A 57,671-nucleotide genomic window follows, 5' to 3' on the forward strand; every position below is an offset into this window, starting at 1 on the left:
CCACCTCGTAGGTTGGGGTTAGTTTCGCCGAATTTCCCTACTTTGGGATGGCTCGAAAAGTTGGGGGGTGGTCAAAAAAAAACTTCGATGACTAGAGATTACCGGGCGAATCCTTTTCTACACGTTTTTCCAGCCTTCCATCCTTGTCGTAGTACTCAACGACCCAGCGTTTTTTCCCCTGGTCAAAGTTTTCCACGAAAAAGATTCGCCCCCATTCAGAGGCCATGGACGTTCCAACGATTTTGCCATTCCCATCGAGGCAAGCCTTGGTTACCCCGGCTTGTCCCCAAGGCCCGTATGTAGTTTCACCAGGCGGGTTGCAGACGTACCCACGCGTGGCGTCCAAAACTGCTCGGTCATCTTGTCCATGGCAACCTGATAGAAGTATGGACCCGGCCAACGTATACGGAAGTAAGAACCTCATTTATAGGGATCCGGCAGGTAGGGACTAGGTATAGGCATAGACCGGTCAAAAGGATCCTGTCCGTTCGACTGTTCCAGCACGTTACGAACAAAAGAATGACAGTAGTTGACTGGTGGTACGAACCGTCCCAGAGGCCGTCCCGGCGAAATCAACCGATTAACCGATGCTTCGTCTGCACCTGGAACCAGTCGACATTCTGCATTTGGCCCCCCACTACGATTGCCGTGGGACACTGTCTCGACCCGACTCCCGAGAAAATCGTACTGATTACCAGCATTCGCACCGGCTTTCGCTGTTCCCATTCCCGCCTCCTGCGTATCGGTTTTCAGCCAGTAGTGGTCAATAGGGCCTAACTTACCGTCGAACGCAGGATCTCTACAAACCCAAACATCCAGTCCGAGGGTGCCGGAATGCGCCAGAGGATCACCCAGAGCATACGCGTAAGTGCTCATTCCTCCCTCGAGTCCGATGGGATCGCTCTGAAGGTAACGCCCCGCCGCCGCATCGAAGCTGCGATGAACGTTGTACTTCAACCCCGCCTCATTGTCCTGATACTGCCCCGGAAACCGCGGGTTCAGCACATACCCCGTCGCCGACACCGGCTCGGCCTCGCCGAACGGATTGGCCGCATATGGCCATGCCCAAAGCACCGCGCCGGCGGCTGACGTGACCACCCGGGGCGATCCCAGGCCATCCGCCGTGATGAAGCCAAGCGACGCACCATCGGCAACCGCCATCGGCACGCCACCCACCGCGACGTAGTCGCGGGCGTTCGTGCCACCGAGCTCCGAGAGCATCTGGCTGCCTTCATCGTAGACGAAGCGCGTCGAGGCTGATCCGACGGTCTTTTGCACCCGCTCGCCACTCGCGTTGTAGAGGTAGCTGCCGGCCGTGGCCCCGTTCTGCTGGACCACCGTCATCCGGTTCCGGCCGTTGTAGCCAATGACCTGCCCCCAACTGCCGTACCGATGATTACTGCGACAGTCCGGGGGGCGGGGAGTGGGGGGTTCAAAAGCCGTCAATCCCCAACAACCACCGTGTGAAATGTACTTTCCTCCACTGGAGTATTCGGCTCGGTTGGACTTGCCACCCTACGTGAAAGAACCTGCTTGCCATCGAAGTCCAGCGAGACCAGATAGGCTTCAGATGCATCACCGCCCGTTATGCGAAGCACATACTTTCTCTTGTCGCCAGATATGGAGGCGGTCACGATGTCCGAAAGCCCGATAAATGCAGCCTTTGGAACAAATACATCCTCACCTTGGACCTGGATCGACATTCCGTCGAGAACACTGCAGGGAACTCGGCTTCCAGTGCACGCAAGCCCTGGGAGCTGCCCCGTTCTTCGTGAATCATCTTCCGACAGCGTTCGGGTATGGAGCTTGACGATAACAGGAGTGCCTCCTGCATTTTCACGAAGCTCCGTTACACCAGATGCTTTGACCTGATGTTCATTCCTCGTAGCAGCCACCGCTGAAGACACGATAAAGAACAAGCCCAAACAAGCTGTTACACATATCGAAGAACGAATCACTTGCACAGTCATTCCACTACCCTCAATTGATTGTCGCCGCTCGAGACACCCTGCCCGATTTGATTGCGAACATCGCGAGAGAAAATTGGGCAACCATTTGATGAATCCATTTGATCGTTCGCGTGCGGCCCATGGATCAGGAATCCAGCCCTCCCCTGCATATCGTTCCCAGTTGAAGGGTTCAGACGCATTGAGCCCGGCAGCTGATGCCCCGCGCCGGTTCGGTTGTCCCGCTGCTGGCCAATCGTGTATTGACCACGAGGAAGAGGACCCGAATCCGGAACGTTTGCATGTCAGGGTTGTTGACGCCGTTTCCTTGACCAGAATATCCATTTCCAACCCGCCGAACGTTCCCGTTTTCGTCGACATGCTCGAGCTGACCCGTGCGCTGATGATATACCCAGTCCAGACCCAAGGAATCGGACTGAACCAGCGGATTTCTGTCGACGTAGAGATACGTGCTTGGACCAGCAGCCAGTCCAAGCGGATCGCTTTGAATATACCGCCCCGTTGCCGCGTCAAAGCTTCGATTGACGTTGTACTTCAAGCCAGCTTCGCTGTCCTGATACTGGCCCGGAAACCGCAGGTTCAGCACATACCCCGTCGCCGACACCGACTGGGCCTCACCGAACGGATTGGCCGCATACGGCCACGCCCAAAGCACCGCGCCGGCCGCCGACGTGAACACACCAGACGAACGCAGGCAGTCCGTCGTGATGAAGCCAGATACATTCGACAGCACCCTACGGGGAACCGAACGGATCCGAGCAGGGGATGTTGACCGGTGGCGCACCGTGGACCGCCCAGCTTTCTGCACGACCCGAAACCTGCACTTTATGACGGATTGCGAGCGACTTTCTGGTGGGAATCCCAGCAGTAGTTAAGGGACCGTTTTTGGTTACCAGATTCCAGACCGAAGTAATACGTCTTCCCCGGATTCTCGTCGATCTGAACGATGGCCCCAATCCCATCCTTGCAAAACTGGATCTCGCGACGTCCAGAAATCTTCGGCTGTAGAAGCCATCCCAATGCACGAAGCTGAGCGGTGTAAAAGGAGAATATTTCCTCATCCGTCGCCGAAGATTCGAAATTTGCGCCTGCCCCGGCCAGAGATAACTTGTCAAAAACGCTTAGGGTTCCCACCATATTGTCTCCGGGCCTCTTCGGGATAGCCGACCACTGAGCGGCCAGCCGTCCGCCCGGAACAACAATTTTCGTGTCGTCAATGAGCCAGGCATGCACGCTCGGGTAGGCAGCGATTGCGAGCAACACCGCCACTATCCCAAGGAACCCTAAGGCTTTCTTTGAGTTCACCAACCTGGTCCTCCCGTAAATACACGATTCATTCCTTCAACCGCATTGAATGTTACACCTGGAGTGCCGACCCCAGATTCAACTGCGGTGTTTGCACTGTTGTACGACACACCACCGCCCCCGAAGAAGAACGCGGATCCGCCCGTAGAAGCGCCTTGGACAAAGTTGTCGACGCTTTGGGCACTATTGCTCTTGCAGTCCATTAAGTTACCTGCAGTGAACGCCCCCCCGATACCTCGCCAAGAGAAGTTGGTTACAGACTTTGGAGATCCGTGCTGCGCACCGCCACCGATAAAGAGTGATCCATTTCTGGTGTAAATAACTGAAACGCTTCCGACGAAATACGTGATGTTGACGTGGTAGTAATCAGTTTTCGGAATATTCATCTGGGGTGGAGGGTTGAACGTTGAGGACCAGTCCTCCAAACCAAGCTTGTCCACGTCGGTTAAGGGACGTCCAGCCACGTACCCGTAAGTGCTCGGGCCGGCGGTCAGGCCGACGGGGTCGCTTTGAATATACCGCCCCGTTGCCGCGTCAAAGCTTCGATTGACGTTGTACTTCAAGCCAGCTTCGCTGTCCTGATACTGCCCCGGAAACCGCAGGTTCAGCACATACCCCGTCGCCGACACCGGCTCGGCCTCACCGAACGGATTGGCCGCATATGGCCATGCCCAAAGCACCGCGCCGGCGGCTGACGTGACCACACGAGGCGATCCCAGACCATCTGCCGTGATGAAGCCAAGCGACGTACCATCGGCGACCGCCATCGGCACGCCACCCACCGCGACGTAGTCGCGGGCGTTCGTGCCACCGAGCTCGGAGAGCAGTTGGCTCCCCTCGTCGTAGACAAAACGCGTCGAGGCTGAGCCCACGCTCTTCAGTACCCGCTCGCCGCTCGCGTTGTAGAGGTAGCTGCCGACCGTGGCCCCGTTCTGCTGGACCACCGTCATCCGGTTCCGGCCGTTGTAGCCATACCCCCACGCCTGCCCTGCGGCCGCGTTGCCGGTCGTGTTGCCGTTGGCGTCGTACGTGCGCGAGGCCGTGCCGATCGACGTCAGCCAGTGGGTCCCGGCCTGGTAGCCGTAGGTGCCGGTCGCCGTACCCGGCGCGGCCTTGCTCAAACGGTCGCCGGTGAGATTGTAGGTGTAGGCCTCCACCGGGTTGCCCGTGGCGTCCTGGACCGCCGTCAGGCGATACAGCGGGTCATAGAGGTACGTCGCCGTGCTGCCACCCGATTCGCTCACGCCCGTGATGTTGCCCATGGCGTCGAGCGAGAAGTGGAGTTCGAGGGCCGGCGAAACGATGTCCGTGACCCGGTAGTTGGCGTCGAACGTCCGGGTAACGGTGTGCCCGTTGCCCAGCGTGTAGGCCTGCAAGGGACCGAACGGCAGCCAGGTGAGGTTGCTCGCCACCGTCTGCTGGGCGCCGCCGGCCGGCGTGAGGCTCACCCCAGTGATCTGGCCCAGCGTGTTTCGTGCATAGCTGACCACGGTGCCGTCCGGGCGGGTGTCGCTCTGGAGCCGGTCCGCCGGGGTGTAGGTGTAGTGCAGCACGTCCGTGACCGCGCCCTGGGTCTGGCGCTTGTCGGTCACGTTGCCACGAGGGTCGTAGCAGTACGTGGTCGTCACGCCGTTCTCGACCACGCGGGTCAGGCGGCCCACCGGTGAGGAGGTGGCGCAGCCGGTGACCGTGTTGGCCTCGTCGTAGTGGTAGGCCACGTTGAGGCTGGGGTCGGCGTAGGTCGCCGACGTCACGCGGTTCAGCGCATCGTAGGCGTAGGTCGTGACGGTGCCCCGGGCGTCTGTCTTCGTGATGCGGTTGCCCGCTGCGTCGACGGTAAACGCGGTCGTGCCGGTATCGGGGCTGTGGATGCCGGTGAGATCCCCGAGGCCGTTGTGGTCGTAGACGGTAGTGAGGCCGGAAGGGTCGCTGATACCCGCCACATTGTCGCTGGCGTCGTACTGGGAGACCGTCTGGGCATTGGCCGTCGCCGCGTTCGTGCCGTTGTAGTCGTTGACGGTGCTGACCAGGCGGCCCAGGCCGTCGTAACCCTTCTTCTGCTGCACACCCTGGGCATCCTGCGCATGGACGGGCTTGCCCTCCGCGTCATACCCGTCGGTGGTATCGAACGACAGAACGGTGCGGTGGAGCGCGTCGGTCACGGTGAGCAACTGACTGAGGCTGTTGAAGGACCGCGACACGGTCCGGCGCACGGTGCCGGCGGCATCCAACGTGTCTTCCTGGGTCCGGTTGCCGGCGGCGTCCAGGGTGTAATGAATGCGGTTACCTGCCCCATCGGTGATGTCGGTCAGGCGGCTGGCATCGTCGAAGGTGTAGTTGAGCACCACCCCATCGGCGTCCTTGGTCTGGGTGACGTTGCCTACGGCGTCGTAGGTGAGCGTCGTCACCGCCGACGCCCCGTTGGCATCGCGGGTGGTCGTGGCGAGCCAGCCTTCGGGCGTGTAGGTGAGCACCGTGACAACCCCGTTGGCATCGGTCACCTTGCCGGGATGGCCGTACAGGTCGTAGTTCGCGTAGGTCGTGACCTGGCCGAGGGCGTTGGTCACCGTCGCCAACCGGCCCTGGCTGTCGTAGGCGTAATGCGTGACGTCGGCGACGTCCGTGCGCGGGCCGTCGACCGTCTCAATGAGACCGGCTGCGTTGTAGGTCATCGTCGAGGCGCGGTCGACCGTCGCCGCGTGGCTCAGGGCCGACAGGAGCGCGAGGGCCAGCGGGGTCCAGCGAAGCGTGCGGTTCATGTGTCAGTCCTTGACCGAATGAAGGGTGGTCGACAGCAGGCGGCCCTGCGCGTCGTAGCTGTAGGTGGTCTGCCGGTCCGGCGTGGTGACGGTCTTCGGCCGGAAGCTCGTTCCGTCCCAGGTCGTGCTGATGGTACGTTCGGCCGACGTGCCCTTTGCCTCCGTACGCGACGTCTCCCTGCCCTGGGTGTCGTAACTGAAGGTGGTCGTATGTCCCACGGCATCCGTCCGGCTGGCCAGCTTCGCGTTGGCGGTATAGGCAAACGTGGAATTCGCGGCAGGACAGCCCGCCACCGGCTCGCCCTGAATGGCGGTAATCCGCTTCGCTCCCTGGACGATGCCGAAGTGGTATCCCACCGGATGCCCGAGCGGATTGGTCACGGTCGTCGAACCATCGCTGTTGTAGGCAAAAGAGAAGCGCCCGGACCCATCGGCTTCGGTCGCCGATATCGCTCGACCGGACGCGTCGTACGACCATGTACTCACCCGGATACCGCGCTCGTCGACGATGCCCGTCAGCTTGGTCGGAAACCGCGTGTCTTCGTAGAGGTAGCTTCGGCTGGATGACCACCCCCCGCGAACCTTGGTGATTCCCGTCAGGCGCCGCATCGAGTCGACGCTGTAGCTGATGGTGAGATCGCCCACAACCAAGGATTTGGGCAACGCCAGTGACGAGTTGTAGACGAAGGAGCGCCCCATGTCGTCGGTTACCACCTGCGACTGGTCGAACGGCGGCGTGGTCGTCGTCGCCACCGTGATGAATTTGCCTCCCGGAAAGTCCCAACGCGTCAGCGTACCGCCGGCATCGAACGTCATGACGTCGTCGGCCGGCGATCGATACACCCAGCCCGAGGCCGTCTTCTGGAGCGAACCGAACTCGCCGCCGTCCGCCGTCAGAACGCCGTTCTTGTTCGTGAACAACGCGCTACGGCCATCCTGGAACACGACCACGGCCCCTCGGAACGACGGATCCCCGTCCACGACCACTCTCGTATCGAGCGTGGTCGACCAGCCACCAAACTGGCCATTGCTGTTGTATGACCGTTCGAACCGCAACGTGCCGGCGGCGTCCGCATAGTCGACTTCCGACTCGTATACGTTGCCATTGGCCGGATTGACGGGGTCGCCGCACGATACGAAGCCGACGTTGGCAGCACTGGTGGGGTCACCCAGTTCCTTGCGATCCTGCTCGGCATCGGGACTCTCGCATTTACCCGTTTGCGGATTGAACGACTCGCTGGCCGTGCAGTCATCCCCATTGCGGTATACGAAACGAGACTCGTTGTAGAAACCGTTTCCATCCGCTCCCGTCCAGACGATAGAGCACATGAAAATCTGGATATTGGGTGGAATTTCGCCTTGCAAGGTCGGCGACGCGTATGGCTGGAGTATCCTGTCCGGATTCGCCGGTCGCGACGCCGCCGCGTCGTAGGCCACGTGGCAGGCTGCATCTGCCGATGGATAATGAATGGCCGATGGGTTGGAACCCTGGCTATCGAGTGTGTAGTAGTACTCGCCCGCCAGTGCGAACGGGGAGACCAGCGACAGTACCAGTGCGCAGCAAACGCGCCATCCAACGATGAATCCATGCATGTCTTTCGTTTCCTTGTTCGGACAGCGGGATCATCGATGCGACCGATCTCGCCAGGGCGGGTAAAAGCGTTCCCTCGTTGGGGCCGCACGTTTTACCAGCCCAAAGCGCAGCAGACACACGCATATTCGGCAAGACGGAGGACACGCTCACCCTTGGACCGAAGGGCATGGATGAACGAGGCCCGTCATGGCCAACACGGCATGGTCCCTATCGCGGGATCGCGTCGCGGCGTTGCTTGCGCGTCGTTGGGAAGCTTTGCCTATATCGAAAACGCTGGACGGCCGGTTGCCGCAACCGGCGCCCGCGTCGACGACGTCTCTGCTCTTGAAGAACGCTCTGCGGGGTTCGGCCGCCAGTCCTCAGGGAAGTAGTAGTAAATATCCTTACCTCCGAACAGGAATTCGACGTGATACACCGGCGCGATCGATTCCAGGTCGTACGTCAGTTCGCTGTGGATCGACATGAGGTTGTCTTCCAACTCCGCCCCATTCATGTCCGGCACGTAACCTTTGGTCAAATCGACGAAGAGGATGGTTCCATCATCGCTGAAGTGCACCGACGGGATTCCGATGGCGCCCTGCCCGTCGATGCGATCCTGCTTTTCGACGATCAGCCTTGTCTTTTCCGTGAGTATCCGTTCCAGATCGATGCGCCTGTCCATGGACAAACGAGCGACAGGCGAAAGCGGACGCGACATCGCGTCCTGCCAATCCGCCGCCGGGAGCGCTTGCACGAGAGTCGCCAGTCCGCACACGAATCCAAGCTTCGCTGAACGTTCAACTATCCGCTTACAACGTACTACCTTCAATGGCTCTCTCCATCACGTCCGAAGCATGGCGACATGCCATGCGCCAGGCAGGCACCATGCATCAATGGTCTTGGTGCAACGATCCGCCGTCGCCCTGACTTGCTGAGTGAGCCTCAACTGGCATGGCCTGCGCGCGCACCGTACAGAGCCGACCTGCTTTCGTCTGTCAGTGCTCAGGGTTATTGCTAGCCTTAATCGGCATAGCGATGGGATTGAGAAACGCCTTAAACCCAACGGCCGGGCTCGACACATCCTCAGCGTGTTACTCCGTCTAAAGCGCGCATGTCGTTGCGGCGCTAGCGAAGCCATCCCCATTCGAGCGCCAGGGCGAGCAACGCCTGTCGCTGCGTCACGTCGACCTCGGCCCCCGTTAAGTCGAAGCAGCTCGCTGAGATCGCCAGCCGGACCCCTGCGTTAGCTTGATCAGCCACGACAAGGGAGTGACCGTGCACCGCAGGACGTACCCCAATGATTCGACCTCGCGCCGGGCCATTCCGCAGACGGCACGCTGCCACGTCGACGACACCGACAACGCAACCGTGCTGCGTTGCAATACGGCACGGTAGTCCACTCAAGTGGCTGAGATCGAAGGATTTTTCGAGGCGCTTCGCAAACTGGTATGCAATGTAAGAACCGTTACTCGTGCATTGCAACAAACCGTTGATTTAACACGCTTTACACCTTGCGTGAAAACGTTTACGTTGCGCGCCCATAGGCCCATTCCGGGGCAGGGGTAGAGGGCGCGTAGCCGGTGAGCGTAACGATCAAAGATGTCGCGAGGATGGCCAACGTATCGGTGGCGTCGGTGTCGCGCGCGCTCAACGGTCACGGCGGCGTTACCGCCGAAACGCAGAAACGCATCCGTGAGGTGGCCGCCCGCCTGCGCTACGTGCCGCACAGCGCCGCCCGCAGTCTGATCACCCGCCGCACGCAGACCATCGGTGCCCTGTTGCCCGACCTGCATGGCGCGTTCTTCTCCGAACTCATTCGTGGCATCGATCTGGCGGCGCGCAAACGCGGGCTGTACCTGCTCGTGTCGAGTTCGCACGGTGACGCTACCGAGGCGGCCGTGGCCCTGCGCGCCATGCAGGGTCGCGTCGACGGCCTGCTGGTGATGTCTCCGCATGCCGACAGCGCGTTCCTGGACGACAACCTGCCCATCGTGCTGCCGACGGTGCTGATCAACAGCCACGTTCGCTCCGAGCGGCACGCCGCGCTCGACGTGGACGACCACGGCGGCGCGTTCGCCATGGTCGAGCACCTGATCGGCCTTGGGCGCCAGCGCATCGTCTTCATCGCCGGCCCGAAGGTGAACCACGACGTGCAGGAGCGCGAGCGCGGCTACCGCGACGCGCTCGGCCGCGCCGGGCTCGCCGACACCGCCACGATCCTGTCCGGCGACTTCACCGAAGAATCCGGCTACCGCGCCGGTCGCGAGGCGCTGGCGATGCAGCCGCGACCCGACGCGATCTTCGCCGCCAACGACATGATGGCCATCGGCTGCCTCTCGGCGCTGGCCGAAGCCGGCGTGCGCGCGCCCGAAGACATCGCGGTGACCGGCTTCGACGACATTCCCATGGCGCGCTACGTCACGCCCGCGCTCAGCACGGTACGCGTGCGCATCGCCGAACTGGGCGAAGCCGCGCTCGAGGTGCTGGTGCGCGCCATCGAAGCACCCGACGACGCCCCGCCCGAACCGCGGGCCGTGGTCGGCACCGAATTGGTGGTCCGCGCCTCCTGCGGCGGCAACGAACCGATACGACGACGGGACTGATACCCGTCGACACGCGACTTGCCGGGTCGCGGACTGGATTCCCAGGACGGCGCCTTTCAGGACGCAGCGAACATGCCGCCGGACCCCGCCGAACATCGCGTGGGGCGGCAAGGGACACAACGATTCAACCAGAGTGGCTAGCCGAAGCCACCGGAACGACGGCCGTACAGGCCGGCCAACGCAAGTCATGTCCGATGGACCGGATCACACAACACTCAGAAAAACGTTTGGGGAGAGGGAAGCAATGAAAGCCTCGATGCAGTTGAAGAAGAAGTTCCTCGCGGGCGTCATCACCGCGACGATCACTGCCGCGGCGATCGCGCCGTCGGCCTATGCGCAGACCGTGGTCGCCACGCTGCGCGGCAAGGCCGCGCCCGGCGCCACGGTCACCGCGTTCAATCCGCAGACTGGCCTCTCGCGCAAGGCCACGGCCGATGCCGACGGTGCCTACATCATCAATGGCCTTCCCCCGGCGACCTACCAGGTCGACGCCGGCCCCGGCACCCAGCAGAGCGTGACGCTGACCGTCGCCTCGACGGCCACGCTGAACCTGGCCGCGCCCGCCGCCGCCCCGGCCGCCAATGCGACCTCGCCGACGGCGATGGAAGGCGTCACCGTCAATGCGACGACCCTGACCGAAGTGCGCACGCCGGAAGTGGCCAAGACGATCTCGCTGCACCAGATCCAGACCATTCCGCAGGTGTCGCGCAACTTCCTCGAATTCGCCGACACCGTGCCCGGCATGGTCTTCAGCGTCGATGCCCAGGGCCACACGTCCCTGCGCGGCGGTGCGCAGAACGACAGTTCGGTCAACGTCTTCATCGACGGCGTGGGCCAGAAGAGCTATGTGAAGGCCGGCGGCGTGTCCGGACAGGTCGCCAGCCAGGGCAACCCGTTCCCGCAGCTCGCCATCGGCGAGTACAAGGTGATCACCTCCAACTACAAGGCCGAGTATGACCAGGTGTCGTCGGCCGCGATCACCGCCGAGACCAAGTCGGGCACGAACGAATTCCACGGCGAGACGTTCTATACCTACACGGCGGACAAGTTCCGCAGCCGCACGCCGGCTGAAGAGGACGGTGAGAAGGCGCGTTCGTTCGAGAAGGAATACGGGTTCTCGCTCGGCGGCCCGATCATCAAGGACCAGATGCACTTCTTCATGACCTTCGAGCAGAAGAAGTTCGACACGCCGATCACCGTCACGCCGGGTTCGGACGTGCCGGCAAGCGCCATCGGCCTGCTGCCCGCCGCCGCGCAGGCCGCTCTGGGCCCGTCCAACCTGCCGTTCGACGAAAAGCTCTACTTCGGCAAGATCGACTGGGAATTCTCCGACCGCGATCGCATCGAGATCAGCACCCAGGTGCGCCGCGAAACCCAGGCCGACAACATCGGCGCCGGTCAGTCGCTGTCGCAGTCGATCGTGACCGCCAACCACGACACCCGCGGCACCTTCCGCTGGCAGCATAGCGGCGAGTGGTACTTCAACGAGTTCAAGGCCAGCTACGAAAACTCGTCGAATGACCCGCTGCCGATCAACTACGGCAATGGCTACAACTACCAGTGGCGTCCGCTCAACGACGCGGCGATCATCGGCATCGGCGCCGCCTCGCCGCTGGCCACGCAGATCAAGGGCCAGGAAGGTCCCTCGATCCAGGACGACTTCACCTTCAACGACCTGACCTGGCACGGCGATCACGTGGTGAAGGTGGGTTACAAGTACAAGGACGTCACCCTGCACGCGCAGGACGCCCAGGACACCAACCCGCAGTTCTTCTACAACGTCGATCCGAACGGCACCCAGGCGCTGCCCTACAAGGCGCAGTTCTCCAACCCGGTGCCGGGCCTGAACCCGATCGCGGAAACCAACAGCAAACAGTACGGCGCTTACATCCAGGACGACTGGTCGGTCAACGACCACCTCACCCTGAACCTGGGCGTGCGCTGGGACAAGGAAAAGACCCCCTCGTACCTCAACTACGTCACCCCGCAGAACGTCATCGACGGCTTCAACTCGCTCGACCAGAACGCGCAGGACCAGTTTCCGGGCCAGACCTATGCGCAGACGCTGGCCAAGGGCGGCATCGACTATCGCGACTACGTCAGCAACGGTCACAACCGTCATGCGCCGAACCAGTGGGCGCCGCGCCTGGGCTTCTCGTACGACCTGTTCGCCGACGAAGAGCACGTGATCCACGGTGGTGCGGGCCGTTCGTACGACCGTAACCTGTACGACTACCTGCAGCTGGAGCAGACCAAGTCGGCGCTGCCTTACCAGGAAATCTTCTTCAACATCCCGGACCGCCCGTGTACCGTCGGCCCGAACACCAATTGCGTGGCGTGGGACCCGGCTTACCTCAATGGCCTGCAGAACCTCCAGGCGCTCGTCGCCGGGTCGAACAAGGGCCAGGAAGTCGACATGCTCAACAACAACCTGAAGGCCCCGTACTCGGATCAGTACAGCCTGGGCATGTCGAACAAGGTGGGTGACTGGAACACCGACGTCACCGTGACGCGCGTGCTGTCGTACGACGGCTTCGCCTTCACGCTCGGCAACCGGTACCCGGACGGCTCGTTCTTCCAGAACGGTTCGCAGCCGTGGAGCAACGGCATCCCGGGCTTCGGCTCGATGATCGTCGGCAACAACGGCATCCGCACGCGCAGCACCCAGGTGCTGATCTCGGCCGACAAGCCGTACACGCACGAGTCGGGCTGGGGCGCGAACTTCGCCTACACCTACACCCGCGCCAAGCAGAACCGTGACATCGGCGAACACTACTCGTTCGACGAACCGACGATCCAGGCCTATCCGTTCGTCACCTCGAACGCGGCATCGAAGCACCGCTTCGTCGCCACCGGCTCGATCGACGGTCCGTGGGGCTTCAGCTTCTCGGCGAAGCTGACCCTTGCCACCCCGCTGCCGTGGAACGGCGCCGTGGGTTACGGCAACGGTTACGTGTTCCCGACCGGCGAGAGCGCGCGTCCGATGGCATATACGCCGCCGGGTTCGAAGTTCCTGGTGGGCGGAAAGATCTGGGGCTACCGCGACATCGACGTGCAGGCGACGAAGGACTTCCCGATCAACGACAACGATCAGACGAAGTTCTACATCCGCTTCGATATCCTGAACGTGTTCAACTGGAAGAACTTCGCCGACTACAACACGAACTTCGGCAACAACCCGCTGGCCCCCCCGGGTACGCCGGTGGTGTTCAACAAGCAGGGCAACATCCAGTTCGTGCCGCGCACCGCGCGCTTCACGGCCGGCTTCAAGTTCTAACCGCGTCGCGGCACGTCCGGCCAACGGGCCGGACGCGCCTTTCTTGGCACCCGCGCGTCTCCCCGCGGGTGCCCTTCTTTCCCCTTCGATGTCTTGCCCGCGATGAGCCAAGCCACCACACACATCGTCGTCGTCGGGGGCGGCACCGCCGGATGGATGGCCGCCGCGGCGTTATCGCGGGTGCTAGGCCAGCGCGCCACCGTCAGGCTGGTCGAGTCCGAGGACATCGGCACCGTCGGCGTGGGTGAGGCCACCGTGCCGCACATCAAGGCCTTCAACCAGATGCTCGGCCTCAACGAGGCCGATTTCGTCGCCCGCACGCAGGGCACGTTCAAGCTGGGCATCCAGTTCCGCGACTGGGGCAAGCCCGGCGACAGCTACATGCATGGCTTCGGCGTCATCGGCCACGATGTCGGCATGACGCCGTTCCACCAATACTGGCTCAAGGGCCGGATGGCCGGTCACGCCGGCGAGCTGCTCGATTATTCCGTCAACACGGTGGCGGCGGTACGTGGCAGGTTCCTGCCTGCCCCGGTCGACGTGCCGGCCAGCAATCCCTTGGCGGGCATCGGCTATGCCTACCATTTCGACGCCGCGCTGTACGCACGCTATCTTCGGGCCTACAGCGAAGCGCGCGGCGTGCGGCGCACCGAAGGCAAGGTACGTCACGTCGACCTGCATCCGGAATCCGGTCACGTCAGCGCGGTCGTGCTCGAGTCCGGTGAGCGCATCGAGGGCGATCTCTTCATCGATTGCTCCGGTTTCCGTGGCCTGCTCATCGAAGACGCCCTGCACACCGGCTACGAGGACTGGACGCACTGGTTGCCGTGCGACCGCGCGCTGGCCGTGCCATGCGAGCGCGTGGAAACACCGACCCCTTACACGCGATCGACCGCGCGGCCGGCCGGGTGGCAATGGCGTATTCCGCTGCAACATCGCACGGGCAACGGTTACGTCTACGCAAGCCAGTACCTGGGCGACGACGAGGCGGCAGCGTGCCTGCTGGCGAATCTCGACGGCACGCCCCTGGGCGATCCCCGCCCGCTGCGCTTTACGACCGGGATGCGAAACAAGTCATGGAACCGCAACGTCGTGGCGCTCGGCCTCGCCAGCGGCTTCATGGAACCCCTGGAATCCACCAGCATCCACATGATCCAGTCGGGCATCTCGCGACTGCTACAGCTTTTTCCGTCCAACGGGTTGATGGACCCGGTGTTGCAGGACCGCTTCAACGCGCAGACGCGTTTCGAGTGCGAGCGCATCCGCGACTTCCTCGTGCTGCACTACACCGCTACCACACGGGACGATTCGCCGTTCTGGAACCATTGCCGCACGATGCCGATCCCCGAATCGCTGCAGGCCAACATCGACCTGTTTCGCCATAGTGGCCGGTTTTTCCGCCATGCCGACGAAATGTTCGGTAGCGTCAGCTGGGTGCAGGTCATGATCGGGCAGGGCATCGTGCCCCGCGGCTACGATCCCTTGGTGGATCTCATGCCCGACGCCGACCTGCCCCGGTTCCTCCACGGCGTGCGCGAGGTCGTGTCGAAAAACGTCGACCTCATGCCGACGCACCAACAGTTCATCGATCGCGAATGCCGCGCCGACAGGGTGGCCACGTGAGGGCCACCGCGATTGCCACCGATGCGCTCGCGCCGTATGGTTCCGTGATCGACCAAGGCCCTTCGGGGCCTTTCTCCGACCTCGCGACGTAAACGTTTACGCACCAGGACCACGTCATGCAAGCCAAGACCTCGAAGCGCCTTTCCCTCACCCTCGGCCTTCTTCTGTGCGCCACGCCCATCGCCCAGGCGCAGGATGCCGCTAAGGCGCCGCCCGTACCGAAGCCCGTGCACGGTGCGATCCACGACGTCAACGCCGTGCCGCCGATGGTTGCCGATCTGGAAAAGCGCACCTTCCAGTGGTTCTGGGACAGCGCCAATCCGCAGAACGGTCTGATTCCCGACCATTACCCGGGCGAGTCGTTTGCCTCGATCGCCTCGGTGGGTTTTGGCCTGACGGCCTACGGCGTCGGCGTGGAACGGGGCTGGATCACGCGCGAGCAGGCCGTCGACCGTACGCTGGCGACGCTGCGTTTCTTCAAGGACGCGCCGCAGGGCCCGGCCGAGGAAGGCCAGACCGGCTACCACGGTTTCTATTACCACTTCCTCGACATGAAGACCGGCGCGCGTTTCGCCAACTGGGTGGAAGTGTCGTCGGTGGATACCACGCTGCTGCTCGGCGGCGTGCTGTTCGCGCAGAGTTATTACGACCGCGACGACGCGAAGGAAAAGGAGATCCGCGACCTGGCCGACACGATCTATCGTCGCGTCGACTGGACCTGGCTGCAGGAGCGCCCGCCGCTCATCAGCATGGGCTGGACCCCGGGCGGCAAGGCCATCCCGCACGACTGGGAAGGCTATAACGAGGGCATGCTCGTCTACCTGCTCGCGCTGGGCTCGCCCACGCACCCGGTGGGCGACGACGCCTGGGCCGGCTGGACCAAAACCTACGACAAGACCTGGGGCGAATTCCACGGGCAGACGTTCCTGAACTTCGCACCGCTGTTCGGCCACCAGTACAGCCACACGTGGGTCGACTTCCGCGGTATCCGCGACGCCTGGAACAGCAAGCACGGCCTGGACTATTTCGAGAACAGCCGACGTGCCACTTATTCGCAGCAGGCGTACGGCGAGGCCAATCCCGGCGGCTGGAAAGGCTACGGCAAGAACATCTGGGGGCTCACCGCCAGCAACGGCCCCGGCGGCTTCGTGGTGAAGCAGGGCGACAAGGAGCTGACCTTCCATGGCTACACCGCGCGTGGCGCAGGCCTGGATTACGTCTCCGACGACGGCACCATCGTACCGACCGCCGCCGGCGGTTCCATCGCCTTCGCGCCGGAGATCGTCATTCCCGCCCTGGAAGAGATGAAGAAGAAGTACGGCCAGTACATCTACACCAAGTACGGCTTCGTCGATGCCTTTAACCCGAGCTTCGAGACGCGGGCCGACCTGCGTACCGGCCGGCTGATCCCCGGCTTCGGTTGGGCCGACAACGTGCACCTGGGCATCGACCAGGGACCGATCGTGCTGATGATCGAGAACTACCGGAGCAACTTCGTCTGGAACGTGATGAAGAAGAACCCGTACCTGCGCAAGGGCCTGGAGCGCGCCGGCTTCGCCGGCGGCTGGCTCGACAACGGCACGGCCGCCGACCTGTGGTGAAGCGCGTTTTCCGCGCCCCACGCCTCGGCCTCGCACTGGCTCTGGCCGGTGCCTCGCTGGCCGGCTGCGCCAGGCATGACGATGGCATGCGCACCCTGCAGTTCTGGACGATCGGCCGCGAAGGCGAGGCGGTGGCGAAACTGCTGCCCGACTTCGAACGCGAACATCCCGGCCTGCACGTGGAGATCCAGCAACTGCCGCTGACCGCGGCGCACCAGAAGCTGCTGACCGCCTACGCCGGGGATTCCACGCCCGACATCACCCAGCTCGGCAACACGTGGGTTCCCGAGATGGTGGCACTGGACGCGCTCGAGCCGCTCGATGCGCGCGTCGCCGCCTCGACCACGATCGATCCACGCGATTACTTCCCCGCCATCTGGTCGACCAACGTGATCGACGGCACGCTCTATGGCGTGCCCTGGTACGTCGACACGCGCCTGCTGTTCTACCGCAAGGACCTCCTGGCCAAGGCCGGCTACGACCATCCGCCGCGCGACTGGGCCCAATGGCAGGCGATGATGGCGAAGCTGGCCCAACCGGCCGGGCAGGCCTACGGTGTGCTGCTGCCGACCAACGAGTTCGAGCAGTTGCTCGCCCTGGCCCTGCAGCAGAACGATCCGCTGCTGCGCGATGGCGGGCGCTACGGCAATTTTCGCAGCCCGGGTTTCAAGAAGGCGCTCGCGTTCTACGTGTCGCTGTTCAAGAACCGCGAGGCCCCGATGATGACCAACGTCGGCATCGGCAACCCCTGGGCGGCGTTCGGTCAGGGGTTCTTCGCGTTCTACCTCTCCGGCCCGTGGAACATCGGCGAATTCCGCCAGCGGTTGCCCGCGTCGCAGCAGGGTGACTGGGGCACGACGCCGCTGCCGGGGCCGGACGGCCCCGGTGCCTCCAATGCCGGCGGCTCCAGCCTGGTGATTTTCCGACGCTCGCGGCACAAGGACGACGCCTGGGCGCTGATCGAGTTTCTCTCCCGTCCCGCGGTGCAGGCGCGTTTCTACGAGATCCTCGGCGACATGCCGCCGCGCCGCTCGTCGTGGGAGGCCCCCGCCCTGAAGAACGACGACAAGGCCGCGGCGTTCCGCGACCAGCTCGAACGCGTCAAGCCGACACCGCCGGTCGCGGAGTGGGAGCGCATCGTCACCGAGATGCAGCTCGTCGCCGCGCAGGCGGCCCATGGCGACCTCACCATCGACCAGGCCGCCGCGGAGATCGACCGGCGTGCCGACCGGCTGCTCGAAAAGCGCCGCTGGATGCTCGACCACGGCCACAAGAACACGCCATGAACACGACCCGCGCCGCCTGGCTCTTCATCACGCCCGCCCTGATCGTGCTCGGGCTGTTCTTCCTGCTGCCGGTCGTCGCGGCCCTGGTGCTCTCGCTTACCGACTACGACCTCTACGCGTTGGCGGACATCCGCAACCTGCGCTTCGTGGCGCTGGACAACTACTGGACCTTGCTGCATCGCCCCCTGTTCTGGTCGGCGCTGGGGCATACCCTGTATTTCGTGGTGGTGGGCGTGCCCTTGTCGCTGATGGCGTCGTTGGGGGCGGCGATGCTGCTGAACTCACCGCTGGCGCGCTTCAAGCCGTTCTTCCGCACCGCGCTGTTCGCGCCGGTCGTCACCACGGTGGTCGCGGTCGCGGTGATCTGGCGCTACCTGTTCAACACCAAGTACGGCCTGATCAACTACGCCTTCGACGCGATGGGCCTGCCCACCGTCGACTGGCTGGGCGATCCGCATTGGGCCATGCCGACCATCATCCTCTTCGCGGTGTGGAAGAACTTCGGTTACAACATGATCATCTTCATGGCGGGCCTGCAGGCCATCCCCGGCGATCTCTACGAGGCCGCGCGCATCGACGGCGCCTCGTCGTTCGCGCAGTTCCGCCACATCACGCTGCCGATGCTCAAGCCCACGATGCTGATGGTGAGCATCCTCACGGTATCGGGGTATTTCCAGCTGTTTGCCGAGCCCTACGTGATGACCGAAGGCGGCCCGCTGCAGAGCACGACCTCGGTGCTTTACCTGATGTACGAAGAAGGCTTCAAGTGGTGGAACCTCGGCTCGGCGTCGGCCGTGGCGTTCATCCTCTTCGTCATCATGTTCGCGGTGACGGCCACGATGCTTCGCCTGTCGAAGCGGGGAGAACCGGCATGAGTCCGCGCCTGGCAAAAGGCCTGATCAACGGGCTGCTCATCGGCGCGGCCGCCGTCGCGATCGCGCCGCTGCTCTACATGCTCTCGGTATCGTTCATGCCGCAGGGCCAGGCCAGCTCGCTGCCGCCGCCGGTGCTGCCCACCCATCCGACGCTGGACAACTACCGCCAGTTGTTCATGAACGCCGGCATGGGACGCTACCTCGTCAACAGCCTCGTGATCTCGACCTCGATCACGCTGGTTTCGCTGGCCTTCAACCTGATGGCGGGCTATGCCTTCGCGAAGCTGGCGTTCCGCGGGCGCCAGCGGCTGTTCCAGTTGCTGCTCGGCGCGCTGGTGATCCCTGCCCAGGTCGCCATGCTGCCGCTGTTCCTGCTGCTGAAGTACATGGGCCTGGTCAACACCTATGGCGCCGTGATCGTGCCGGCACTGGCCACCATCTTCGGCATCTTCCTCGTGCGCCAGTATGCGAGCGGCATCCCGAACGACCTGCTCGAGGCGGCGCGCATCGACGGCGCCGGTGAATTCCGGATCTTCGCCACCATCGTGATGCCGCTGCTGAAACCGATCATGGTGACGTTGGCGATATTCACTTTCCTCGCCGCGTGGAACGACTTCATGTGGCCGCTGATCGCGCTGACCGGGCAGGAGCACTACACGCTGCCCATCGCCCTGGCGTCGCTTTCGCGCGAACACGTGCAGGACAGCGAACTGATGATGGCCGGTTCGGTGGTCACCATCCTCCCGGTGCTGGTGCTGTTCCTGGCCTTGCAGCGCTATTACCTCGAAGGCCTGCTCCTGGGCAGCGTGAAGGGCTGAGCGATGAAAGCATGCCTTGTCCCGCTCGCCCTGCTGGCATCCGTCGCCACCGCGGCGGCCGACGCGCCACGCACGCTCGACCGGCTCGACGATGCCTCGCGCTGGACGGCCACCCATACCGACGACGTCACGGCGAGTCTTCGCCAGGGTGACGAGGGCGGCGTGTGCCTGGTGTTCGATTTCCACGGCGTGTCCGGCTCGGCGTCGATGCGCCGCACGCTACCGGTGGATTTTCCGCCGGGCTTCGCGTTGTCGTTCCGCGTGCGCGGACAGATGCCGGCCAACACGCTGCAGCTGAAATTCATCGACGACAGCGGCGACAACGTCTGGTGGTACCAGCAGGCGGCCTTCGTGCCGTCGCCGGCATGGACCCCGCGCCAGATCACCAGCCGCGAGGTCGGGTTCGCCTGGGGGCCGGTCGCCGACCGCACGTTGCGGCACACCCGCGACGTCGAGTTCATGATCTACAAGGAAGCCCAGCCCACCGGTAGCACGGACAAGGGCGAGGTCTGCTTCGATGACCTGCGCCTGGCCCCGCGCGCCCCCGAAGCCGTGCCCGCGCCGCCGCCGACGGCAAACGCGGTGTTCGAGTCACGCGCGAGCCAGGCGCGGCGCGGGCTGTATCCACGAGGTTTTTCCGGGGAGCAGTCGTACTGGACGCTCGTCGGTGTCGACGGCGGTGCGCGCGAGTCGGCGTTGATCTCCGAGGATGGCGCCGTCGAAGTAGCGCGCGGTGCGTTCTCGATCGAACCGTTCCTCATCGACGGCGGCCGGCTGCTGACCTGGGCCGATGTCACCACCACCCAGGCGCTGCGCGACGGCTACCTGCCGATGCCTTCGGTCTCCTGGAAGGCCGATGGCCTGACGCTCACCACCTCGGCGTTCGCGGAAGGGCATCCGGGCGATGCGTCGCTGGTGCTGTCGTACCGTGTCGGCAACGACGGCGACGCGGCGCGTGACGTCACGCTCGCACTGGCCGCGCGACCGTTCCAGGTCAACCCGCCGACCCAGTTCCTCAATGCCCCCGGCGGCATCGCCACCATCCACGATCTCGCCTGGAGCGGCCATACGCTCACCGTCGACGGCACGCGCAAGGTGGTGAGCCTGCAGGCGCCCTCGGGCTTCGTGGCCGTCGCCAACGGCCCGGTCACGCTCACCGAACGCCTCGATGCACGCGACACGGCGGCCACCCCGGCCACGCTGCACGATCCCTCCGGGTTCGCCCAGGGCGCCTTGCTTTACACCCTGCATGTGCCGGCGCACGGCCACGTCGACCTCGGCCTGGTCATCCCGTCGCGCGCCGATGCCACGCTGACCCCGCCGACGGACGTGGCCGCCTGGCTCGACCGGCACGCCGACGCCGTGGCGGCACAGTGGCGCGACCAGCTCGACCGGGTATCCGTACACGTGCCCGCGCAGGCACAGGCCATCGTCGACACGATGAAGAGCGGTATGGCGCAGATCCTCATGTCGCGCGATGGCCCTGCGTTGCAGCCGGGCACGCGATCCTATTCGCGCACGTGGGTGCGCGATGGCGCGATGATGCTCGAAGGCCTGCTGCGCACCGGCCACGAGGACGTGGCGCGCGACTTCATCCGCTGGTACGCGCCCCACCAGTTCTCGAACGGCAAGGTGCCATGCTGCGTGGACGCGCGCGGCGCCGACCCGGTGCCGGAGAACGACAGCCATGGCGAGCTGGTCTTCGCCGTCGCCGAACTGTGGCGTTACACGCATGATCGCCCGACCGTCGACGCGCTGTATCCCCACGTGCGCAAGGCCATCGCGTACATGGATACGCTGCGTGCGTCGGAGCGCCAGCCGGCGCCGCTCTACGGCCTGATGCCGGCGTCGATCAGCCACGAGGGCTACTCGGCCAAACCGATGCATTCGTATTGGGACGACTTCTGGGCGTTGAAGGGCTACGACGACGCGACCGACCTCGCGAACGCACTCGGTCACGCCGACGATGCCAGAGCGTTCGCCGCATCCCGTGACGCCTTCCGTACGGACCTGCACGCGTCCATCCTCGCGGCGGTGAAGGCCAAGGGCATCGACTTCATCCCCGGTGCCGCCGAACTGGGCGACTTCGACGCGACCTCCACGACCATCGCGTTGTCGCCCGGGGGCGAGCAGTCGCGCCTACCCAAGGCGCTGGTGGACCGCACGTTCGAACGATACTGGGAGGATTTCGTGGCGCGGCGCGATGGACGGCGTGCGTGGGACGACTACACCCCGTACGAATTGCGCACCGTCGCCACCTTCGTGCGCCTGGGATGGCGCGACCGGGTGTCGGCCCTGCTCGGGTTCTTCTTCGCCGACCGGCGCCCGGCCGCGTGGAACCAGTGGGCCGAAGTGGTAGGCAAGGACCCCCGCAAACCGCGTTTCGTCGGCGACATGCCCCATGCGTGGATCGCCTCGGACTACGTGCGCTCGGCCCTGGACCTGTTTGCCTACGAGCGGGCCGCGGACCACGCCATGGTGCTCGCGGCCGGCGTGCCGTCGACGTGGCTCGATGGCGAGGGCATCGCGATGCGCGACCTGCGTACGCCGTACGGGCGGCTGGGTTACACGCTCAAGGCCCACGACGGGGTCGTGCGGTTGACGGTCACCCAGCCCGTCGACGCACCCGGCGGCCTCGTGCTCTCGTTGCCGTCGGGCGAGGTGACGCTGGCCAGGGGCCAGACGGTGCTGGAACACGCGCTGTAGGAGCCCGTCCCGCGGACGACGGCGCGCCCTGCGGTACGGAGATCAATGCGTGGCGACGCGGGTACGCAGCAGCGCATCCACCGATTGCTGCCATTCGGGCGAGCCGGCCTCGGCCTGCGGCGCCTCCTGGCCGAGTTTGCGATTGACCGCGGCATCCCATTCAGGGGTTTCCGGCTTGGGCCCGTGGCCGTCATCGCTGATCGCCAGGGTCTTGTCCACCCACGCATACCAGTCGGCCGAGCCGAGCGCAGGGTTGGCCGGCGCGGACTTGCCCGGGGCAGGCGACGCGGCAGTGCTGGCCGCCGACGGCGCCGTGGCGGTCGGTTCGGCCGGGGAACAGGCCGCGATGATGAGCGCGGCGGTCAACGGAACGACGGTGAAGAGAAAACGCATGGGCAGTGACATCCTCGCGACTGCGTATGCACACCATGCTAAGCACCGGAAACCGTCCGGCAGCTAAACAAGGGCGGCCGGAACAAGGGCTTCGTTCAGCTTCGGGCGGCGACTTCGTCGATGTGGCGAAGCAGGTCCGCCGGGTCGTCGAAGACGCGGTAGGCGCCGGCCCGTTCCAGTTCGTTGGCGCCGTAGCCGCCCGAGAGCAACCCGATGCCCAGCGCCCGGGCGCGTTGGGCGGCTAGCATGTCCCAGATGGCATCGCCGATGACCATCGCGTCGCGGATGTCGGTACCCAAGCGCTCGGCCGCCGTCACGAAGAGGTCGGGATCGGGTTTGGCGTGGCGCACCTGGTCGCGGGTCACCACCGGCACCCGCGCTGGATCGACGCCCAGCGCGGCCAGGTTGTGCGCTGCGGTTTCCATGCGTCCGCTGGTGGCGATGGCCCACGGGATGTCAGCGTCGGTGAGCCACGCCAGCAAGGCCACGGCGCCGGGCAGGGGCCTGACGCCGCCTTCCTGGGCCAGGCGACCGTAGGCCTGGGCGTGGTTGTGGCGCAGCCGTTCGATCCGGTCCGGGGTAATCGCCGTGCCGGTCTCCCGCAGCAGGATGTCGGTGAACAGGCCGCCGCTCATCCCGATCTTGCGGTGGATACGCCACACGGACAGATCGATGCCTTCCGCGTCGAGGGCTTCCTTCCAGGCGAGCACATGCTGGTAGACGCTGTCGACGAGGGTGCCGTCGAGGTCGAAGAGAAACGCGTGTTTTTGTCGGGACATGGGCCCAAGCCTATGACGGTGCGTGTGACAGCCTCAAGAAACGCACTGGACGGTCAGAACTTCCCGGCACGGAAGTCGGCGATGGCTTCGTGGATCTGCGCCGGGGTGTTCATCACGAACGGACCGTACCGGGCCACCGGCTCGCCCAGGGGCCGGCCTGCGACCACGATCAGGCGGGTGGCCGCGTCACCTGCGCGCAACGACACCGTATCGCCTGCGCGCGAAAACTCGCCCAGGTCGCCGCGGCCCAGCGCCTGTCCCGCGACATGCACGGGTGCGCCGTCGAACACGTAGGCGAAGCCCGCATGCCCGACCGGCAAGGGCAGGTCGAAGGTGGCGTGCGGCGCCAGCGAGAGGTCGAGGTAGAGCGGGGCGGTGGCGATGCCGGCCACGGGGCCGGTGACGCCGGCCAGCTCACCGGCGATGACCCTCGCCGTCACGCCGGGGGCGGGCGCGACCTCGGGAATCTCGCTGGCGGGGATGTCCTGGTAGCGGGGCTCGGCCATCTTGTTATCGGCCGGCAGGTTGACCCATAGCTGGAAGCCCCACATCAGGCCTTCTTCCTGCTGCGGCATCTCCGAGTGCAGCAGGCCGCGACCGGCCGTCATCCACTGCACGCTGCCGGGGCCGAGGTCGCCCTGGTTGCCGTGGTTGTCCTGGTGCCGCATGCGACCGGCGAGCATGTAGGTCACGGTCTCGAAGCCGCGATGGGGGTGCTCGGGAAAACCCTCGATGTAGTCGCTTGCCTGGTCGCTGCGGAACTCGTCGAGCATGAGGAAGGGGTCAAGCATGTCCAGGGCCGGCTGGCCGATCACACGTTTGAGCTTCACACCCGCCCCGTCGGCGGTGTCGATGCCACGGACGCGGCGCAGGAGATGGCGTTGGGTCATGGGAGGCTCCGGAGGATGCATGTCTGCCCCCACGATGCGCCCGGCGGACGCCGGTGCCAAGGCGCGCATGGCGAACGATCCGTTTCGCCCGGGCGGCCGATGGCGGATCGTCAGTGGACCCAGTGACCCGAGCGCTGGCGTGGCGGATGGTCGTCGCCGCCACCGTCGCGCGGACGGACCATGGCCTTGAGTTCGTCCTCGGTGGGGGGCTTGGCCTCCCAGTATTCGGCCACGGCGCTGAGCACCTCGGGCAGCTGGCCGAGACATTCGTCGTATTCTTCGTCGCTGAGCTTTTCGAACTCGGCGTCTGCCTGCAGCACGCCCTCGTCGACCGCGAGCGCCATGACCGGCCCCAGCAGTTGCATGAGGTCGGGATCTTCCGCCAGACGGGATTCCCAAAGGGCCGCGCGCATGTCGATGCCGCGGCTGAAGCCTTCGCACCAGCCGCCCGCCGACAGCAGGGGGCCTTCGTCGGTATCGATCTCGCCCAGGATCGGCTCATAGGCCTCGACGTCGAGTTCGGCGCTGACCGAATCGTTGAGCTTGGCCAGCAGCGCCAGCACACGGTTGCCTTCGCCTTCGTCCTCGAAGGCATCGTGCAGCACCTCGTGCAACCACTCTTCGGGCTTGATCTGGAGCGGACCCACGGCGATGGCCGACAGCAGGCCGTGCACGCCGTCGAGCATGAGGTCGCCCTCGTTGCCGTGCTTGCGCAGGTAGGTGTCCAGTTCGCGCAGCTCCTCGTCGTCGAGGGAGCTCGGCCATTCGGATTTGGGAGTGTTCAAAGCGTGAGCTCCAGCGCGACGGGCGCGTGGTCGGACGGTTGTTCCCACCGGCGGGGCGCCTTGTCGATGATCGACGACGTCGCCGCCGATTTGAGCGCATCGCTGATCAAGATGAGGTCGATCCGCAGCCCCATGTTGCGGCGGAACGCGGCCTGGCGGTAGTCCCACCAGCTGAAATGGCCCGCCTCGTCGTTGAACAGGCGGAAGCTGTCGTGCAGCCCGGCGTCGAGCAGCGCCTGGAGCGCCTCGCGCTCGGGCGGCGAGCAGAAGATGTCCTCGCCCCAGGCGACGGCGTCGTACACGTCGCGGTCGTCGCGGCAGATATTGAAATCGCCCAGCACCACCAGGCGGGGGTGCCTGGCGATTTCCGCCGCCACGAAGTCGCGCACCATCGAGAGCCAGTGGAGCTTGTAGTCGTATTTCTCGTCGCCCAACGCCTTGCCATTGACCACGTAGAGGTCGATGACGCGGATGTCGCCCACCGTGGCGGCGAGGATGCGTCGTTGCGGATCGTCCAGGCCCGGGATGTCGGTGACGACGTCGCGCGGTTCGTCCTTCGCCAGGATAGCCACGCCGTTGTAGGTTTTCTGGCCCGAGTAGACAGCCCGGTAGCCCATCGCCGCGATCTCGTCCACGGGGAACTTGTCGTCGGTGAGCTTGGTTTCCTGCAGGGCGACGATGTCCGGCTGCGCCTCGGCCAGCCACTGCTGGAGATGGGGCAGGCGCACCTTGAGCGAGTTGACGTTCCACGAAGCGATCTTCATCGCCCCATTGTAAAGGATGCCCCGGGCAATTCCCGACCCGGGGCATGCGCCTGGCGCGATCAGGCCAGGCCGTAGCTGCGCAGCAGGGCCGCCGGCTCGGGCTCGCGCCCCCGGAAGGCGATGAACGACGCCAGCGCGGGGCGCGTGGCGCCCATCGCCAACACCTCGCGACGGAAACGCTCGCCGGTGGCACGATCGAGCACGCCGGCTTCTTCGAACGGCTCGAACGCATCGGCGGAGAGCACCTCGGCCCACAGGTAGCTGTAATACCCCGCCGCGTAGCCGCCCGCGAAGATGTGGCTGAACGCATGGGGGAAGCGCTGCCAGGCCGGCGGATGCAGCACCGACACCTCGTGGCGCACCGATTCGAGCACGTCCATCGGGCGGGCGCCCGCGGCAGGGTCGTATTCCAGGTGCAGCCGGAAGTCGAACAGGGCGAACTCCAGCTGGCGCACGAGGAACAGGCCCGCATGGAAATGCCGCGCCTTCAGCATCTTCTCGTAGAGTTCGTCCGGCAGCGTCTCGCCGGTCTGGTAGTGCGTCGCGAACAGCCTGAGCACGTCGCGATCCCAGGCGAAGTTCTCCATGAACTGGCTGGGCAGCTCGACCGCGTCCCACTCCACACCCTCGATGCCCCCCACCGAGGGGATATCCACCTCGGTCAGCATGTGGTGCAGGCCATGGCCGAATTCGTGGAACAGGGTCAGCACGTCGTCGTGGGTGAGCAGGGCCGGCGCGCCATCGGTGGGCGGCGGGAAGTTGCAGGTGAGGAAGGCCACCGGCAACTGCACATGGTCGCCATCGCGGAACCGGTGCTCGCACACGTCCATCCAGGCACCGCCGCGCTTGCCCGAACGGGCGTAGAGGTCGACGTAGGCGCCCGCGAAGACGCTGCCGTCGGCATCGGCCAGGTCGTAATAGCGGACGTCCTTGTGCCAGGTATCCACGTCGCCGCGAGGCCGGAAGGTCACGCCGTAGAGCCGTTCGACCACCGCGAACAGGCCATCGACCACCTGCTGGGCCGGAAAGTAGGGCTTGAGCTGCTCCTCGTCGAGCGCATAGCGCTGCTGGCGCAGGCGCTCGGCGGCGAAGCCGACGTCCCAGGGCTCCAGCGTGTCCAGGCCCAACTCGTCGGCGGCGAACCGGCGCAGTTCGGCTAGGTCGTCTTTCGCCCGCGGCCGCGCGCGGGCGGCCAGATCGCGCAGAAACGCGAGAACGACCTCAGGCGAGGTCGCCATCTTGGTCGCCAGCGACTCCTCGGCGGCGTTGGCGAAACCGAGCAGCTGCGCAGCTTCGTGGCGCAGGGCCATGATCCGCTCGATGCGCCCGGAATTGTCGAACTTGCCCTTGTTGGGCCCCTGGTCGGAGGCGCGGGTCTGGTAGGCGTAGTAGACGTCGAAGCGCAGGTCGCGGTTTTCGGCATAGGTCAGCACGGCCTGCACGCTGGGCTGCTTGAGCGTGACGAGATAGCCGTCCAGCCGCGCTTCGCGCGCGTATTCGCGCAGCACCGCGCGGCCGGACGCGGGGATGCCGGCAAGGTCGCGCTCGTCGGTGATGTGCTTGTGCCAGGCCTCGGTGGCGTCGAGCACCGCGTTGGAGAACTCGGTGGTGAGCCGGGACAGCTCCACGCCGATCTCGCGGAAACGCGAGCGCGCGGGTTCTTCAAGGGCCACGCCCGAAAGGCGGAAATCCTGCAACGCGTGTTCCACCGCGGCGCGCGCCGCCACCGGCAGCGTGGCGAAATCGCCGCGATCGGCCACCGCCTGGGTGGCCGCGTAGAGCGCCCGGTTCTGGCCGATCTCGATGCCGTGGTCGGTGAGTTTTTCCTCCGCCGCCCCATGCGCCTTGCGCAGCGCCTCCGAATCGGCCACCGAATGCAGGTGGCTGACCGGCGCCCACGCCCGCGAGAGGGTCTGGTCGAGGCGCTCCTGGGCGAGGATCACGTGCGCGAAGTCGCGCTCGGCGCCTTCAGCCGTGATCGCGTCGATGCCGGCGCGCTGCGCGGCGATGAGCCGGTCCACGGCCGGCTCGACGTGCTCGGGGCGAATGGCCGAGAAGGCCGGCAAGTCGCCGCTGGGGTCGAGCAGGGGGTTGGTGCTGGTGTCCATGGGATCTCCTTTGCGTACCCAGCGTGGCGTTGCCCGGCGGGCAAATCAAGCGGGGCCGTGGACGACGGGCGCGTTCGCGCGCGGGTTGCGCGGCTACGGCTGGAGATAGTCGTCTTTCAGGCGCACGTAGTTGGCGGCGGAGTAGTAGAGCTGCTCGACCTGCCGGTCGCTGAGCACCCGTACCATGCGGGCGGGGTTGCCCACCCACAGTTCACGCTCGCCCACGGTCTTGCCCGGGGGCACGAGGGCGCCGGCGGCGACGAACGCGTGTTTCTTCACCACCGCCCCATCAAGCACGGTGGCGTGCATGCCGATCAGGCAGGCATCCTCGATGGTGCAGGCGTGGATCACCGCGCCATGCCCGATGGTGACGTCCTCCCCGACGATCGTCGGGAAGCCGCCGGGCGAATACGGGCCGTCGTGCGTGACGTGCACGATGGCCCCGTCCTGGAGGTTGCTCCGCGCCCCGATGCGGATGTGGTGCACATCGCCACGCGCCACGGCGCCCGGCCAGATCGACACGTCGTCGGCCAGTTCGACGTCCCCGATGACGGTACCGGCCGGATCGACATACACGCGGGCACCAAGGCGGGGCGAGATGCCCCTGAACGGACGAATAGGCATGGGGGCGTGAACCGTGAAGGGTGAACAGTGAACCGCAAGGATACCCTCACGTCGGACCGTTTCCTCTTCACGGTTCATGCGTCGCGCGCTACATCCACTTGCCGCCCGTGATGCGGCCGTCGGCGTCCACGTCCGCGAAATAGCGGCTGTGGTTCATGCGCATCTCGCGGGTGGCCATCGTGCCGGGGAGCACGAGCACGACGTCCGGATAGGCGGCGTGGAACTGCGCCGGGGTGGGTCGCGTGGCGATGAAGGCGTCGAATGCCTTCAGGTCGGTGACGAAGCCCGCCACCGGCCGCGGCACGGTGGTCGGGGCGGTCTGGCAGGCCACGAGCGCGGCGCCGCCGAGGGCGGCGACGAAGAAAAGGGCGCCGAATCGATACATGGGGGAGGCTCCTTGCCTTGGGGGAGCCTCATTATCCCTTTTTCCGCGCCGGTGGTCCCATCAGCCCCCACGGCGGCGCATGGCCTCGGCCCTGGCCTCGTCTTCGGCCGTCACCACCTGCTGCTGGGCATCGAGCTTGGCGCCGAGAATGATCAGCGTGTAATTGGTGGGATCGAAGTCGCGCAGCAAGGCGATTTCGCGGCGCGCCTCGTCTAGCTCGCGGCGATTGATCTGCTGCTCGATCTCCTGTGAGGCGAACGGCAGCGTCTCGCGCAGGGCATCCTGCGCCGTCGCGTTGGCACGGTCCAGCTGAAGCACGCTCAGGTAGTACTCATAGGCGTTGTTGCCCTGGGGCGCCACGAGCCGACCGTCACGGGTGGCGTCGCGCGCGAGACCGAGCAGTATATCCACCTCGCCCGAGTGGGCGGACGCGTTGCCCGCGTCGGTCGGCGTGCCGGTCGCCGGCGTGGCGATCGATGCGTGCGGTGTGTGGGTGAGGAGCGTGGCGGCCAGCGATGCCACGACGAGGATGCCGGCGACGCCAGCGAAGACCGTGCGACGGGGCATCGCGACGGAAGCGTTGGGGAACATGGGACGGACTCTCGTGGGGTATCCGCGACCAGGCCATCCCCCTGTCGGACGGCCCCGGCGGACGCGCCACGGTATCGTCGGATTGTTGCAGGCCGACGACCGGATGGTGGCATCGGCCGGACCGCGAGCGCGCGACCGGCCGACGCACGGTGCATCAGAACTTCGCGTTGAGGCTCACGAAGTACTGGCGCGGCGCACCCGCCATGAGCGTCTGGTTGTAGCCGTTCGGATCGTAAGCGACGTAGCCATTGGTGCCGGTGCTGCCGAAGTAGCGCTTGTCGAACAGGTTGGTGGCGTTCAGGCCCAGGCTGAGTTCGTCCAGGCCCGCCATCGCACCGAAGTCGTACGACACACCCGCGTTGACCACCCAGTACGACGGCACCGACGAATCGTTGGTGTAGGTGATGTAGCGCCGACCGGTGTACTTGCCTTCGATGTTCGCGCGCCAGCCCTGCATCTCATAGCTGACCGACGTGGAGAACATGGTCTTGGGCACGCCCACGACGTACTTGTCGGCGGTCGGCACCGTGCCCGAGTTCTGGTAGTCGTCCTGGTAGGTCGAGTGGTTGTACGAGAACGAGTTGAGCCACGACAGCCCCTGCACCGGCTTCCACAGGAACGCCAGGTCGGCGCCACGGCTGACCACGTCGCCGACGTTGTTGAGCGACGAGGCGCAGGTCACCACGGCCGGGCACGGCGTGGTGACGAGCAGGCGGTTGGCGAAACGGGTGTAGAACACGCCCGCCGATGCCTCGAACGTTTCGCCGTGCGCGCGGTAGCCGAACTGCCAGGTCTGCGATTCTTCCGGCTTCAGACGGCTCTTGGCCGCGTCGAACGATTGCTGCGAGGTGCTGAACGGCGTAATGCCGTAGGCACGGATGTTCTTTGCGTACGACGCGTAGACGTCCTGGTTGGCGTCAAGCTTGTAGTCGACGCCCACCTGCGGCAGGAAACCCTTGCTCGCACGCATGCTGCCCTGGGCGAACGCCGTCGTCGGCACCAGCGACGTGGCGTCGGTAGTCACGTGCAGCGACTTGGCGCCGACGTTGACGGTGAGCGCGTCGTCGAGCAGGTGCAGCGTATCCTCGGCGTACGCCATGCGCGTCTTGGTCTCGTAGTGCTGCAGGAACGCGCGCAGGAACGGCGTCTGGTCGTTGTAGACCACGTACAGCGCGGTGTACGGGCCACCCAGCTGGAAGTAGTTGCGCTCCTGGTTGGTGTTGGCTTCTTCGCCCCACACGCCCAGTTCGATGTCGTTGTTGCCCACGTTGAACTTCAGCGACGAGGTCAGGCCATAGCGATCCAGGCCGTAATCGGTGGTGCGCATCGCGATGGGCACCGTCGGCGACGAGGCCTGGTACGGCGTGGCCCACTGACCCTCACCGCGGTCGGCGTGGTAATAGCCGGTGGCGTCGAGCGTGACCCCTTCGGCGAGATTGAACGAACCCGACAGGCCGGCGAGGCTGTCGCGACGGATGCCGCCGCCGGCGTAATACGTGGCGTCGCCCTTGTCGTAGTCGGCCGGCAGGCCATTGAGCACGGCCGGGTAGGCGCCGTTGCCGTTCAGCGCGTTCGCCATCTGCACGGCCGTGTTCCAGTCCGGCTGCAGGTAGTCCCAGTTCCAGCCCAGCGCGCGCTGGCTGGTGAGGGACAGGTCCATGTAGTCGTATTCCTTGCGCTTGCTGCTGTCGGCGAACAGGCTCACGCGGTTGCCGTCGCCCCACTGGTAGACAGCCTTCAGGTTGGCCTGGTTGCTCTTCTGGTCGCCGAAGCCCTTCCACTTGTCCGTGTCGGCGTTGGCGAACGACAGGTACATCGAGAAGCCGTGGTAGTCGCCCGAGTCGATGCGGGCGAAGGTGCGGTGGGTGGAATCCGAACCGATCACCTGGCTCACGCGCGCGCCCGCCTTCATCTCCGGATCGGCGGAGTAGAACTGCACCGTGCCGCCGAGGTTGGTGTTCGAGGCCGTGCCCAGCGCACCGGCGCCCTGCGCCAGCTCGACCGTGGCAAGGTTTTCGGCGGTGATCGCGCGGGTGATCTGCAGGCCGTCGGTGACGCCGTAGCCCATCGTGCCCAGCGGGATGCCGTCGAGCGTGAAGCCCAGGCGCGACTGGTCAAAGCCGTGCAGGGTGATCTGCGTCGACCACTCGTAGGCGCCCCACGGATCGGCCGCCTGGAACTGCACGCCGGGCAGTTTGTCCAGCGCCTTCAGCGGGCTGGAACCCGGCGGCTGCTGGCGCACGATTTCGTCGACGCCGATGCTCTGAATCTGGCGCGTTTCGCCCGGTGCGATCACCGACACCGCTTCGAGCTGCTTGGCGTCGCGGGTATCGGTCGGGGCGGCGGCATTGGCCGGGGTGGCGCTGGCCGTGTCGTTGTCGCCGGCGTGGGCGAGGCCTGCGTAGAGGGAAAGTGCCAGGGCGCTGGCGAGGGCGGTGCGGGCGAGCGACATCGGGTGGACCTTGCGCGGATAGTGATCGACGCAGGCTCGCGATTCCTCGTGTAACCGCGCTTACCGGGACATGACATATGTCTTACCTGCGTGACGATCGCACGCCTTCGTGACATCTGTCCGTCATGGGCAAGTTATTTCGATGCGTCGTGCGCCGCGTCCGGCGGCGGCGGCATCGGACTGAACGCCACCGGGATATATGCGTAGCCGGAGGCCGGCGCACCGTTCTTCATGGGCGGTTTGAAGTGCCGCTGGCGGATGACGTCCAGCGCTTTGTCGTCCAGGTCGGGGCGACCCGACGACCGCGCGAGGCTGACCTCGCGCACCCCACCGTCGGTGCCGATCAGCGCCTTGACGATCACCGTGCCCTTGGGCAGGTTCGCGTAGGCCGCAGGCCAGTCCTTGGGGTCTTCGGAGGCGGCGAGCGCCAGCGACGACAGCCCCAACATGACGAGTGCGACCAGGGTAGTCCTTCGGATCATTGGCATGACGCGTGCGCTCCCTAGGGCGCGATCGTTTTGAGAGCCCGTGCGGGGCACCGGCGATTCAACCGGCCGTCGCTTTCTCCAGCCTTGCGAGCCAGGCCAGCGCGTGCACCCGGTCGTCACCGCACATCGCTGACTCGGGTCGCAGGCCCGCGCACACCTTCGGTCGTTCGGGGCGGCCGAAGATCGCGCACCGGTGGTCGGCGGTGAGCTGCACGCAACGCACGCCCGCCGGCTTGCCGTGCGGCATGCCGGGGATGGACGAGCTGATCGAGGGCGCGATGCAGCACGCGCCACAACCGGGACGGCAGGCGAGCGCCATCAGACGCGCTGGCGCAGCTCGCGGTAGACCGGATCGGTATCCGGACGCTGGCCGTGCCAGCGCTCGAAGGCGTCTGCGGCCTGCTCCACCAGCATGCCCAGGCCGTCGCGGAACCAGTCGGGCCGAACGCCGGCGGCGAGCGACCATCCCTTGAAGGCCGCGGCGGCGGCACCGTAGCTGAGGTCGTAGCAGGTGGAGTGATCCTTGAGGATCGAGGTGGGCAGGTCGAAGCTGCCGCCTGCGACGCCGATGGCGGTGGCGTTGACCACGAGGTTGAACGACTCCCCGTCGAGGCCGTCCCAGTAGCGGGTGTAGCAGCGGCCCGGTTCACCGATGGCGTCGGCGATCTCGTCGGCACGCTCGGGCGTGCGGTTGACGATGGTGAGCGTCTGCACGCCCGCGTCCATCAGGGCCCAGGCCACGGCGCGGGCCGCGCCGCCGGCGCCGAGCAGAAGGGCGTCGTGGCCGCGCAGGTCGAAGCCATGGCGTTCGGTGATGTCGCGCACGAAGCCGCTGCCGTCGGTGTTGTGGGCCTCGATGCCGCCGTCGTCACGCCGGGTAAGCGTGTTCGCCGCGCCGACCCGCGTAGCGGCCTCGGTGCGGACGTCGGCCAGCGCGAGCGCGACCGTCTTGTGCGGCAGGGTGACGTTGGCGCCGTGGCCGCCTTCGGCGAAGAAGGTCCGCACGGCGTCGTTGAACGCGCCGGGTGCCACGTCGAGGGCCCGGTAATCGAGGGCGATGCCGAGCTGCGCCGCGAACGCCGCGTGGATGTCGGGGGACAACGAGTGCGCGATCGGATGACCGAACACGGCGTAACGGTGCGCTTCGGCGCTCATGGAGGCTCCTTGGATGGACGATACGGACCGGGCGTCCGGCCGCGCCATTCTACCCAGCCGGTCGCGGTCCGTGAGACCGGCGCCGCCTAACGTGGCGCCATACCGACCACGGAACCCGCGCCATGCATGACTCGCTCTCGCCCCGCCGTATCCGCGCCCTCATCGCCCTGGCCTGGCTGGCCGTGGGAACCGCCGTGCTGCTGCTCACGCCCCTGTCGGCGCACAGCGACACCTTGGGCTGGACCCCGGTGTTCTGGCTGGTGCTGGCCCCGGCGAGCGTGCTGGTGGCGATGCAGCCGCGCCTGCCGCTGGCGTTGCTGGGTGGCCTGCTGAAGCGTTGAGCGGCGACTCAGGCCTGGATGCCGAGCCGCTTGAACTCCAGCCGCCGCACGAACTCCTGCATGATCCGCAGGTAGAGGTCTTCGCCAAGGTAAGCGTCCTCCACGCCCGCGTCGATCGACGGGTTATCGTTGACCTCGATCACCACCGGACGATCGCCCACCTGCTTCAGGTCGACGCCGTAGAGGCCATCGCCGATGGTCTGCGTGGCCTTGAGCGCCAGCTTCACCACCTCGGCGGGCGCGTCGCGTACCGGCACCGTGCGGAAGCCACCGGACTTCGCCGTGCCCTTCGCGCCGTGGTTGTAGATCTGCCAGTGCCCGCGTGACATGAAGTACTGGCACGCGAAAAGGGGCTCGTGGTTGAGCACGCCGATGCGCCAGTCGAACTCGGTGTAGAGGTATTCCTGCGCGATGAGCAGGGCGCTGTGCGAGAACAGCTCACTGGCTGCCTTCTCCAGCGCCTCGCGCGACTCCACCTTCAACACGCCGCGCGAGAACGAGCCGTCCGGGATCTTCAGCACCAGCGGCAGGCCGAGACGGTCGGGCAGTTCGCGCAGCTGCCGGGGATCGTCACGATAGAGGATCTCCGTGGTCGGCGTGGCGAGCTTGCGCGACACCATGAGGTCGTTGAGGAAGATCTTGTTCGTACAACGCAGGATCGACGTCGGGTCGTCCATCACCACCATGCCTTCCTTCTCCGCACGGTGCGCGAAGCGGTAGGTATGGTTGTCGCTGGCCGTGGTTTCGCGGATGAACAGGCCGTCGTATTCGGCCAGACGCTGGTAATCGTTGCGGCCGATCGGATCCACCTCGATGCCCAGGTGCTTACCGGCCTCGATGAAATGCTTGAGCGCCTTCTTGTTCGACGGCGGCATCGCTTCGTTGGGATCGACGAGCATCGCGATGTCGTAACGAAAGCGCTTGCGTACCCGTGGACGGCGCCAGATCTTCCGCGAAAACCGCTCAAGCGCCGCCGCGAAAGCGTCTTCCTGCGCGTCGTCGAGCGTATGCAGCCCCACGGGCTTCACCGCGCTCACCTGCCAGATGCGCTCGCGCTCGAACTCGATGCGCATGAGCGGGCACGGAAACATGTCGAAGATCTGCCGGGCGAGATCCTGCAGGTCGGGGTAGGCGGTCTCGCCGAAGTAGACCAGCACCCCGAAATCGGTGGTGTCGCGTCCGCCCGCGGGCAGGAACGTCGCCAGCTTCTGGTTGAGGTCGTCGATGTCCAGCCCGTAGAGCGAGCGGCGGCGCAGGTCGTTCACCGTGCGCACGGAGGGAATCACCTTATGCCCACGCGCCTCGGCCAGCAGCGATACGTAATAGCCCGTGCCCAGGTATTTGTAGCTGCGGCACAGGTTGATGACGTGGGTGCGCTCCTCGTCGCCGCCGATCGGCTCGCGGAGGTAATCCCTGGCGGTGACGACATCGGCGGACGGGTAATACGAGCCCCAGTCCGAGGCCTTCTCCACGACGATGACGAGCCGGCTCATGACACCTCTGCAGACGACGATCCCACGTGTCCGGTCCGCCATCGGACCGGGTGTTTCGCCGGTGGGGCAGTGTGTTCCGCGACATGTCGGCGCACAAGCCGCCCATCGTGAAAACCCGCGAACCGGGTTTATGAAAAAGTCATTGATCGTGGCTGCGCCGGGGTCTAAAGTTCCGCGCTTGCCGCCTTCCCCCGCCGGCCCCGCCGACGTCTCATCCCCATCCGCGCCGGAGTTCCATCACGCATGCGTCCACCCCCGGTTACCGCCGCGGTACGCGTTCGTCGCGCCGAAGTCAGCGATCTCGACGACCTGGTCGCGCTCGAGGAATCGAGCTTCGCCCAGGATCGCCTCAGCCGCGCGCAGTATCGCAAGCACCTCGACAGCGAGAGCGCGCTGGTGCTCGTGGCCAGCGCGAACCACCGCCGCTTCCTCGGCACCGCGGTGGTGTTCTTCCGCAAGGGCACCCGCGTGGCCCGGCTGTATTCCATCGCCACCCAGCCGCAGGCGCAGGGCAAGGGCGTCGGCTCGGCGCTCATCGCGGCGGCGGAGGAGGCCGGCCGCCATCGCGGCTGCCACGCGCTGCGCCTGGAAGTGCGCAAGGACAACGCGGTGGCGATCCGCCTCTACGAGCGGCTCGGCTACCGGCGCATCGGCGAATACGCCCGCTATTACGCCGACGGCGCCGACGCCTTCCGGTTCGAGAAAGCGCTCTGAGACCGGGGCTATACTGGCGTTCGCCTTCCGCGGAACCGACCATGCGCCGATCCCTGCTCCCTTGCGCCCTTGCCCTCGTCACCCTGGCCCTCGCGGCCTGCGGCAACAAGGGCCCGTTGTTCATGCCGCCCCCGGCCGCCGCCACGAAGCCGGGCACGCCCGCGCCGCCGGTCGTGCAGCCCGCGCACGCCTCCACCGTCGGCCCCGCGCCCACCAGCACCTCGTTCGCGCCGTTCAATCCGATCACCCACCCCTGATCGCCATGCCGATCCGTTTCACCAAGATGCATGGCATCGGCAACGACTTCGTCGTGGTCGACTGGCGCGAGGATGCCGGGCACGTGCCCAGTGCCGCACGCATCGCCCGGCTGTCGCACCGCCGCACGGGCATCGGCTTCGACCAGCTGCTGAGCATCGAACCGGCGCGCGACCCGTCGTGCGCCTTCTACTACGGCATCTGGAACGCCGACGGCACACCCTCGGGCCAGTGCGGCAACGGCGTACGCTGCGTCGCGGCCTGGCTCGACCGCGAGGGCGCCATCCCGCGCCACGTGCCGGTGCGGCTGGAAAGCCCCTCCGGACCGGTCGTCGTGCAGGTCACCGGCGAGGGCATGGTCACCGTGGACATAGGCGAGCCCGTGTTCGACCCGGCGCGCGTGCCGCTCGATCGCCCGGCGCAGGCGACCTACACGCTAGACGTGGACGGCGACGAGGTCACCGTCGGCGCGGTGTCGATGGGCAACCCGCACGCGGTGGTCTTCGTCGACGATATCGACGACCCGCGCGTCGACCGGCTGGGCCCGCGACTCACCGTCCACCCGGCCTTTCCGGCCGGGGTCAACGTCGGCTTCGTGCAGCGACTGGGCCCCGACCACCTTCGCCTGCGCGTGCACGAACGCGGCAGCGGATGGACCCAGGCCTGCGGCACGGGTGCCTGTGCCGCCGCCGCCGTCGCCCATGCGCTGGGCCTGGCCGGCGCCCGGGTGAACGTCGACCTGCCAGGCGGCCGGCTCGCCATCGACTGGAACGGCCCCGGCCAGCCCTTGTGGATGACGGGACCGGCGGCCTTCGTGTTCGAAGGCGAGGTATGACGCGGGGCGCCGAACACGGCACACTGCGAGCGGCATGCATCAGATGAAGGACGGCACTCCCATGAGCGACAGCGCGATCGACGGCGATCTCGACCCGGCCACCGTCGTGGCCTGGCTGCGGCGCCATCCTGACGTCCTCGCGGACTATCCCGACGTGGCGGACGCTCTCGTGCTGCCCACGCGCCATGGGCCGGCCACCTCGCTGGCCGTGCACCAGATGCGCTCGTTGCGCGAGAAGAACGCCGAACTCGATACGCGCCTGCGCGAGCTGTCCGCCATCGCCGGCGAGAACGAGGCCCTCATGCGCCGCGTGCATGGGCTGATGCTGGCCCTGCTCGGCGCCGGCGGCATCGAGGAGACCGTGCGCAGCGTGGTCCGCCGGCTCACCGACGACTTCCAGTCCGAGCGCGTGCGCCTGGTGTTCTTCGGCGACCTCGCCGGCCTGCCAGACGAGCCCTGGCTGCTGCGCGAGGCGCGCGGCACGGCTGGCCTGCCGGAGTTCGCCTCATTCCTTGAGCACGGCGAGCCCGTGGCGGGGCGCCTGGCCGCCGAGAAACTGCACCGCCTGTTCGGCGACGAGGCCGGCGAGGTCCGGTCGGCAGCGCTCATGCGGGTCGGCCCGGACGCGATGCTCGCCATCGGCAGCCTCGACGCCGACCGCTTCCATCCCGGCATGGGCACGTTGTTTCTCGACATGATTTCCACCACGGTGGGCTCGGCCATCCAGCGGGCCCGGAAGGCGGCGTGACCCCGCGCGAGGCCGTCGAGGCCTTCCTGCGGCACTTTTCGGCCGAACGCGCGCCGTCGGCGCACACGATGGCCGCGTACCGGCGCGACCTGGAAAAACTGCTGGCCTTCATGGAGCGCGAGGGCATCGCCGGGTTCGACGCGCTTGCGCCTGAGCGCCTGCGCGGCATGATCGCCCGCGAACACCGGGCCGGCCTCGCCCCGAACAGCCTCCAGCGCCTGCTCTCCGCCTGCCGCACCCTGTTTCGCTATCTCCAGCGCGAAGGCCGGCTCGACCACGACCCCGCGGCCGGGGTACGCGGACCGAAGGTGCGTCGCAAGCTCCCGCACGTGCTCGATGTGGACGAGGCCCGTCAGCTGGTGGAGACCACGCTGGGCGACGCCCATGCGCCGCGCGACGCCGCGATGATGGAGCTGCTGTATTCCAGCGGCCTGCGCCTGTCCGAGCTGTGCGGGCTGCGCTGGGGCGATCTCGATCTCGACGACGGCCAGGTGCGGGTGCTGGGTAAAGGCAACAAGACCCGCATCCTCCCGGTCGGCCGTTACGCCGTGGCCGCGCTGCGGCGGCTGGCGGACGACGGCGGCCACGGTCCCGAACAGCCCGTGTTCAAGGGCCGGGGCGGCCTGCCGATCAGCCCTCGCACGGTGCAGAAGCGCCTGAGCCTGCTCTCCGCGGGCATGACCCACCACGTGCACCCGCACATGCTGCGGCACACCTTCGCCAGCCACATGCTCGAATCCTCCGGCGACCTGCGCTCGGTGCAGGAGCTGCTGGGGCATGCGGATATCGCCACGACGCAGATCTACACGCACCTAGATTTCCAGCATCTGGCGAAGGTGTATGACGCGGCGCACCCGCGGGCGAAGCGGAAGGGATAAGGCGGGGGCGGGGGGAAGGGAAGTGGGGGCGCGAGTCCGTGCGGGCGAGGGGATGGGCGGCGCCACGGTAAAGCGCACTCCGTGACGCTTGGGCGCCGGACGCCATCGTGCTTGCGCCCCCACTTCCTGCCCCCCCCGCCCCCCGCCCGGCCCCTTGCTTCCCGCCTGCCGGCCCCCCACTTCCCCCGTTCACACCCAGGAACCGAAGGATCCCCATGGAGCCCATGCACGCCACGACCATCGTCTGCGTCCGCCGCGACGGCAAGGTCGTCATCGGCAGCGATGGCCAGGTCACCCTCGGCAACACCGTGATGAAGTCCAACGCGCGCAAGGTGCGCCGGCTGGGCAAGGGCGACGTGCTGGCCGGGTTCGCCGGAGCCACCGCCGACGCGTTCACGCTGTTCGAGCTGTTCGAGGAGAAGTTGGTCAAGCACGGCGGCAACCTGACCCGCGCCGCCGTGGAAATGGCCAAGGAGTGGCGCACCGACCGTCGTCTCGGCCGCCTGGAGGCGATGCTGGCCGTGGCCGACAAAGAGGCCTCGCTGCTCATCTCGGGCAACGGTGACGTGCTCGAGCCCGAACACGGCCTCATCGCCATCGGCTCGGGCGGCCCCTACGCGCAGTCCGCCGCGTTGGCGCTGCTGGAGAACACCGAACTGGATGCACGTGCGATCGTCGAAAAATCGCTGAAGATCGCCGGCGATATCTGCATCTATACCAACCACAACTATTCGATCGAAGAGCTCTGAGCCGATGTCCGAACTCACTCCCCGCGAGATCGTCAACGAACTCGACCGCTACATCATCGGCCAGCACGACGCCAAGCGCGCCGTGGCCATCGCCCTGCGCAACCGCTGGCGCCGCATGCAGCTGGAGCCGGGCATGCGTAACGAGGTCACGCCCAAGAACATCCTCATGATCGGCCCCACCGGCGTGGGCAAGACCGAGATCGCCCGTCGCCTCGCGACCCTGGCGAACGCGCCGTTCGTGAAGGTCGAAGCCACCAAGTTCACCGAGGTCGGCTACGTCGGCAAGGATGTCGAATCGATCATCCGCGACCTCGCCGACGTCTCTTACAAGCTGGTGCGCGACCAGGCCAAGGGCCGGGTGCAGAGCCAGGCCGAAGACGCGGCGGAAGACCGGCTCCTCGACGCGCTGCTGCCCCGGCGCCAGCCCACCGGCTGGGACGACACCGGCAGCCAGGCCCCCGCGATCGACAGCGACACCCGGCAGAAGCTGCGCAAGCAGCTGCGCGAGGGCGCGCTGGACGATCGCGAGATCGAGCTCGATGTCGCCGTGAACGTGGGCGTCGAAATCATGACCCCACCCGGCATGGAAGAAATGAGCCAGCAGCTGGGCCGCATGTTCCAGAACCTCGGCGGCAACAAGTCGCAGAAGCGCAAGATGACCATCCGGCAGGCACGTCCGCTGCTGGTGGAGGAAGAAGCCGGCAAGCTGCTCAACGACGATGAACTGCGCGCCCGCGCGGTCGACGCCGCCGAACAGAACGGCATCGTCTTCATCGATGAGATCGACAAGGTGGCGCAACGCTCGGAATGGGGCGGTGCGGGCGTAAGCCGGGAAGGCGTGCAGCGCGACCTGCTGCCGCTGGTCGAGGGCTCGACCGTGTCGACCAAATACGGCGCGATCAAGACCGACCACATCCTGTTCATCGCCTCCGGCGCGTTCTCGCTGGCCAAGCCGTCCGACCTCATCCCTGAACTGCAAGGCCGCCTGCCGATCCGCGTGGAGCTGAGCGCGCTGTCGGTCGACGACTTCAAGCGCATCCTGCGCGAGCCGAACAATGCCCTGACCAAGCAATATGTTGCGCTGCTCCATACCGAGGGCGTCACGCTCGACTTCACCGATTCGGGCATCGACCGCCTGGCGGAAGTCGCGTTCCAGGTCAACGAGCGCACCGAAAACATCGGCGCGCGGCGGCTGCACACCGTCATGGAGCGGCTGCTCGAGCGGATTTCCTTCGAAGCCGCAGACAAATCCGGCGAAAAATACGGGATCGACGCCGAATATGTGGATAAAAACCTGTCGTCGCTCGTCAAGGACGAAGATCTCAGCCGTTACATCCTCTGAACAAGGATGGCCCCGCCTCCTGCTAAACTATTGACCACTATGGGCAAGGTTATCCAACTCAAGACGAACGGCCAGCGGGCCGCCCTGCGCGAGGCGCAGGACAACCGCGAGCTGATTCGCATCTGGCGCAGCGAACTCGAACACGGCAGCTTCTGCGGCTACGTGGGCGGGGTCGGCCGCGAGTTCTTCCTGCTGTGGGTGATCGGCGACGGCGTGAGCTATGACGGCATGTACATCATGCGGCATCGCGACATCTCCGAATTCGAGGCCCCGGACAAACATCGCGGCTTCCTCGAGAAGGCGCTGGCGCTGAAGGGTATCTCGCCCACGCCGCCGGCCGACTTCCCGCTCGATGACATCACCCAGGTGATCAAGGCCGCATCGGCGCACGCGCCGGTGATCGGGGTGCACGTCGACAGCGAAGACGAATCCGAGGTCTGTTACATCGGCCGGCTCGTCAGCGTTGAAGAAGAAGGTTTCAACATGCAGGAGATCACGCCCGACGCCGAATGGCTGCGCGAGCCGTCGTTCTTCTCGTGGGATGAAGTCTCCACCGTGAGCATGGAAGACGCCTACGCCACCTCGCTGTTGGCCGTGGCGGGCGATCCGCCGCCGCTGGAGCAGGGCACGGGCGGTGGCTTCGGCCACGCCCCCTGATCCCTAGAAGCGCGCCCCGCGCGCGATGGCCGTCCGGTGCATCGCTCGCGGGGCACGTTCGTGCCTGGTCCCGCATGCCATGAATCGCCCCCGTCCGCTCGACATCACCCTGCACCAGGCCTCGCGCGTTCTCGAGGTGGCCTTCGACAACGGTGAACGGTTCCGCCTTCCCTACGAGTACCTGCGGGTGAACTCGCCCAGCGCCGAAGTGCAGGGCCATGGCCTGGGGCAGAAGGTGCTGGTCTCGGGCAAGCGACACATCGGCGTCCTCGCCGTCGAACCCACCGGCCATTACGGCATTCTCATCCGCTTCGACGACGGTCACGCGAGCGGCATCTTCGGCTGGGATACCCTCTACGATCTCGGGCGTGCGCAAGAGACCGCCTGGCCCGCCTACGTGGCCGAACTCGAGGCCAAGGGCCTGACGCGGGAATGACGCGTCCGCACGCGCCAGCGGTGCGTGCGTTCAAGCCGGCATCGGCACGCAAGGGGTATAGTGCAGCGCCATCGCGCATCCCCACCCGCGAACGGTGCCCGTTCCCCGGTGGCCTACCCGGAGCATCCCTGACATGACGCGAATCGTCGTCGTCGGCAGCATCAACATGGACCTGGTCACGCTCGCCCCGCGCTTCGTCGCCCCGGGCGAAACGCTGACCGGCGACCGCTTCCTCACCATCCCCGGCGGCAAGGGTGCCAACCAGGCGGTGGCCGCCGCGCGCCTCGGGGCGCAGGTGGCGATGGTCGGCAACGTCGGCGCCGATGCCTTCGGCCAGCAGCTCTACGATGGCCTGAAGGCCGAGGGGATCGACGTCGGCCACGTGCGCCGGCTCGACGGCGTGGGCAGCGGCACCGCCTCGATCACCGTGGCGGGCGGGGAAAACCAGATCGTCGTCGTACCCGCCGCCAACGGGCGCGTCACGCCCGCGCAGGTCGAGGCGGCGCGTGAGGTCGTTCGCGGCGCCGACGCGGTACTCGTGCAACTGGAAATCCCGCTCGACGCGGTGGATGCCACGTTGCGCGTCGCCGCCGACGAGAACGTGCCGGTGATCCTCAACCCCGCCCCCGCGCAGCGCCTGCCCGCCGAATGGCTGCACCGCGTGCGTTACCTCACGCCCAACCAGCACGAACTGGCGACGGTGCTCGACGACCGGGGTGACACCGACTTCCGGGAGCTGATGCGTCGCGCGCCGTGCCCCGTGGTGCTGACCCGCGGCGCGGAGGGCGCGTGGTTCCGCGACGGCGACGACGCGCCACGCCACCAGGCCGGCTTTCGCGTCGACGCGGTCGACAGCACGGGCGCGGGCGATACATTCAACGCGGCGCTTGCCGTCTTCCTTGGCGAGGGCCTCGACGTGGCGGTGCGCAAGGCTTGCGCCGCGGCGGCCCTGAAGGTCTCGCAGCTGGGTGCCCAGCCCGGTATGCCACGCCGCGACGCGTTGGACGCTTTCCTGGAGGCGCATCGATGAGGCGCGCCGGCCTGTTGCACGCCGAACTCAACCGCGTGATCGCGGCGATGGGGCATACCGACCTGCTCGTGATCGGCGACGTCGGCCTGCCGGTGCCGCCCGGCGTGCCCTGCATCGACCTCGCCGTCGTGCCCGGCACGCCCTCGTTCGCCGCCGTGTTCGAGGCCGTGTACGCCGAACTCGCCGTCGAACGCGTGACGGTGGCGAACGACATCCATGCGAAGAATCACGCCCTCGTCGCCGTGGCCGAACGCCTCGCCCGCGACGGCGTCGCGGTGGACGAGTGCGCGCACGACGAACTCAAGCGCATCAGCGAACGCGCGGTCGCCGTGGTGCGCACGGGCGAGACCGCGCCCTACGCCAACATCGTGCTGCACGCGGGCGTGACGTTCTGATGGCCGCGCCGCTGATCCGGATGCAGGGTATCCAGAAGGCGTTCGGCCCGGTGAAGGTGCTCGAAGGGGTGGACTTCGAACTGCGGGCGGGCGAGGTGCATGCCCTGATGGGCGAGAACGGCGCGGGCAAGTCCACGCTGATGAAGATCCTCACCGGCATCTACGCCCCCGACGGGGGCCGCATCGACGTGGACGGCGAAGCCACCGCGATCGCCTCGCCAGCCGATGCCGAGAAGCACGGCATCGCGATCATCCACCAGGAACTCAACCTCATCCCGTCGCTGAGCATCGCCGACAACCTGTTCCTGGGCCGCGAAGAGCACCGCTTCGGCCTGCTCCGGCGCCGGGCCATGGCCGAGCGCGCGAGGGCGTGGCTGGCCCGCGTCGGCATGGACCGGCTCGACCCGGACACGTCCGTCGAACGGCTTTCGGTCGGGCGCCAGCAGATGGTCGAGATCGCCCGCGCGCTCGGCCAGAACGCCCGCGTGCTGATCATGGACGAGCCCACCGCCGCGCTCACCGAAAGCGAAACCGACACGCTGTTCCGGCTGATCCGCGAGTTGCGCGCGCAGGGCACGGGCATCGTCTACGTCTCGCATCGCATGGAAGAAATCTTCGCCTTGTGCGACCGCATCTCGGTGCTGCGCGACGGCCAGTTCGTGGGCACGCGCGACGTGCCTGGCCTGGGCTTCGACGAGGTGGTGAAGATGATGGTAGGCCGCACGCTGGACGCACGCTTTCCGGCACGCACGCCCCACGTCGGTCCGGTGCGCCTGAGCGTGGAACACGTCGGCGGGGGCATGGTGCACGACGTCAGCTTCGACCTGCACGCCGGTGAAGTGCTTGGCGTCGCCGGCCTGCTCGGCGCCGGCCGTACCGAACTGGCGCGCCTGCTGTTCGGCCTGGACCGTCTCGAATCCGGCCGCGTGACGCTCGACGGCCGGCCGGTGACGCCGAAGACGCCCAGCGAAGCGATCCACGCGGGCTTCGGCTTCGTCACCGAAGACCGCAAGGGCCAGGGCCTTGTGCTCGACCTCAGCCTGCGCGAGAACGTGAGCCTGCCGCGCGTGCCCGCGCGCGCCGGGCTGGTCGACCGTCCCGCCGAAAAGAAACAGACCCGTGGCCTCATCGACGCGCTGAAGATCCGCACGCGCGACATGGAACTCGACGTGCGCGCGCTCTCCGGCGGCAACCAGCAGAAGGTGGTGCTTGCCAAGTGGCTCGCGCTCAAGCCACGGGTGCTGATCCTTGACGAACCCACGCGGGGCGTCGACGTCGGCGGCAAGGCCGAGATCTACCACATCATCAACCAACTGGCGGAGCAGGGCGTGGCGATCCTGATGATTTCCTCGGAGCTGCCCGAAGTACTCGCCATGAGCGACCGGATCCTGGTGATGCACGAGGGCCGCGCCACCGCGCTGCTCGACGCGCGGGGCGCCACGCAGGAAACCGTGATGACCGCCGCCACCGGAGGCAAGTGACATGACCCAAGTGAACTGGAGCCGCCTGGCTCCGCTGCTGCAACGCCTCGGCTCGGTGATTGGCCTGGTGCTGCTCTTCATCGTGCTGTCGGTGATGAGCCCGGACTTCCTCACCACGGGCAACCTGCTGTCGGTGCTGCGCCAGGTGTCGATCAACGCCCTGATCGCCTTCGGCATGACGTTCGTGATCCTGGCCGGCGGCATCGACCTCTCCGTCGGGGCCATCCTCGCGCTGACCGGCGCGATCACCGCGGGCCTGATGGCCGCCGGTCACGGCCTTGCCCTGTCGATGGGCGCCGGCCTGGGCCTGGGTCTCGTGCTGGGCATGGTCAACGGGGCGCTGGTGTCCTGGGGCAAGGTGGCGCCGTTCATCGCCACGCTGGGCACCATGACCCTGCTTCGCGGCCTCACCCTGGTCTACACGCAAGGCACGCCGATTCCTGTCACCGACGCCGGCTTCGCGTTGCTCGGCGGCGGCTACCTCGCGCATCTGCTCCCGCTGCCGGTGATCTGGATGTTCGTCGTCTTCGCCGCATGCGCGTTCCTCCTGCGTGGCACCGTGTTCGGCCGCCACGTGATGGCCATCGGCGGTAACGAAGAAGCCGCGCGTCTTTCCGGCGTGCGCCTGGCGCCGATGAAGCTGGCCATCTACGGCCTGTCGGGCCTGCTCTCGGCGGTGGCCGGCGTGGTACTCACCTCGCGCCTGTATTCGGCGCAGTCCACCGCCGGTTCGGGCTACGAGCTGGACGCCATCGCCGCCGTGGTGCTGGGCGGCACCAGTCTCTCGGGCGGCCGCGGTTGGCTGTTCGGCACGCTGATCGGCGCGCTGCTGATCGGCTTCCTCAACAACGGCCTGAACCTGCTCGACGTCAGTTCGTTCTACCAGCAGGTCGTCAAGGGCGTCGTCATCCTGATCGCCGTCCTGCTCGACCGGCGCCAGTAATCACACGAGGGATCCACCCATGCGCAAACTCACGTTCCTCGCCGCCGCCGCGGCCACCCTGCTCGCCGCGTGTTCCCAGCAGGGGCCGGGCGAGGCGGCACCCGCCTCGGCCGCCTCAGGCGGCGGCGCCGCATCCACCGGCACGCCCGTGGTGGGCCTGGCGCTGTCGACGCAGAACAACCCCTTCTTCGTCGAACTGAAGAACGGCGCCGAACAGGCGGCGAAGTCCGCGGGCGTGCAGCTCGTGGTGGTGGACGCGCAGGACGATCCCGCGCGACAGATCTCGAGCGTGGAAGACCTCATCCAGCGACGCGTTTCGGTGATCCTGCTCAATCCGACCGATTCCTCCGCACTGGCTGGCGCCGTGCAGTCGGCCCAGCGCGCGAACATCCCGGTGGTGACGCTCGACCGCGGCGTCGATGGTGTCCAGGTCGCCTCGCACATCGCCTCCGACAACATCGCCGGCGGCAAGATGGCAGCCGACTTCCTGGCCAAGCAGCTCGACGGCAAGGGCAACGTCATCGAACTGCAGGGCGTGCCCGGCACGTCGGCGGCGCGCGAGCGCGGCAAGGGTTTCGACGATGCGATCGCCGGCACCGGCATGAAGATCGTGGCCGAGCAGCCGGCCAACTTCGATCGTGCCCAGGGTCTGTCGGTGACGGAGAACCTGTTGCAGGCGAACGACAACGTGCAGGCCATCTTCGCGCAGAACGACGAGATGGCGCTGGGTGCGGTGCAGGCACTTGCCGGCAAGAACCGCAAGGTGCTCGTCGTGGGCTTCGACGGCACGCCGGACGGCAAGGCCGCCGTGGAAAACGGCAGCATGGCCGCGACGGTGGCGCAGCAGCCTGAAGAGATCGGCAAGCTCGGCGTCCAAACGGCGAAGAAGCTCATCGACAAGCAGCCGGTCGAGACGAACATCGCGGTGCCGCTGAAGCTCCTCACGAAGCCCTGATGCATCCTGCCGTACCGGCGCGGCAGTGCCGCCGCGCCGGTACGGCACGCGTCGACGACGCCTGGATCAATCCTGCGGGGCGGGCGCGACGACCTCGCGCTGCCCGTTGATGCCCATCGGCGAGACGATGCCCGCGCTTTCCATCGCCTCGACCAGTCGCGCAGCGCGGTTGTAACCGATGCGGAACTGGCGCTGCACGAACGAAATCGAGGCCCGACGCGTGCGCAACACAAAGGCTGCCGCCTCATCGTAGAGCGGGTCCAGCTCGGCATCCATGCCATCATCGCCGGGCTCGCCATCCATCGCCTCGCCCGGCGGCCCGGCGAGGATCTCGTCCTTGTAGTCCGGCTCGCCGAACTGCTTCAGCCACGCGACGATGCGGTGCACTTCCTCGTCGGCCACGAATGCGCCGTGGATGCGCTGCGGGTACCCCGTGCCGGGCGGCAGGAACAGCATGTCGCCCTGGCCGAGCAGGCTCTCCGCGCCCATCTGGTCGAGGATGGTGCGCGAGTCGATCTTCGACGACACCTGGAACGCCACGCGTGTGGGAATGTTCGCCTTGATCAGGCCGGTGATCACATCCACGGAGGGACGCTGCGTGGCGAGGATGAGATGGATGCCCGCGGCGCGCGCCTTCTGCGCAAGCCGGGCGATCAGTTCTTCGATCTTCTTGCCGGCCACCATCATGAGGTCGGCCAGCTCGTCGATCACCACCACGATCGTCGGCAACGTATCGAGGTGTTCGGGTACCTCAGGATGCGCGGGGAAGGGATTGAACAGCGGCTTGCCCATCGCGCGCGCCTCGCGCACCTTCTGGTTGAAGCCGGCGAGGTTGCGCACGCGCAGTTCCGACATCAGCCGGTAGCGGTTTTCCATCTCGGCCACGCACCAGTTGAGGGCGTTGGCCGCGAGCTTCATGTCCGTGACCACGGGCGCCAGCAGGTGCGGAATGCCCTCGTAAACCGAAAGCTCGAGCATCTTCGGGTCGATCATGATCATGCGCACGTCGTCGGGCGTGGCCTTGTAAAGCATCGACAGGATCATGGCGTTGACCGCCACCGACTTGCCCGAGCCCGTCGTGCCCGCCACCAGCATGTGCGGTGCCTTCGCCAGGTCCGCCACCACCGGCTCGCCCGTGATGCCCTTGCCCATCGCAAGGGTAAGCCACGAGTCGGATTCGCGGTATTCGCGCGAGTCCAGAATCTCCGACAGCGCGATCATCTGCCGCTGCTCGTTCGGCAGCTCCAGGCCCATGCAGGTCTTGCCCGGGATGGTTTCCACCACGCGGATCGAGCTGCGCCCGAGCCCGCGGGCGAGATCTTTCATCAAGGCGACGATCTGGTTGCCGCGCACGCCGACCGCCGGCTCCACTTCATAACGGGTGATGACCGGTCCCGCCGAGGCGCCCACCACCTGGACGGGCACCTTGAACTCGCGCAGGCGCTGCTCGATCAGCTCACCGGTCTCCTGCAGTTCGACGTCCGAGACCGCCATCGCCGCATGCGTGGGCGAGGCAAGCAACGACAACGGCGGAAGGCTTACCGCGCCGGCCGTTGCCACACGCAGGGCACGCGCGGGCGTGAGCGTCACCATGGCGTCGTCCGGACGGGCCGTTTCGTGGTCGTCGTTCGCGGCGATGGCAAAGCGGGACACCGGCGCGGGAGCCGGCACCGGCGACGGCACAGGTCGCTCGCGGAACACGACCGCGTCGAGCGGCGGCGCCTCCCTCGCGGGCGTCGGCATCGGTGACGGCACCGGGCGCTCACGGAACATCACCTCGTCGAGCGGTGACGTCTCCCGTTCGCCAGGCGCGGCCGTCGGTATCGACGGCGCCGGGACAACCGGGGTGTCCGTGGGCGCGTCGACATCGGCGACGGCCGGCGCCAGCGCCCTGGGCGCCAGCCAAGGCTCGCGGATGACGGTGTCCGACTCGGCGCGGTGACGCGGCGGCACCGGCGTCGCCAGCGATGGGCGCGGCGTAGCCACGACGGACGCCTCGGCACGCGCGATCTCCGCCCGTGGGGGGACGGGTGCCGGCGCGGGCTTTCTCGCGGGGGTACGCGGGGCCGGCTTGGCGCGACGTCGCGCATCCTGCCGACGCACCGCGCCGGAGGCTCGACGCGCGGAACCTCGTGTGTCACGGCGGGACAACGCCCGCCCGGTCAGGGCGAGCGCCAGCGCACCCATCGGCTCGAGCAGGATCGTGGCGCGCGCCAGTGCATCGCGCCACGACACGCCCAGATACCAGGGCAGGGCCATCGCCCAGAGGCCGACGCCGACCAGTGCCGCCGGCAGCGGCGCGCCAGCGCACAGCCCACCCAGCCAGCGGCAGACGACGCCGCCGGCCTGGGGATCGTCGGTGTAATGGCCCACGACCATCCCTTCCAGCGCCGCGCTCGTCAACAGCACGATGGCGAAGCCGGCCCAGAAGCGGATCGCGCCCGGTCCCATGGTGGGAGAGCGACGACGACGCACGAGCGCCGCACCGACGCGCCAGAGCAGGGGAAGCAACCAGAGGGTGGAAAGTCCGAACGCACCGAAGACGAAAGAAGCCATGCCTTACCGCAGGTGGAGAATCGTGCAGGGGCCGTAGTTTAGCGTGCATTCGTGCGACGCGCCGCGCGAATTCGCGCTAACCCGCTGTTCCCGCTTGCGCCACGCGACCCTGCCTGGATGGCCGCGCCGGAGCGCCACGCCGGCGTGAAGGCCGGATGACCGCCGGCCATCACGCGACGAAAGTGCGAGCGAGTCGCGATTTTTCGCATCCTGGCGAATTTTGTTCAACCGGGACGCCCTTGGCTGTCGTAGGTTCTCGCGAATCGTCCCCAGCGTCGGAGCCTGCCATGCGCCGTGTGTCGCCGATCGTCTATCTCGTTGCCGGAGCGCTCGCCGCCCCGTGCGCCTTTGCCCAGACCGCCTCGACCAACCTGGCGCTCCATCGTCCCGTGACAGCAAGCAGCACGGAGAACGCCGTGGCCTTCAAGGCCGCCAACGTCAACGACGGCCGTACCGATACCCGTTGGTCGTCCGCGTTCTCCGATCCGCAATGGATCGCCGTGGACCTGGGCAGCGCGCAGAGCGTGAACAAGGTGATGCTCGACTGGGAAAATGCCCACGCGGTGTCGTATCGCATCGAGGTGTCCGGTGACGGCCAGAGCTGGAACACCGTGGCGAACCAGACCGCCGGCAAGGGCGGCACGGAGACCGTCACCTTCAACGCGACACCCGCCCGGTTCGTGCGCATGACCGGCCTCACGCGCAACACCCAGTACGGCTACTCGCTGTACGAATTGCAGGTGTTCAGCGACGGCGATACCGCCCCCACCGATCCGACGGATCCGACCGGGCCGCAGAACCCGGGCGACGGTCCGGCCACCTCGTATAACGCGCGGGTCAGCGGAGCGCAGACCGAACCGGCGGCGCCCTTCGTCATCGCCGACGTCGCGCCGTTCAACAACCCGTGGGGTCTCGACTTCCTGCCGGACGGCCGCGTGGTGGTGACGGAGAAGAGCGACCACATGTACGTCGTCACCCCGTCCGGCACGAAGACGTCGATCAGCGGCCTGCCGGTCTCGGTCGGCGCGAATGGCGGTGGCGGACAGAGCGGCCTGCACGACGTGGCCGCTTCGCCGAATTTCGCCCAGGACCACACGCTGTGGTTCAGCTACGTGGCCAGGGCCGCCGACGGCAACAACCACCTCACCCTCGCCAAGGCCCAGCTCGCCGAGTCGGGACAGGGCGCGTCGCTGGCCAACCTCGGGATCGTCTGGCAGGAGCCGTCGAGCTGGTCGGTGCGCGGGCAGCCGGGCGCCCGCATCGCGTTCGCGCCGGACGGCCAGCACGTGTTCCTCTCCGTCGGCGACGGCGATATCCCCGATGCCAACGGCGACCGCGGCCATCAGGCGCAGATGCCCGACACCGGCCTGGGCAAGATCATCCGCCTGAACCTCGACGGCAGCACGCCCACCGACAATCCCAACGGCACGCAGCCGGGCGTGGCCGGCCAGATCTGGGCCACCGGCTTCCGCAATCCCTATGGCCTGGCCTTCAGCGCCGACGGCAAGCTGTGGGAAACCGAGATGGGGCCTTCGTCGGGCGACGAGTTCAACCTCATCGTGAAGGGCGGTAACTACGGCTGGCCCCTGGTGAGCAACGGCAACCATTACGGCAGCGACACCTACATGCCGGGCCAGCCGTATCCGCGCCACGACACCGCCCCGCAATACGTGCAGCCTGCCGCTTACTGGGGCTGGTTTCCCACCACCAACTCGATGTCGCCCTCGGGCCTGGCGTTCTACAACGCCGACCTCTTCCCGCAATGGAAAGGCTCGGCGCTGCTCGGCTCTACCTCGTCCATCGCGCTCTACCGCGTAATCCTCGACGCTCAGGGCAACGTCACCGGTGTCGAGCGCTACGGCCGTGACGCCAACGGCGTCTACACCGGCAGCGTCCGCGCGCTCAAGGTGTCGCCGTTCGACGGCAGCATCTGGTACGTGCGCGGCGGCAGCGACGGCATGCTGCGCAAGATCACGCCAACGCCGTAAGCCGGCCACCCGTCCGCTCCCATGCCCCGACCGCCCGCCTGGCGAAGGGGTGTCGGAGCGGACCTTGTCCGCGAACCCTCACCAGCGCCAAAAGCGATCCAAGCCGTTGTCCTCCACCCGGCGAAAGACGCGTTTGATCCTATCGATCAACGCCCCGCCGACCCCGCATACGTCACCTTGAGCACGCACTCGTAATCGGCACTCGACATCAGGTCCATACTGGCGCGACGCTGGGCGAGGTGAGTCGGGTCTTCCGTGGGTTGCCGTTTCATCTTGGTCAGATCGCCAGGCGTGGTGAAGACATATTGCGTGCCATACCGTTGGGGCTTGCCCTCGGCACGCAGCACGCGGTCGGTGAGCAGCGCGACGTCGCCGCGGGGAAGGTCACCTTGCTTGGCCCATGCCGTGATGGATGGGAGCATCGACGCCTGGAACGTGGGATCGGCATCGGCGTGCTGGACCAGTACGAACGCATCGTTGAGGCTTTCCCGGCCGACCTGCGCCGCGGTGGGAAGACCGTTCGCAAAGCGCGTTTTCATCCACGCGAGGTTCTCGCGATCCACCCCGTTCATGTGCTCGGCCGCCGGCCTCGCGCCCTGTGCCGCGATCCATGCCTGGCGCGCCTCGGCGTCGGCTTTGAAGTGATCCCTCAATGCGTCGCGCAGGCGCGGATCGCTCACGACGTCCGACGGCGCGGCTTGGCGACCGGACAAGGCGGCCATGCGATCCATCCAGGCCTGTGCACCGGGGCAGTGCGTACGGATGGCGTCGTCTTGCGCATCGGCGAACGCCGACGTCGCGATCATGCCCAGACCCATCGTCGCGATCAGGCGACGAGCGGAACGGTGTGTCATGCGTCCTCCTTGGCGTTCCGGGGCCATCATGGCCCCGGAACGTCGGAGGCTCAGCCCTTGGGCATCGTAGCCATGTCGATGACGAAGCGGTAGCGCACGTCGTTCTTGACCAGGCGCTCATAGGTCTCGTTGATCGAGGCCATGTCGACCACTTCGACCTCGGAGACGATGTTGTGCTCGGCGCAGAAATCCATCATTTCCTGCGTCTGGGCCATGCCACCGATCGCCGAACCGGCAAGGGTGCGGCGCGGCAGCATGAGCAGGCCGCCGGCAATCGGATCCAGCGGCGTAAGCGCACCGACCACGACCATCGCGCCGTCGAGCTTGAGCAGCGAAAGGTAGGGCTGGACGTCGTGCGACACCGGCACGGTGTTGAGCAGGAAGTCGAACGAACCGGCGGCGGCGGCCATCGCGTCCTTGTCGGTGGAGATCAGGCCCTTGTCGGCGCCGAGCTTCTTGGCATCCTCGATCTTGCCGGGCGAGGTGGTCACCATCGTCACCTCGGCGCCCATCGCCTTGGCGAACTTCACGCCCATGTGGCCCAGACCGCCAAGGCCGATCACGCCGACCTTCTGGCCGGGGCCAACGTTCCAATGACGCAGCGGCGAATAGGTGGTGATGCCGGCGCAGAGCAGCGGGGCGACGGCCTTGAGATCGAGCTTCTCGGAGATCTTCACCGCGAAGCGCTCCTCGACCACGATCGCGGTGGCATACCCACCCTGGGTCGGCGTCTTACGGTCCTGCTCGGTACCGTTGTAGGTGAAGCTGGTGTGGTTCAGGCAGTACTGCTCGAGGTCGCGCTCGCACGACTCGCAGGTGCGGCACGAGTCCACCATGCAGCCGACACCGGCGATGTCGCCGACCTTGAACTTCTTCACGTTCGGACCGACGGCCACGACACGGCCGACGATTTCGTGGCCCGGCACCATCGGATAGGTGGAATTGCCCCAGTCGTTGTGCGCCTGGTGCAGGTCGGAGTGGCAGATTCCGCTGTAGAGGATCTCGATATGCACGTCGGTAGCGCCCACGTCGCGGCGCTTGAATGTGAACGGCACGAGGGGGGAGTGATCGTCGTGGGCGGCATAACCGTGGACTTCGAACATGGGCCTTCCTCTGTGGGGTGGGGTCACGGAAAGCGAGAACCATAATCCTTCAACAATCGCGCGGTCCAGCGTCATTTATGCAATGAATCGTTGAGATATGCTTCACAATCATGCCGTCTGACCCTCTCTCCCATCTCTCGGCCTTCGCCGCCGTCGCCCGCCACGCGAGTTTTCGCAAGGCGGGGGCGGAACTGGGCCTGTCTACCTCCGCCGTGAGCTATGCGATCCGGGGGCTGGAAGCACGGCTCGGCGTGATGCTGTTTCATCGCACCACCCGCAGCGTCTCGCTCACCGAAGCAGGGCGGCGCCTGTTCGAACGACTGCAACCGGCCCTGCGCGACGTGGGCGAGGCGCTGGCACAGATGAACGACTTTCGCGCGGCGCCCGCGGGCACCCTTCGCATCAACATGCCGCGTTCGGCGACCCGCCTGCTGATGGCGCCCGTGCTGCCGGCGTTCCTGCGTCGCTATCCCGACATCCACGTGGAAGTAGTCGACAACGATGGCCTGATCGATATCGTGGCCGACGGGTATGACGCCGGCGTAAGGCTGCACGAGTCGGTGCCCGAGGACATGGTGGCGATTCCCTTCGGCACGCCACAGCGCAGCGCGTGCGTGGCAACGCCGGCGTATCTCGCCGAGCGGGGCGTGCCCCTGCATCCCTATGACCTCGCGACGCACGACTGCATCCGCTACCGCTTTCCCAGCGGTCGTCTCTATAAATGGGAATTCGGCCGGGGCGAGACCGAACTCGAGATCGACGTGCGCGGTCGTTGCACGTTCGGCGACCTGGGCTCATGCATCGACGCGGCGCTCGGCGGCGTGGGGATCGCGCTGGCGCTGCACGGCCAGGTCGAACCGTACCTCCACGACGGGCGCCTGGTCAGCGTGCTCGACGACTGGTGCCCGCCGTACCCCGGTTTCATGCTCTATTACCCGCGTCAGCGGGGACTGACATCGGCCCTGCGCGCGTTTATCGACTTGCTTCGCGAGGTGGGGCCCAGACTAGGCCAGGACCGCTGACCGTCGTCCGGGCGGCGTGTCGACGATCCCGAAAGGAAAAACGACGTATCCTTTGCATGATGCGGTGCAACATGCGCCGTTGGTTTCCCCCTGATCGATACCTTTGATGTCTTTTTCGTCCCCTTCCCGACGGGTGCCTGTGTCCACGCACGCACCCCACGTCGGCCTCGTGATCCTCGCCCTGGCCGTCGGCGGATTCGCCATCGGCACCACCGAGTTCGCCTCGATGAGCATGCTTCCGCTGTTCGCGGAAGGGCTGGGCATCGACGCGCCGACAGCCGGACACGCGATCAGTGCCTATGCGCTGGGTGTGGTCGTGGGCGCCCCGATCATCACCGTGCTCGGGGCGCGTCTGCCACGCCGCCGACTGTTGTTGCTGTTGATGGCCATGTTCACGGTGTTCAACGGCTTGACCGGCCTGTCGCCCAGCTACCACTGGATGCTGCTGTTCCGGTTCCTTGCGGGATTGCCGCACGGTGCCTACTTCGGCGTGGGTGCACTGGTGGCCAGTTCGCTCGTGCCCGCCGACCGGCGTACGCGCGCGGTGGGTCAGATGTTCCTCGGCCTGACGGTAGCCACGATCGCGGGCGTGCCGTTGGCGAGCTGGCTGGGCCAGGCGGTGGGTTGGCGCTGGAGTTTCGCGCTGGTGGCATTGCTCGGCGTCGCCACCCTGAGCGCGGTGTTCGCCTTCGCACCCGACACGCCAGCCGACGAAAACGCCAGCCCCCTGCGCGAACTCGGCGCGCTGAAGCGTCCCCAGGTCTGGATCACGCTCGGTATCGGCGCGATCGGGTTCGGCGGCATGTTCGCGGTGTATACCTACCTCGCCGACATCCTCCTGAGGGTGACGCGCATGCCGCTGGATTCAGTGCCGTGGGTGATGGGCGTCTTCGGTGTCGGCATGACGTTGGGCAACCTGGTCGTGCCGGTCTTCGCCGATCGCGCGCTCATGCGCACGGCCGGGGCCCTGCTGGTGTGGTCGATGATCGTGCTCGCGCTGTTTCCGTTCACCGCCGGCAACGTCTGGTCCCTCGGCGCGATGGTATTCCTCATCGGCATCGGCGGTGCGCTGGGCACCGTGCTGCAAACGCGGCTGATGGACGTGGCGGGCGATGCGCAGGCGCTGGCGGCAGCACTCAACCACTCCGCGTTCAACACCGCGAATGCCCTCGGGCCGTTCCTCGGCGGACTCGCCATCGCCCACGGCTATGGCTGGACCTCCCCTGGCTGGGTCGGTAGCGGCCTCGCGCTGGGCGGGCTGCTGTTGTGGGGCGTGTCGGTGGCGATGGGGCGTCGGGTCGCCCTCGTCCAGGCGCGCTGACGGCCGGCGCTGTGCCGTTACTTGCCGATGCAGAACGAGCCGAAAATCGCACCGAGCAGGTCGTCCGCCGAATACACGCCCGTGATGTCGCCGAGGGCGTGCTGCGCGTGACGCAACTCCTCCGCGGCGAGCTCGCCGGCACGCGTATCGCGCAAGGCTCCTGCGGTTTGTTCCAGATGATCGCGAACCTGCTCGAGCGCGGCGACGTGGCGCCGACGGGCGCTGAACGCGCCTTCGCCGGCGCCGGCCGTGGCGAGTTCTTTCAGCCGCGCGCGCAAGGCGTCGAGCCCCTCGCCCGTGCGTGCCGAGAGCCAGAGCACGTCGCCTTCCTGATAGGCCGCCGTGCCATCGACGTCGATCTTGTTGACGAGGGTGAGGCGGCTAGCGTGGTCAGGTGTGCCTTCGAAGAAGGCCTGATCGGCCTGGGCGTGGGCGGCATCCGTGACGAGCACGGCCACGTCGCAACGTTCAAGTTGCGCACGGGCACGACGGATGCCCTCGCGTTCGACGACGTCGTCGGACTCGCGCAGACCGGCGGTGTCGGCCAGCTCAAGCGCCACGCCGTCGATGTGGATCGCCTCGCGCAACACATCGCGCGTCGTGCCGGCGATGTCGGTGACGATCGCGCGCTCCTGGCCGGCGAGCGCGTTGAGCAGGCTCGACTTGCCTGCGTTCGGTCGGCCGACGATGGCAACGGCGATGCCATCGTTGAGGCGCACGCCGCGGCGTGTCTCCACGAGCAGGTCGTCCAGGTGCGTACGCAGCGCGGTCAGCTTGTCAGCGATGATCGGGTCGGCGAGGAAGTCGATCTCTTCGTCGGGAAAGTCGATAGCGGCTTCGATGTGCACGCGTAACTCGACCAGTTCGGCGAGCAGTTCGCCGACCTTTGCCGAGAACACGCCGTCCATAGAACGCAGGGCAGCACGGGCGCCAGCCCGCGAGGTCGCGGCGACAAGGTCCGCCACCGCCTCGGCCTGCGCCAGGTCGAGCTTGCCGTTGAGGAACGCGCGCTCGGTGAATTCACCGGGGCGGGCCAGTCGCGCGCCCAGTTCGATGCATCGACGCAGCAGCGCGTCGAGCAACACCGCGCTGCCGTGCCCCTGCAACTCGACGACGTGCTCACCGGTGTACGACGCGGGACCGGGGAAGTGGAGCAACAGGCCGCGATCGATCAGTTCGCCGTCGGCTTCGCGAAACGCGGCGAAGTGCGCGTGACGGGCGCGCGGCGACCGACCGAGCAGGGTGGTGGCGATCACCGGCGCGAGCGGTCCGGAAACGCGAACGGCACCGACGCCCGCCGCGCCGGCGCCGGTGGCGATGGCCGCGATGGTGTCGGTGCCGTGGCTCATGCGTTTAGGCCGTGCGTGCCTTTTCGTGCGCGCGATCGACGCTGCGGTTGATCCACCACTGCTGGAGCAGGCTGGTGGCGCCGTTCACCGTCCAGTAGAGCACGAGGCCCGCCGGGAAGAAGGCGAAGAAGACGCCGAAGAGCAACGGCATCACCTTCATCATCTTGGCCTGGGTGGGATCCATGCCCGCGGTGGACATCATCCGCTGGGTGAGCAGGGTGACGATGAAATACAGCACCGGCAGCACGTAGTAAGGATCGGCCGCGGAAAGGTCATGGATCCAGCCGAAGAACGGCGCATGGCGCAGTTCGATGGACTCGGAAAGCACGCGGAGCAGGCCGAGGAAGATCGGCACCGTGACCAGCATCGGCAGACAGCCGGCCATCGGGTTGATCTTCTCTTTCTTGTAGAGCTCCATC

At 66.5% G+C, this 57,671-nt stretch carries 52 protein-coding genes and 2 pseudogenes (1 of these 54 running past the window's edge); 26 read left to right on the forward strand and 28 right to left on the reverse strand.

Annotated elements, in window-relative coordinates; all coding sequences use genetic code 11:
* Positions 1-91 precede the first annotated feature (91 nt).
* From PI246_RS16655 to PI246_RS16690, 9 genes are all read right to left on the reverse strand, one after another.
* Positions 92-226: a hypothetical protein gene (locus PI246_RS16655; RefSeq protein ID WP_320552448.1), complete on the reverse strand. Its 135-nt coding sequence runs from the start codon at positions 224-226 to the stop codon at positions 92-94.
* 194 nt (positions 227-420) lie between these two features.
* Complete coding sequence (locus tag PI246_RS16660) at positions 421-1,344, reverse strand: RHS repeat domain-containing protein (protein ID WP_320552449.1); 924 nt, start codon at positions 1,342-1,344, stop codon at positions 421-423.
* Positions 1,345-1,442: 98 nt separating this feature from the next.
* A complete protein-coding gene (locus PI246_RS16665; RefSeq protein WP_320552450.1) occupies positions 1,443-1,970 on the reverse strand; it encodes a hypothetical protein in 528 nt (175 codons plus the stop codon).
* Positions 1,967-2,203, reverse strand: a complete 237-nt coding sequence (locus PI246_RS18505; RefSeq protein WP_369335412.1) for a hypothetical protein — start codon at positions 2,201-2,203, stop codon at positions 1,967-1,969. The genes PI246_RS16665 and PI246_RS18505 overlap by 4 nt, the downstream gene beginning before the upstream one ends.
* On the reverse strand, positions 2,140-2,700 hold the full coding sequence (locus PI246_RS16670; RefSeq protein WP_320552451.1) for an RHS repeat-associated core domain-containing protein: 561 nt from the start codon (positions 2,698-2,700) through the stop codon (positions 2,140-2,142). Before PI246_RS16670 ends, PI246_RS18505 begins: the two co-directional genes overlap by 64 nt.
* 92 nt (positions 2,701-2,792) lie before the next feature.
* The gene (locus tag PI246_RS16675) at positions 2,793-3,272 is read right to left on the reverse strand and encodes a hypothetical protein (RefSeq protein ID WP_320552452.1); all 480 of its coding nucleotides are present in this window, start codon (positions 3,270-3,272) and stop codon (positions 2,793-2,795) included.
* Positions 3,269-6,031 (reverse strand): RHS repeat-associated core domain-containing protein, encoded by a 2,763-nt coding sequence (locus tag PI246_RS16680; protein WP_320552453.1) that lies wholly within the window; start codon positions 6,029-6,031, stop codon positions 3,269-3,271. Before PI246_RS16680 ends, PI246_RS16675 begins: the two co-directional genes overlap by 4 nt.
* 3 nt (positions 6,032-6,034) lie before the next feature.
* Positions 6,035-7,624, reverse strand: coding sequence for a DUF6531 domain-containing protein (locus tag PI246_RS16685; RefSeq protein ID WP_320552454.1), 1,590 nt, complete (start codon positions 7,622-7,624; stop codon positions 6,035-6,037).
* 260 nt (positions 7,625-7,884) lie between these two features.
* Positions 7,885-8,358 carry a hypothetical protein gene (locus tag PI246_RS16690; RefSeq protein ID WP_320552455.1) on the reverse strand — a complete coding sequence of 158 codons (474 nt, stop codon included), beginning with the start codon at positions 8,356-8,358 and terminating at the stop codon, positions 7,885-7,887.
* An 826-nt stretch (positions 8,359-9,184) separates the two neighbouring features.
* Here PI246_RS16690 and PI246_RS16695 point away from each other — a divergent pair.
* The 8 genes and pseudogenes from PI246_RS16695 to PI246_RS16730 form a co-directional block, all read left to right on the forward strand.
* Complete coding sequence (locus PI246_RS16695; RefSeq protein WP_320552456.1) at positions 9,185-10,207, forward strand: LacI family DNA-binding transcriptional regulator; 1,023 nt, start codon at positions 9,185-9,187, stop codon at positions 10,205-10,207.
* 244 nt (positions 10,208-10,451) lie between these two features.
* Positions 10,452-13,484: a TonB-dependent receptor gene (locus PI246_RS16700; protein WP_320552457.1), complete on the forward strand. Its 3,033-nt coding sequence runs from the start codon at positions 10,452-10,454 to the stop codon at positions 13,482-13,484.
* 102 nt (positions 13,485-13,586) lie between these two features.
* Entirely contained in the window at positions 13,587-15,107 is a 1,521-nt protein-coding gene (locus PI246_RS16705; RefSeq protein ID WP_320552458.1) for a tryptophan halogenase family protein, read from the forward strand.
* Positions 15,108-15,223: 116 nt separating this feature from the next.
* A complete protein-coding gene (locus PI246_RS16710) occupies positions 15,224-16,708 on the forward strand; it encodes a glucoamylase family protein (RefSeq protein ID WP_320552459.1) in 1,485 nt (494 codons plus the stop codon).
* A complete protein-coding gene (locus PI246_RS16715) occupies positions 16,705-17,994 on the forward strand; it encodes a sugar ABC transporter substrate-binding protein (protein ID WP_407069830.1) in 1,290 nt (429 codons plus the stop codon). The genes PI246_RS16710 and PI246_RS16715 overlap by 4 nt, the downstream gene beginning before the upstream one ends.
* The gene (locus tag PI246_RS16720) at positions 17,991-18,869 is read left to right on the forward strand and encodes a carbohydrate ABC transporter permease (protein ID WP_320552460.1); all 879 of its coding nucleotides are present in this window, start codon (positions 17,991-17,993) and stop codon (positions 18,867-18,869) included. The genes PI246_RS16715 and PI246_RS16720 overlap by 4 nt, the downstream gene beginning before the upstream one ends.
* Complete coding sequence (locus tag PI246_RS16725) at positions 18,866-19,687, forward strand: carbohydrate ABC transporter permease (RefSeq protein ID WP_320552461.1); 822 nt, start codon at positions 18,866-18,868, stop codon at positions 19,685-19,687. The genes PI246_RS16720 and PI246_RS16725 overlap by 4 nt, the downstream gene beginning before the upstream one ends.
* Positions 19,688-19,690: 3 nt before the next feature.
* A pseudogene (locus PI246_RS16730) lies at positions 19,691-22,072 on the forward strand (discoidin domain-containing protein); the annotation flags it as partial.
* A 363-nt stretch (positions 22,073-22,435) separates the two neighbouring features.
* Here PI246_RS16730 and PI246_RS16735 read toward each other — a convergent pair.
* The 13 genes from PI246_RS16735 to aroE all read right to left on the reverse strand — a co-directional run bounded on the left by PI246_RS16735 (position 22,436) and on the right by aroE (position 33,807).
* On the reverse strand, positions 22,436-22,786 hold the full coding sequence (locus tag PI246_RS16735) for a hypothetical protein (RefSeq protein ID WP_320552463.1): 351 nt from the start codon (positions 22,784-22,786) through the stop codon (positions 22,436-22,438).
* 95 nt (positions 22,787-22,881) lie between these two features.
* Positions 22,882-23,565: an HAD family hydrolase gene (locus PI246_RS16740; RefSeq protein ID WP_320552464.1), complete on the reverse strand. Its 684-nt coding sequence runs from the start codon at positions 23,563-23,565 to the stop codon at positions 22,882-22,884.
* Positions 23,566-23,618: 53 nt separating this feature from the next.
* Positions 23,619-24,455, reverse strand: a complete 837-nt coding sequence (locus PI246_RS16745; protein WP_320552465.1) for a pirin family protein — start codon at positions 24,453-24,455, stop codon at positions 23,619-23,621.
* Positions 24,456-24,565: 110 nt separating this feature from the next.
* The gene (locus tag PI246_RS16750) at positions 24,566-25,240 is read right to left on the reverse strand and encodes a YecA/YgfB family protein (RefSeq protein ID WP_320552466.1); all 675 of its coding nucleotides are present in this window, start codon (positions 25,238-25,240) and stop codon (positions 24,566-24,568) included.
* Positions 25,237-26,004, reverse strand: a complete 768-nt coding sequence (xth, locus tag PI246_RS16755; RefSeq protein ID WP_320552467.1) for an exodeoxyribonuclease III — start codon at positions 26,002-26,004, stop codon at positions 25,237-25,239. The genes PI246_RS16750 and xth overlap by 4 nt, the downstream gene beginning before the upstream one ends.
* 59 nt (positions 26,005-26,063) lie before the next feature.
* Positions 26,064-28,112: a M3 family metallopeptidase gene (locus PI246_RS16760; RefSeq protein WP_320552468.1), complete on the reverse strand. Its 2,049-nt coding sequence runs from the start codon at positions 28,110-28,112 to the stop codon at positions 26,064-26,066.
* Positions 28,113-28,205: 93 nt separating this feature from the next.
* Positions 28,206-28,736 (reverse strand): gamma carbonic anhydrase family protein, encoded by a 531-nt coding sequence (locus PI246_RS16765; protein WP_320552469.1) that lies wholly within the window; start codon positions 28,734-28,736, stop codon positions 28,206-28,208.
* Positions 28,737-28,824: 88 nt separating this feature from the next.
* A complete protein-coding gene (locus PI246_RS16770; RefSeq protein ID WP_320552470.1) occupies positions 28,825-29,121 on the reverse strand; it encodes a hypothetical protein in 297 nt (98 codons plus the stop codon).
* Between the two features lie 60 nt (positions 29,122-29,181).
* A complete protein-coding gene (locus tag PI246_RS16775) occupies positions 29,182-29,712 on the reverse strand; it encodes an energy transducer TonB (RefSeq protein WP_320552471.1) in 531 nt (176 codons plus the stop codon).
* 154 nt (positions 29,713-29,866) lie between these two features.
* Complete coding sequence (locus tag PI246_RS16780) at positions 29,867-32,164, reverse strand: TonB-dependent receptor (protein ID WP_320552472.1); 2,298 nt, start codon at positions 32,162-32,164, stop codon at positions 29,867-29,869.
* A 134-nt stretch (positions 32,165-32,298) separates the two neighbouring features.
* Complete coding sequence (locus tag PI246_RS16785) at positions 32,299-32,652, reverse strand: energy transducer TonB (RefSeq protein ID WP_320552473.1); 354 nt, start codon at positions 32,650-32,652, stop codon at positions 32,299-32,301.
* A 58-nt stretch (positions 32,653-32,710) separates the two neighbouring features.
* Complete coding sequence (locus PI246_RS16790) at positions 32,711-32,971, reverse strand: YkgJ family cysteine cluster protein (RefSeq protein WP_320552474.1); 261 nt, start codon at positions 32,969-32,971, stop codon at positions 32,711-32,713.
* Positions 32,971-33,807, reverse strand: a complete 837-nt coding sequence (gene aroE, locus PI246_RS16795; protein WP_320552475.1) for a shikimate dehydrogenase — start codon at positions 33,805-33,807, stop codon at positions 32,971-32,973. Before aroE ends, PI246_RS16790 begins: the two co-directional genes overlap by 1 nt.
* A 122-nt stretch (positions 33,808-33,929) precedes the next feature.
* On the opposite strand from aroE, the gene PI246_RS16800 reads away from it, so the two are divergent.
* A complete protein-coding gene (locus PI246_RS16800) occupies positions 33,930-34,148 on the forward strand; it encodes a hypothetical protein (RefSeq protein ID WP_320552476.1) in 219 nt (72 codons plus the stop codon).
* Positions 34,149-34,156: 8 nt separating this feature from the next.
* Here PI246_RS16800 and PI246_RS16805 read toward each other — a convergent pair whose 3' ends face one another.
* Positions 34,157-35,641 carry a RimK family protein gene (locus tag PI246_RS16805; RefSeq protein WP_320552477.1) on the reverse strand — a complete coding sequence of 495 codons (1,485 nt, stop codon included), beginning with the start codon at positions 35,639-35,641 and terminating at the stop codon, positions 34,157-34,159.
* A gap of 243 nt (positions 35,642-35,884) precedes the next feature.
* Between PI246_RS16805 and PI246_RS16810 the strand changes: the two genes are divergently transcribed.
* From PI246_RS16810 to rbsB, 14 genes are all read left to right on the forward strand, one after another.
* Positions 35,885-36,355: a GNAT family N-acetyltransferase gene (locus PI246_RS16810; protein ID WP_320552478.1), complete on the forward strand. Its 471-nt coding sequence runs from the start codon at positions 35,885-35,887 to the stop codon at positions 36,353-36,355.
* A 41-nt stretch (positions 36,356-36,396) separates the two neighbouring features.
* Entirely contained in the window at positions 36,397-36,612 is a 216-nt protein-coding gene (lptM, locus tag PI246_RS16815; RefSeq protein WP_320552479.1) for an LPS translocon maturation chaperone LptM, read from the forward strand.
* Positions 36,613-36,617: 5 nt separating this feature from the next.
* On the forward strand, positions 36,618-37,445 hold the full coding sequence (gene dapF, locus PI246_RS16820) for a diaminopimelate epimerase (RefSeq protein ID WP_320552480.1): 828 nt from the start codon (positions 36,618-36,620) through the stop codon (positions 37,443-37,445).
* A 61-nt stretch (positions 37,446-37,506) separates the two neighbouring features.
* Complete coding sequence (locus tag PI246_RS16825; RefSeq protein ID WP_320552481.1) at positions 37,507-38,193, forward strand: DUF484 family protein; 687 nt, start codon at positions 37,507-37,509, stop codon at positions 38,191-38,193.
* Positions 38,190-39,071 carry a tyrosine recombinase XerC gene (locus PI246_RS16830; protein ID WP_320552482.1) on the forward strand — a complete coding sequence of 294 codons (882 nt, stop codon included), beginning with the start codon at positions 38,190-38,192 and terminating at the stop codon, positions 39,069-39,071. The genes PI246_RS16825 and PI246_RS16830 overlap by 4 nt, the downstream gene beginning before the upstream one ends.
* A 215-nt stretch (positions 39,072-39,286) precedes the next feature.
* Positions 39,287-39,820: an ATP-dependent protease subunit HslV gene (gene hslV / locus PI246_RS16835; protein WP_320552483.1), complete on the forward strand. Its 534-nt coding sequence runs from the start codon at positions 39,287-39,289 to the stop codon at positions 39,818-39,820.
* A gap of 4 nt (positions 39,821-39,824) precedes the next feature.
* Positions 39,825-41,162, forward strand: a complete 1,338-nt coding sequence (gene hslU / locus PI246_RS16840) for an ATP-dependent protease ATPase subunit HslU (protein WP_320552484.1) — start codon at positions 39,825-39,827, stop codon at positions 41,160-41,162.
* 39 nt (positions 41,163-41,201) lie between these two features.
* A complete protein-coding gene (locus PI246_RS16845; protein WP_320552485.1) occupies positions 41,202-41,819 on the forward strand; it encodes a hypothetical protein in 618 nt (205 codons plus the stop codon).
* A gap of 79 nt (positions 41,820-41,898) precedes the next feature.
* Positions 41,899-42,255 carry a DUF971 domain-containing protein gene (locus tag PI246_RS16850; protein WP_320552486.1) on the forward strand — a complete coding sequence of 119 codons (357 nt, stop codon included), beginning with the start codon at positions 41,899-41,901 and terminating at the stop codon, positions 42,253-42,255.
* A 133-nt stretch (positions 42,256-42,388) separates the two neighbouring features.
* Positions 42,389-43,285 carry a ribokinase gene (locus PI246_RS16855; RefSeq protein ID WP_320552487.1) on the forward strand — a complete coding sequence of 299 codons (897 nt, stop codon included), beginning with the start codon at positions 42,389-42,391 and terminating at the stop codon, positions 43,283-43,285.
* Positions 43,282-43,680 carry a D-ribose pyranase gene (gene rbsD, locus PI246_RS16860; protein ID WP_320552488.1) on the forward strand — a complete coding sequence of 133 codons (399 nt, stop codon included), beginning with the start codon at positions 43,282-43,284 and terminating at the stop codon, positions 43,678-43,680. Before PI246_RS16855 ends, rbsD begins: the two co-directional genes overlap by 4 nt.
* Positions 43,680-45,161 carry a sugar ABC transporter ATP-binding protein gene (locus PI246_RS16865; RefSeq protein ID WP_320552489.1) on the forward strand — a complete coding sequence of 494 codons (1,482 nt, stop codon included), beginning with the start codon at positions 43,680-43,682 and terminating at the stop codon, positions 45,159-45,161. Before rbsD ends, PI246_RS16865 begins: the two co-directional genes overlap by 1 nt.
* A 1-nt stretch (position 45,162) precedes the next feature.
* The gene (locus tag PI246_RS16870) at positions 45,163-46,104 is read left to right on the forward strand and encodes an ABC transporter permease subunit (RefSeq protein WP_320552490.1); all 942 of its coding nucleotides are present in this window, start codon (positions 45,163-45,165) and stop codon (positions 46,102-46,104) included.
* A gap of 19 nt (positions 46,105-46,123) precedes the next feature.
* Complete coding sequence (gene rbsB / locus PI246_RS16875) at positions 46,124-47,059, forward strand: ribose ABC transporter substrate-binding protein RbsB (protein WP_320552491.1); 936 nt, start codon at positions 46,124-46,126, stop codon at positions 47,057-47,059.
* Between the two features lie 66 nt (positions 47,060-47,125).
* On the opposite strand, the pseudogene PI246_RS16880 reads toward rbsB, so the two are convergent.
* Positions 47,126-48,784: pseudogene (locus PI246_RS16880) on the reverse strand (DNA translocase FtsK); the annotation flags it as partial.
* 1,118 nt (positions 48,785-49,902) lie between these two features.
* On the opposite strand from PI246_RS16880, the gene PI246_RS16890 reads away from it, so the two are divergent.
* Positions 49,903-51,603: a PQQ-dependent sugar dehydrogenase gene (locus PI246_RS16890; RefSeq protein ID WP_320552492.1), complete on the forward strand. Its 1,701-nt coding sequence runs from the start codon at positions 49,903-49,905 to the stop codon at positions 51,601-51,603.
* A 146-nt stretch (positions 51,604-51,749) separates the two neighbouring features.
* Here the strand turns inward: PI246_RS16890 and PI246_RS16895 are convergent, their stop codons facing one another.
* Positions 51,750-52,457, reverse strand: a complete 708-nt coding sequence (locus PI246_RS16895) for a DUF6624 domain-containing protein (protein ID WP_320552493.1) — start codon at positions 52,455-52,457, stop codon at positions 51,750-51,752.
* A gap of 50 nt (positions 52,458-52,507) precedes the next feature.
* Entirely contained in the window at positions 52,508-53,560 is a 1,053-nt protein-coding gene (locus PI246_RS16900; protein ID WP_320552494.1) for an NAD(P)-dependent alcohol dehydrogenase, read from the reverse strand.
* 110 nt (positions 53,561-53,670) lie between these two features.
* Between PI246_RS16900 and PI246_RS16905 the strand changes: the two genes are divergently transcribed.
* Both PI246_RS16905 and PI246_RS16910 read left to right on the forward strand, forming a co-directional pair.
* Positions 53,671-54,582 (forward strand): LysR family transcriptional regulator, encoded by a 912-nt coding sequence (locus PI246_RS16905; protein ID WP_320552495.1) that lies wholly within the window; start codon positions 53,671-53,673, stop codon positions 54,580-54,582.
* Between the two features lie 106 nt (positions 54,583-54,688).
* Entirely contained in the window at positions 54,689-55,903 is a 1,215-nt protein-coding gene (locus PI246_RS16910; RefSeq protein WP_407069831.1) for an MFS transporter, read from the forward strand.
* 17 nt (positions 55,904-55,920) lie between these two features.
* Here PI246_RS16910 and mnmE read toward each other — a convergent pair whose 3' ends face one another.
* Positions 55,921-57,252 carry a tRNA uridine-5-carboxymethylaminomethyl(34) synthesis GTPase MnmE gene (mnmE, locus tag PI246_RS16915; protein ID WP_320552497.1) on the reverse strand — a complete coding sequence of 444 codons (1,332 nt, stop codon included), beginning with the start codon at positions 57,250-57,252 and terminating at the stop codon, positions 55,921-55,923.
* Positions 57,253-57,256: 4 nt separating this feature from the next.
* Positions 57,257-57,671 carry the 3' portion of a membrane protein insertase YidC gene (gene yidC, locus PI246_RS16920; protein WP_320552498.1) on the reverse strand. The gene runs 1,274 nt beyond the window's last position, so 415 of the gene's 1,689 nt are visible here — the last part of the coding sequence; its start codon lies off the right edge, out of view; its stop codon occupies positions 57,257-57,259.

The sequence above is a fragment of the Luteibacter sahnii genome, assembly GCF_034063545.1.
In the GTDB taxonomy this organism is placed as follows: Bacteria; Pseudomonadota; Gammaproteobacteria; order Xanthomonadales; family Rhodanobacteraceae; genus Luteibacter; species Luteibacter sahnii.

Coding starts and splice junctions, on each gene's coding strand:
- PI246_RS16655 (WP_320552448.1), bottom strand. CDS start 226: ATGGCCTCTGAATGGGGGCGAATCTTTTTCGTGGAAAACTTTGACCAG.
- PI246_RS16660 (WP_320552449.1), bottom strand. CDS start 1,344: ATGACGGTGGTCCAGCAGAACGGGGCCACGGCCGGCAGCTACCTCTAC.
- PI246_RS16665 (WP_320552450.1), bottom strand. CDS start 1,970: ATGACTGTGCAAGTGATTCGTTCTTCGATATGTGTAACAGCTTGTTTG.
- PI246_RS16680 (WP_320552453.1), bottom strand. CDS start 6,031: ATGAACCGCACGCTTCGCTGGACCCCGCTGGCCCTCGCGCTCCTGTCG.
- PI246_RS16685 (WP_320552454.1), bottom strand. CDS start 7,624: ATGCATGGATTCATCGTTGGATGGCGCGTTTGCTGCGCACTGGTACTG.
- PI246_RS16700 (WP_320552457.1), top strand. CDS start 10,452: ATGAAAGCCTCGATGCAGTTGAAGAAGAAGTTCCTCGCGGGCGTCATC.
- PI246_RS16705 (WP_320552458.1), top strand. CDS start 13,587: ATGAGCCAAGCCACCACACACATCGTCGTCGTCGGGGGCGGCACCGCC.
- PI246_RS16710 (WP_320552459.1), top strand. CDS start 15,224: ATGCAAGCCAAGACCTCGAAGCGCCTTTCCCTCACCCTCGGCCTTCTT.
- PI246_RS16720 (WP_320552460.1), top strand. CDS start 17,991: ATGAACACGACCCGCGCCGCCTGGCTCTTCATCACGCCCGCCCTGATC.
- PI246_RS16725 (WP_320552461.1), top strand. CDS start 18,866: ATGAGTCCGCGCCTGGCAAAAGGCCTGATCAACGGGCTGCTCATCGGC.
- PI246_RS16735 (WP_320552463.1), bottom strand. CDS start 22,786: ATGCGTTTTCTCTTCACCGTCGTTCCGTTGACCGCCGCGCTCATCATC.
- PI246_RS16740 (WP_320552464.1), bottom strand. CDS start 23,565: ATGTCCCGACAAAAACACGCGTTTCTCTTCGACCTCGACGGCACCCTC.
- PI246_RS16745 (WP_320552465.1), bottom strand. CDS start 24,455: ATGACCCAACGCCATCTCCTGCGCCGCGTCCGTGGCATCGACACCGCC.
- xth (WP_320552467.1), bottom strand. CDS start 26,004: ATGAAGATCGCTTCGTGGAACGTCAACTCGCTCAAGGTGCGCCTGCCC.
- PI246_RS16760 (WP_320552468.1), bottom strand. CDS start 28,112: ATGGACACCAGCACCAACCCCCTGCTCGACCCCAGCGGCGACTTGCCG.
- PI246_RS16765 (WP_320552469.1), bottom strand. CDS start 28,736: ATGCCTATTCGTCCGTTCAGGGGCATCTCGCCCCGCCTTGGTGCCCGC.
- PI246_RS16770 (WP_320552470.1), bottom strand. CDS start 29,121: ATGTATCGATTCGGCGCCCTTTTCTTCGTCGCCGCCCTCGGCGGCGCC.
- PI246_RS16775 (WP_320552471.1), bottom strand. CDS start 29,712: ATGTTCCCCAACGCTTCCGTCGCGATGCCCCGTCGCACGGTCTTCGCT.
- PI246_RS16780 (WP_320552472.1), bottom strand. CDS start 32,164: ATGTCGCTCGCCCGCACCGCCCTCGCCAGCGCCCTGGCACTTTCCCTC.
- PI246_RS16785 (WP_320552473.1), bottom strand. CDS start 32,652: ATGCCAATGATCCGAAGGACTACCCTGGTCGCACTCGTCATGTTGGGG.
- PI246_RS16790 (WP_320552474.1), bottom strand. CDS start 32,971: ATGGCGCTCGCCTGCCGTCCCGGTTGTGGCGCGTGCTGCATCGCGCCC.
- aroE (WP_320552475.1), bottom strand. CDS start 33,807: ATGAGCGCCGAAGCGCACCGTTACGCCGTGTTCGGTCATCCGATCGCG.
- PI246_RS16800 (WP_320552476.1), top strand. CDS start 33,930: ATGCATGACTCGCTCTCGCCCCGCCGTATCCGCGCCCTCATCGCCCTG.
- PI246_RS16805 (WP_320552477.1), bottom strand. CDS start 35,641: ATGAGCCGGCTCGTCATCGTCGTGGAGAAGGCCTCGGACTGGGGCTCG.
- PI246_RS16810 (WP_320552478.1), top strand. CDS start 35,885: ATGCGTCCACCCCCGGTTACCGCCGCGGTACGCGTTCGTCGCGCCGAA.
- lptM (WP_320552479.1), top strand. CDS start 36,397: ATGCGCCGATCCCTGCTCCCTTGCGCCCTTGCCCTCGTCACCCTGGCC.
- dapF (WP_320552480.1), top strand. CDS start 36,618: ATGCCGATCCGTTTCACCAAGATGCATGGCATCGGCAACGACTTCGTC.
- PI246_RS16825 (WP_320552481.1), top strand. CDS start 37,507: ATGAGCGACAGCGCGATCGACGGCGATCTCGACCCGGCCACCGTCGTG.
- hslV (WP_320552483.1), top strand. CDS start 39,287: ATGGAGCCCATGCACGCCACGACCATCGTCTGCGTCCGCCGCGACGGC.
- hslU (WP_320552484.1), top strand. CDS start 39,825: ATGTCCGAACTCACTCCCCGCGAGATCGTCAACGAACTCGACCGCTAC.
- PI246_RS16845 (WP_320552485.1), top strand. CDS start 41,202: ATGGGCAAGGTTATCCAACTCAAGACGAACGGCCAGCGGGCCGCCCTG.
- PI246_RS16850 (WP_320552486.1), top strand. CDS start 41,899: ATGAATCGCCCCCGTCCGCTCGACATCACCCTGCACCAGGCCTCGCGC.
- PI246_RS16855 (WP_320552487.1), top strand. CDS start 42,389: ATGACGCGAATCGTCGTCGTCGGCAGCATCAACATGGACCTGGTCACG.
- rbsD (WP_320552488.1), top strand. CDS start 43,282: ATGAGGCGCGCCGGCCTGTTGCACGCCGAACTCAACCGCGTGATCGCG.
- PI246_RS16865 (WP_320552489.1), top strand. CDS start 43,680: ATGGCCGCGCCGCTGATCCGGATGCAGGGTATCCAGAAGGCGTTCGGC.
- PI246_RS16870 (WP_320552490.1), top strand. CDS start 45,163: ATGACCCAAGTGAACTGGAGCCGCCTGGCTCCGCTGCTGCAACGCCTC.
- rbsB (WP_320552491.1), top strand. CDS start 46,124: ATGCGCAAACTCACGTTCCTCGCCGCCGCCGCGGCCACCCTGCTCGCC.
- PI246_RS16890 (WP_320552492.1), top strand. CDS start 49,903: ATGCGCCGTGTGTCGCCGATCGTCTATCTCGTTGCCGGAGCGCTCGCC.
- PI246_RS16895 (WP_320552493.1), bottom strand. CDS start 52,457: ATGACACACCGTTCCGCTCGTCGCCTGATCGCGACGATGGGTCTGGGC.
- PI246_RS16900 (WP_320552494.1), bottom strand. CDS start 53,560: ATGTTCGAAGTCCACGGTTATGCCGCCCACGACGATCACTCCCCCCTC.
- PI246_RS16905 (WP_320552495.1), top strand. CDS start 53,671: ATGCCGTCTGACCCTCTCTCCCATCTCTCGGCCTTCGCCGCCGTCGCC.
- PI246_RS16910 (WP_407069831.1), top strand. CDS start 54,689: ATGTCTTTTTCGTCCCCTTCCCGACGGGTGCCTGTGTCCACGCACGCA.
- mnmE (WP_320552497.1), bottom strand. CDS start 57,252: ATGAGCCACGGCACCGACACCATCGCGGCCATCGCCACCGGCGCCGGC.